The sequence below is a fragment of the Shewanella basaltis genome (assembly GCF_023283885.1).
GTDB lineage: Bacteria > Pseudomonadota > Gammaproteobacteria > Enterobacterales > Shewanellaceae > Shewanella > Shewanella basaltis.
Genome location: NZ_JAKILA010000009.1, coordinates 1 through 57,671 on the forward strand (window position 1 = coordinate 1; position 57,671 = coordinate 57,671).

41 protein-coding genes (1 of these 41 running past the window's edge) are annotated in these 57,671 nt (G+C 41.7%); 34 read left to right on the forward strand and 7 right to left on the reverse strand.

Annotation, left to right across the window (positions count from 1 at the left end; all coding sequences use genetic code 11):
* Nucleotides 1-396 precede the first annotated feature (396 nt).
* The 3 genes from L2703_RS08375 to L2703_RS08385 are packed head-to-tail and all read right to left on the reverse strand — an operon-like array spanning nucleotide 397 to nucleotide 3,568.
* Nucleotides 397-792: a hypothetical protein gene (locus tag L2703_RS08375; RefSeq protein WP_248970651.1), complete on the reverse strand. Its 396-nt coding sequence runs from the start codon at nucleotides 790-792 to the stop codon at nucleotides 397-399.
* Nucleotides 792-2,867 (reverse strand): bifunctional diguanylate cyclase/phosphodiesterase, encoded by a 2,076-nt coding sequence (locus L2703_RS08380; RefSeq protein ID WP_248970652.1) that lies wholly within the window; start codon nucleotides 2,865-2,867, stop codon nucleotides 792-794. Before L2703_RS08380 ends, L2703_RS08375 begins: the two co-directional genes overlap by 1 nt.
* 35 nt (nucleotides 2,868-2,902) lie before the next feature.
* Nucleotides 2,903-3,568 carry a transglutaminase-like cysteine peptidase gene (locus L2703_RS08385; protein WP_248970653.1) on the reverse strand — a complete coding sequence of 222 codons (666 nt, stop codon included), beginning with the start codon at nucleotides 3,566-3,568 and terminating at the stop codon, nucleotides 2,903-2,905.
* A gap of 1,816 nt (nucleotides 3,569-5,384) precedes the next feature.
* Here L2703_RS08385 and L2703_RS08390 point away from each other — a divergent pair.
* The 16 genes from L2703_RS08390 (at nucleotide 5,385) to galU (ending at nucleotide 25,743) form a co-directional block, all read left to right on the forward strand.
* Complete coding sequence (locus L2703_RS08390; RefSeq protein WP_248970654.1) at nucleotides 5,385-6,551, forward strand: nucleotide sugar dehydrogenase; 1,167 nt, start codon at nucleotides 5,385-5,387, stop codon at nucleotides 6,549-6,551.
* A 2-nt stretch (nucleotides 6,552-6,553) separates the two neighbouring features.
* Nucleotides 6,554-7,861, forward strand: a complete 1,308-nt coding sequence (locus L2703_RS08395) for an oligosaccharide flippase family protein (protein ID WP_283107842.1) — start codon at nucleotides 6,554-6,556, stop codon at nucleotides 7,859-7,861.
* On the forward strand, nucleotides 7,858-9,045 hold the full coding sequence (locus tag L2703_RS08400; protein ID WP_248970656.1) for a glycosyltransferase: 1,188 nt from the start codon (nucleotides 7,858-7,860) through the stop codon (nucleotides 9,043-9,045). Before L2703_RS08395 ends, L2703_RS08400 begins: the two co-directional genes overlap by 4 nt.
* Entirely contained in the window at nucleotides 9,046-10,287 is a 1,242-nt protein-coding gene (locus L2703_RS08405) for a hypothetical protein (RefSeq protein ID WP_248970657.1), read from the forward strand.
* Nucleotides 10,284-11,372 carry a glycosyltransferase family 4 protein gene (locus tag L2703_RS08410; RefSeq protein WP_248970658.1) on the forward strand — a complete coding sequence of 363 codons (1,089 nt, stop codon included), beginning with the start codon at nucleotides 10,284-10,286 and terminating at the stop codon, nucleotides 11,370-11,372. The genes L2703_RS08405 and L2703_RS08410 overlap by 4 nt, the downstream gene beginning before the upstream one ends.
* Nucleotides 11,359-12,105 carry a WecB/TagA/CpsF family glycosyltransferase gene (locus L2703_RS08415; RefSeq protein WP_248970659.1) on the forward strand — a complete coding sequence of 249 codons (747 nt, stop codon included), beginning with the start codon at nucleotides 11,359-11,361 and terminating at the stop codon, nucleotides 12,103-12,105. Before L2703_RS08410 ends, L2703_RS08415 begins: the two co-directional genes overlap by 14 nt.
* A gap of 16 nt (nucleotides 12,106-12,121) precedes the next feature.
* The gene (locus L2703_RS08420; protein WP_248970660.1) at nucleotides 12,122-13,549 is read left to right on the forward strand and encodes a mannose-1-phosphate guanylyltransferase/mannose-6-phosphate isomerase; all 1,428 of its coding nucleotides are present in this window, start codon (nucleotides 12,122-12,124) and stop codon (nucleotides 13,547-13,549) included.
* The gene (locus tag L2703_RS08425; protein WP_248970661.1) at nucleotides 13,549-14,976 is read left to right on the forward strand and encodes a phosphomannomutase; all 1,428 of its coding nucleotides are present in this window, start codon (nucleotides 13,549-13,551) and stop codon (nucleotides 14,974-14,976) included. Before L2703_RS08420 ends, L2703_RS08425 begins: the two co-directional genes overlap by 1 nt.
* A gap of 18 nt (nucleotides 14,977-14,994) precedes the next feature.
* Nucleotides 14,995-16,395 (forward strand): undecaprenyl-phosphate glucose phosphotransferase, encoded by a 1,401-nt coding sequence (locus L2703_RS08430; RefSeq protein WP_248970662.1) that lies wholly within the window; start codon nucleotides 14,995-14,997, stop codon nucleotides 16,393-16,395.
* 943 nt (nucleotides 16,396-17,338) lie between these two features.
* Nucleotides 17,339-18,550 carry an outer membrane beta-barrel protein gene (locus L2703_RS08435; protein WP_248970663.1) on the forward strand — a complete coding sequence of 404 codons (1,212 nt, stop codon included), beginning with the start codon at nucleotides 17,339-17,341 and terminating at the stop codon, nucleotides 18,548-18,550.
* 7 nt (nucleotides 18,551-18,557) lie between these two features.
* Entirely contained in the window at nucleotides 18,558-19,094 is a 537-nt protein-coding gene (locus L2703_RS08440; RefSeq protein ID WP_248970664.1) for a polysaccharide biosynthesis/export family protein, read from the forward strand.
* Nucleotides 19,094-21,343 carry a GumC family protein gene (locus tag L2703_RS08445; protein ID WP_248970665.1) on the forward strand — a complete coding sequence of 750 codons (2,250 nt, stop codon included), beginning with the start codon at nucleotides 19,094-19,096 and terminating at the stop codon, nucleotides 21,341-21,343. The genes L2703_RS08440 and L2703_RS08445 overlap by 1 nt, the downstream gene beginning before the upstream one ends.
* Complete coding sequence (locus tag L2703_RS08450; RefSeq protein ID WP_248970666.1) at nucleotides 21,340-22,065, forward strand: tyrosine-protein phosphatase; 726 nt, start codon at nucleotides 21,340-21,342, stop codon at nucleotides 22,063-22,065. The genes L2703_RS08445 and L2703_RS08450 overlap by 4 nt, the downstream gene beginning before the upstream one ends.
* 133 nt (nucleotides 22,066-22,198) lie before the next feature.
* Nucleotides 22,199-22,918 (forward strand): hypothetical protein, encoded by a 720-nt coding sequence (locus L2703_RS08455; protein ID WP_248970667.1) that lies wholly within the window; start codon nucleotides 22,199-22,201, stop codon nucleotides 22,916-22,918.
* A complete protein-coding gene (locus L2703_RS08460) occupies nucleotides 22,915-24,267 on the forward strand; it encodes an O-antigen ligase family protein (RefSeq protein ID WP_248970668.1) in 1,353 nt (450 codons plus the stop codon). Before L2703_RS08455 ends, L2703_RS08460 begins: the two co-directional genes overlap by 4 nt.
* Before the next feature lie 585 nt (nucleotides 24,268-24,852).
* A complete protein-coding gene (gene galU / locus L2703_RS08465) occupies nucleotides 24,853-25,743 on the forward strand; it encodes a UTP--glucose-1-phosphate uridylyltransferase GalU (protein WP_248970669.1) in 891 nt (296 codons plus the stop codon).
* A 462-nt stretch (nucleotides 25,744-26,205) separates the two neighbouring features.
* On the opposite strand, the gene mnmC1 is transcribed toward galU, so the two are convergent.
* Nucleotides 26,206-28,308: an FAD-dependent 5-carboxymethylaminomethyl-2-thiouridine(34) oxidoreductase MnmC1 gene (gene mnmC1 / locus L2703_RS08470; protein ID WP_248970670.1), complete on the reverse strand. Its 2,103-nt coding sequence runs from the start codon at nucleotides 28,306-28,308 to the stop codon at nucleotides 26,206-26,208.
* A gap of 132 nt (nucleotides 28,309-28,440) precedes the next feature.
* On the opposite strand from mnmC1, the gene fabB reads away from it, so the two are divergent.
* The 9 genes from fabB (at nucleotide 28,441) to purF (ending at nucleotide 44,224) form a co-directional block, all read left to right on the forward strand.
* Nucleotides 28,441-29,655, forward strand: a complete 1,215-nt coding sequence (gene fabB / locus L2703_RS08475) for a beta-ketoacyl-ACP synthase I (protein WP_248970671.1) — start codon at nucleotides 28,441-28,443, stop codon at nucleotides 29,653-29,655.
* 739 nt (nucleotides 29,656-30,394) lie between these two features.
* A complete protein-coding gene (locus L2703_RS08480; protein ID WP_248970672.1) occupies nucleotides 30,395-31,534 on the forward strand; it encodes a 4-phosphoerythronate dehydrogenase in 1,140 nt (379 codons plus the stop codon).
* Nucleotides 31,535-31,732: 198 nt separating this feature from the next.
* Nucleotides 31,733-32,749 carry an aspartate-semialdehyde dehydrogenase gene (locus tag L2703_RS08485; RefSeq protein ID WP_248970673.1) on the forward strand — a complete coding sequence of 339 codons (1,017 nt, stop codon included), beginning with the start codon at nucleotides 31,733-31,735 and terminating at the stop codon, nucleotides 32,747-32,749.
* 441 nt (nucleotides 32,750-33,190) lie between these two features.
* Nucleotides 33,191-37,636, forward strand: a complete 4,446-nt coding sequence (locus L2703_RS08490) for a FimV/HubP family polar landmark protein (RefSeq protein ID WP_248970674.1) — start codon at nucleotides 33,191-33,193, stop codon at nucleotides 37,634-37,636.
* Nucleotides 37,637-39,261: 1,625 nt separating this feature from the next.
* The gene (gene truA, locus L2703_RS08495; RefSeq protein WP_248970675.1) at nucleotides 39,262-40,047 is read left to right on the forward strand and encodes a tRNA pseudouridine(38-40) synthase TruA; all 786 of its coding nucleotides are present in this window, start codon (nucleotides 39,262-39,264) and stop codon (nucleotides 40,045-40,047) included.
* 32 nt (nucleotides 40,048-40,079) lie between these two features.
* Entirely contained in the window at nucleotides 40,080-41,366 is a 1,287-nt protein-coding gene (gene folC, locus L2703_RS08500; protein ID WP_248970676.1) for a bifunctional tetrahydrofolate synthase/dihydrofolate synthase, read from the forward strand.
* 27 nt (nucleotides 41,367-41,393) lie between these two features.
* Nucleotides 41,394-42,026: an SPOR domain-containing protein gene (locus tag L2703_RS08505; RefSeq protein WP_248970677.1), complete on the forward strand. Its 633-nt coding sequence runs from the start codon at nucleotides 41,394-41,396 to the stop codon at nucleotides 42,024-42,026.
* Between the two features lie 153 nt (nucleotides 42,027-42,179).
* Nucleotides 42,180-42,668, forward strand: coding sequence for a CvpA family protein (locus L2703_RS08510; protein ID WP_248970678.1), 489 nt, complete (start codon nucleotides 42,180-42,182; stop codon nucleotides 42,666-42,668).
* 41 nt (nucleotides 42,669-42,709) lie between these two features.
* The gene (gene purF, locus L2703_RS08515; protein WP_248970679.1) at nucleotides 42,710-44,224 is read left to right on the forward strand and encodes an amidophosphoribosyltransferase; all 1,515 of its coding nucleotides are present in this window, start codon (nucleotides 42,710-42,712) and stop codon (nucleotides 44,222-44,224) included.
* Between the two features lie 245 nt (nucleotides 44,225-44,469).
* Here the strand turns inward: purF and L2703_RS08520 are convergent, their stop codons facing one another.
* The gene (locus tag L2703_RS08520) at nucleotides 44,470-44,967 is read right to left on the reverse strand and encodes a helix-turn-helix transcriptional regulator (RefSeq protein ID WP_188741144.1); all 498 of its coding nucleotides are present in this window, start codon (nucleotides 44,965-44,967) and stop codon (nucleotides 44,470-44,472) included.
* 187 nt (nucleotides 44,968-45,154) lie between these two features.
* Here L2703_RS08520 and L2703_RS08525 point away from each other — a divergent pair, with 187 nt between their 5' ends.
* The 5 genes from L2703_RS08525 to L2703_RS08545 all read left to right on the forward strand — a co-directional run bounded on the left by L2703_RS08525 (nucleotide 45,155) and on the right by L2703_RS08545 (nucleotide 51,298).
* A complete protein-coding gene (locus L2703_RS08525) occupies nucleotides 45,155-46,396 on the forward strand; it encodes a metal transporter (RefSeq protein ID WP_248970680.1) in 1,242 nt (413 codons plus the stop codon).
* The gene (locus L2703_RS08530) at nucleotides 46,393-47,424 is read left to right on the forward strand and encodes an efflux RND transporter periplasmic adaptor subunit (protein ID WP_248970681.1); all 1,032 of its coding nucleotides are present in this window, start codon (nucleotides 46,393-46,395) and stop codon (nucleotides 47,422-47,424) included. Before L2703_RS08525 ends, L2703_RS08530 begins: the two co-directional genes overlap by 4 nt.
* 1 nt (nucleotide 47,425) lies before the next feature.
* Complete coding sequence (locus tag L2703_RS08535; protein ID WP_248970682.1) at nucleotides 47,426-50,479, forward strand: efflux RND transporter permease subunit; 3,054 nt, start codon at nucleotides 47,426-47,428, stop codon at nucleotides 50,477-50,479.
* Nucleotides 50,476-50,781 carry a DUF3240 family protein gene (locus L2703_RS08540; protein WP_248970683.1) on the forward strand — a complete coding sequence of 102 codons (306 nt, stop codon included), beginning with the start codon at nucleotides 50,476-50,478 and terminating at the stop codon, nucleotides 50,779-50,781. Before L2703_RS08535 ends, L2703_RS08540 begins: the two co-directional genes overlap by 4 nt.
* 97 nt (nucleotides 50,782-50,878) lie before the next feature.
* Entirely contained in the window at nucleotides 50,879-51,298 is a 420-nt protein-coding gene (locus L2703_RS08545) for a hypothetical protein (RefSeq protein WP_248970684.1), read from the forward strand.
* A gap of 150 nt (nucleotides 51,299-51,448) precedes the next feature.
* On the opposite strand, the gene L2703_RS08550 is transcribed toward L2703_RS08545, so the two are convergent.
* Nucleotides 51,449-52,159: a tRNA (adenine(22)-N(1))-methyltransferase gene (locus tag L2703_RS08550; protein WP_248970685.1), complete on the reverse strand. Its 711-nt coding sequence runs from the start codon at nucleotides 52,157-52,159 to the stop codon at nucleotides 51,449-51,451.
* A gap of 167 nt (nucleotides 52,160-52,326) precedes the next feature.
* On the opposite strand from L2703_RS08550, the gene L2703_RS08555 reads away from it, so the two are divergent.
* Together L2703_RS08555 and msrA are read left to right on the forward strand one after the other, a co-directional pair.
* Nucleotides 52,327-54,282, forward strand: coding sequence for a DNA topoisomerase III (locus tag L2703_RS08555; protein ID WP_248970686.1), 1,956 nt, complete (start codon nucleotides 52,327-52,329; stop codon nucleotides 54,280-54,282).
* 328 nt (nucleotides 54,283-54,610) lie between these two features.
* The gene (gene msrA, locus L2703_RS08560; protein ID WP_248970687.1) at nucleotides 54,611-55,204 is read left to right on the forward strand and encodes a peptide-methionine (S)-S-oxide reductase MsrA; all 594 of its coding nucleotides are present in this window, start codon (nucleotides 54,611-54,613) and stop codon (nucleotides 55,202-55,204) included.
* A gap of 71 nt (nucleotides 55,205-55,275) precedes the next feature.
* On the opposite strand, the gene L2703_RS08565 is transcribed toward msrA, so the two are convergent.
* The gene (locus L2703_RS08565; protein WP_248970688.1) at nucleotides 55,276-56,211 is read right to left on the reverse strand and encodes a LysR family transcriptional regulator; all 936 of its coding nucleotides are present in this window, start codon (nucleotides 56,209-56,211) and stop codon (nucleotides 55,276-55,278) included.
* Nucleotides 56,212-56,330: 119 nt separating this feature from the next.
* On the opposite strand from L2703_RS08565, the gene L2703_RS08570 reads away from it, so the two are divergent.
* Together L2703_RS08570 and L2703_RS08575 are read left to right on the forward strand one after the other, a co-directional pair.
* Nucleotides 56,331-57,356, forward strand: a complete 1,026-nt coding sequence (locus L2703_RS08570; RefSeq protein ID WP_248970689.1) for a zinc-binding alcohol dehydrogenase family protein — start codon at nucleotides 56,331-56,333, stop codon at nucleotides 57,354-57,356.
* Between the two features lie 45 nt (nucleotides 57,357-57,401).
* A protein-coding gene (locus L2703_RS08575) for a putative quinol monooxygenase (RefSeq protein WP_248970690.1) crosses the window boundary here: on the forward strand, nucleotides 57,402-57,671 show its 5' portion. The gene runs 24 nt beyond the window's last position; only the first 270 of its 294 coding nucleotides appear in the window; its start codon is at nucleotides 57,402-57,404; the stop codon falls past the right edge of the window.

Consider the following 57,671-nt stretch of genomic DNA (forward strand, 5'->3'; position numbering starts at 1 on the left):
GATGACGAGAAAAAAGATAAAGCAACAGCTAAAACCAGTGACCAACACCATTAACTACACCGTCATTTACTCATTTGTATTAAGATGACGCCCACTACTCCGTCATTCCGGTAACGCTGTTGAGCCGGAATCCAGCAGTTGTTTTTACGTTTCAAGCAAAGTCAAAAGAAACACCTGGATCCCTGATACAAGCACTCAGGGATGACGGCAAAAGATGACGTGCGGTGAAGCAACACTTAAATCCTCAATGAAAGCACTCGAGGATGACGGAAAAAACTGACGAGCGGGTAGAGCAACAATACCTACCAGCTACCACCTAGTTCCTTCTTTTACAAACACCCACAAAAAAGCCCAAATTAATGGGCTTTATTGGTTAGCTCATCTAATCGTAAAGGATTAGTTGCTAGAGATTGTGCCTGCACCACCGCCAGAACCGCCGCCAAAACCTGGGCCGCCAGGAGCAGGGGCTGCACCAAATGCGCCGCCAGCAGCGGTTTGTAATTCTTCAATGTTTGCAGCAACAATAGCAGGGTCAATACCGTTGGCAACAGCAATCGCTAAAATATCGTCAGGTGTCATACCTGCAGCAACAGCGGCTTGTATTGCCTCAATAATCAGTGCTTCATCACCATTTGCGGCAACAAAGGCATTGGCTAATTGGGTTGCGGCTTCTGAAACCGGCACACTTTGCGTGCTCGCAGTTAGTGTTTCTTCAGCTGCAGTAACACCCGCAGACATTCCGGCAGTCATTAATGCCGAAACTAATAACAAAGTTAATTTATTCTTACGCATTATCTTGCCTCGTGATTGGTTGATTGACTAAAGTCGTTCAGCTGCAATGCACATGTCCATGAGTGGTTAGCGTTTGCAGGAATAATTGTACTGAAATTCCGTACAGCATACAATCCATTGCCTTGCAATCCGTCTATATTCATGAGTGAAAAATGTTCACCTATCATGGCCGATTCTACCTGTGGCGCAATGATTTTTATGCCAATACCATGGCATATTTGGGTCACGGTTTGCACAAAAAAGCGCGTATCAGCCTGGGCGATATCACGTACGTAACTAGGGTCAATCTTAATAAAATCAATGTTTAAGTTACGGATATAACAAAACGAGCTTAAACTTGAGCCAAAACGTTCAATAGCAATCGCTATGTCTAATTGTTTTGCGCGGCGAATAAATTTCTCTGTAGACTCAAGCGAAAGCATGGCGCCCGACTCGTTAAATTCATACAAAAGTGGTGGAAGCGATTTATGCATTTTTTGGTAAGTATCGAACAACCAATCAGTAAATACCGAATTATGCAGCGCACGGTTACTAATGTTAATGGCCACACGGGTATGTTCAATGTGCGTGAGCTTATAAAATATAAAACACACAACGGCTTGTTCAAGCTCCTGTAACACACCTAAACGTTCTGCCATGGCAAACACGTCTAATGTCGACAACACTTCACCGTCTACTTTAAAACGCACAAATGACTCAACATAAAGAATCGACTGGTTGTCGTCCACTACAGGTTGCAGCATTAAATCAAAAATCTTGTCTAGCGGAATACACTTAATGGCAAAATCATTTGGATGACAATGGCTAATCTCATTTTTAAAATACTCAGTAAACTGAGTTAACATACCCACCCATTCTTCACGAGTGTGGTTTTTTTGCATTGACTGGGGCGTCACTAAACCTGTGTCGTTGTGTGCATACTGATTATGCACAAGCTGATGGTCTAAACGCTTAACTACCTCAGCAAATTGTTCTTCGTGGTTAACCCGCGTAAGCGAATGCTTAGCAAAACCATGTACAAATCTGTCTGAGCTTTCAATGTGAATAACACTGGCAATTTGCTGATCTATTGTTTTGGCGGCGTCTTCAGTTAATAAGCTTAAAAAAGCAAACTCAGAGCCCGAAATACGGTATAAGGTTGCATCTTGCAAGTTACTCATCTGCTGGCTAAATAATTGTGCCCCAGCCAAAATATAATCATCACCGCTGCCATAACCCTCAATATCGTTAATGTGTTTTAACGAGGTCATAGACACTAAACCCAAATAAAATCGATTACCGTGTACATCATATTCTGCCTGAATCGACTCAAAACGTTTTAACAATGCACGGCGGTTTGGCAAGCCTGTGTGGGGGTCAATGTAAACCTCTTGCGACAACGCCTCGGCAAGTTTGGTTTGCTCGTTAAACGAGCGCTGCACATTTTCAACCATGCGGTTAATGGCATTCACTACCGTGCGCAGTTCAGAGGTAAACGGATTAATCGAATTAAGCGTAAAGCGTTTTTGTATAACCGACTCAGCTTGTTTTTCAATGTGGCGTAACGGATTAAGCACCGCTTTTAAAATTAAATAAGCGCAAAACAACGCCGCAAATAACTGTAATAAGGTGGCGGTTAAACTGCTAATAGCATGGTCCCATAAACTTTTATAAGAGGTACCCGCATGCGACTGCACGGCCAATGTGCCAGCAATACGCCAACCGTCGCTTACTTCACTGGTCATCACCGGAGGGTGCAAGGTAAACCAGTCAATAAACCACTGAGGTACAGCAAAATTACCATTAGGGTTGTCGCGTTTAAATAAAACCTTGCCGTCAAGGTCGGTAAACGTAATGTGCTGATAATAACCAGAGTCAAAAATGGCATTGGTCATGGTTTCGGCAATCACCAGGCCTTCTTCATCCATGTAAGGTGATATAGACAACCCCAAACTGTGGGCAGCACCTTGTGCATGCGAGGCTAGTTGCTCATTTAAATAGTCGCGCATGTTCGACACATTATTATACAGCGCCGCGCCAAAGCTAAATAAACACAAACACGCAATCAATAAATACAATTGCAACCGTAAAGACATTCCCTTTCTAAACATTATTGTTAACCCTGTTATCGTTATTCGCCGTTTTCTATTCTATTAACTAAATCTGTCCACGTTTTTGTCCCCGCACTGCTAGGTTTACTACTACCTAACCCTTGTGCTTTTGCTAACCACAAACCCTGGCCGTTAAACGAATATATCGGCTTTAAATCTCGGCGTTGGTTGGCAGGCAAAATGCGAGTTTTTAAATTATCTAACACCAACGGCATCGCCCCTGGCGTTTCAAGATAAATAAGTACCATATGTGGTTCATTAATCAGTAAAGCACGCACATACATTAAACGCATTTTACTTTCATCAACCCCCATAGCTTTAAGCGTAAAGTACTTAAAAATGGCAAAGTCTTCACAATCACCACCTTTAGTGCCTAAAGACTCTATAGGCGTAGCCCAATAATCGCTTTTATTCCAGTGTTCGCTGTCGCTGGTAAAACGAATCCGCCGATTTGCAAATTGGTTGGCCAAATACAATTTATCGGTAACACTAAGTTGCATACCTTCGTTAATGGTATCGCGCCAATCGTTAAAATCGTCAACTCGCTTTGCGCCATAACGTTGTTCTACAACGTTAAAAAAATCAGGGGTAAATAGCTCATTGGCTATGTTAGCAATACACATAGCCGAAAACACCACTGGCAATATGAGCCAACGGCGACAGGTATGTTTGCTTAAACTAGCCAAGCGAATGCCCAAAATGCCTACTGTAAATGCCTATTTAAAAGTATTTGTAATAAATCTACATAAATGAATGCTATAACAGCGCACATCATAATCTAGTTAATCTTAAAACAACAATAAAATGGCGATAATAGCAACGCTTTATCGTTTTAAACGTAACATTTTGTTAAGCCTCATCCTAAAGTTGTATCAAAATAAAAAACTTAATATTTCATCTGCAAACAGTTAAACGGCCAGCTAAATTTGACACTGTCAATTTGTTGGCATGCTAATTGTTTATTGTTCAGTGAGCTTCGGGTGTTAAACAGCAATACATGATTAGTGCGAACGTAAAAAACACAGTTTGTGGTTAAAAAATAACCTAAATCTGCGTGGTTAACATTCTGGTGTGTACAAAGTATAACCTTACTCAAAAGTTAGATTTAAATAAAAGGTTTTAAAAATAGAGTGTTACTGGTTTTTAGTGTAAAAGCGAATGGTTAGGGCGACACTAATGTTAAAAAAGGATATATCCAAAGTGATGTATTTTGTGTTGCACCAAAACAGCACTATTTGTTCCAAAATGTCGCATGCAGGGTAACAGGGTTGTTCACTATAAACGTTATGGCATTGCCTGTGATGTAGATAAAAAAACTATGCAGTAACTTTACAGTGTTTCGTGTTGTAAAAAGTGAGGTGGCAAAAGTTATTCAGGCTAACGTGCCATTTTAACTGTTTTAAAAGAGCAAAAGTGACGTAAAAATAACATTTAAAAAAAAGCGTCAAAAAACTGTCATTAAATTACGGTATACATTATAATCGCCGAATCATTAAGAGGACAGACGTAAAAACAGAGAGTAGAAAGGGAACATTCATACAAGGCATGACGCCACCGTGAACTGTTGTTGAGGCACAAAATCATCAGATTTAACCTCATTAGTTACCGATGCGATCTCATATCGTTGTTGTTTCCCATTGTGTCCAAAATACATACTTTTAGGTGTAATGCTGCGCAGCATCACAGTGTTAAATGTATGGCCGTAGCAATAAGTGCTAGCAAGTAAAGCATCACTTATCACTAGGCAAGCGAGCGTTAGCCGCAGGACCTTTCTACAGTTTCCCTCAAAACGTCAACATCTTAAAAATTTACAAAGCACGAGTAAAAATAACAAGTTAGCAGGTTTTACAGCAATCTAGAGGCTGCAATCTAGTGGCGGTAGCGTGCCTTTTTTCAGGCAAAGGCATTTTTTACTTTCACCTTAGCTTCACCGCCCGTCATTCCTGAGTGCTTGTATCAGGAATCCAGGTGTTGCTTTATTAACGCGGTAAAAAGCTGGATTCCGGCTCAAAAGCATTACCGGAATGACAACATTGGGAATCCAGGTGTTGTTTTATTAAAGCCGTAAAAAGCGGTTGCTTCATCGCTCGTCATTCCTGAATGCTTGTATCAGGAATCCAGGTGTTGTTCTATTAAAGCGGTAAAAAGCTGGATTCCGGCTCAAAAGCATTACCGGAATGACAACATTGGGAATCCAGGTGTTGCTCTAAAGGCTGTTGCTTCACCGCTCGTCATTCCTGAGTGCTTGTATCAGGAATCCAGGTGTTGCTCTTAGTAACGCGGTAAAAAGCTGGATTCCGGCTCAAAAGCATTACCGGAATGACAACATTGGGAACCCAGGTGTTGCTCTAAAGGCGGTTGCTTCACCGCTCGTCATTCCTGAGTGCTTGTATCAGGAATCCAGGTGTTGCTTTATCTCTATGACCTTTATGCTTTTACCTAGAACATCACTATACAAAATACGCATTAAAACCAATTTACGATCAACAGGAAGTTAATCAAATGAAAATTGCCATCGCAGGCACAGGCTATGTCGGCCTTTCTAATGCAATGTTACTGGCACAACATCACGAGGTTGTGGCTGTCGATATTATCGAGCAAAAAATTAGCCAGCTTAACGATAAAATCTCGCCAATAGCCGATGTTGAAATCGAAGACTTCCTCGCCAACAAGCCGTTAAACTTCACCGCGACCCTAGATAAACACGCTGCCTATAGCAACGCAGACTTTGTCATTATCGCCACACCAACAGACTACGACCCAAAAACCAACTACTTTAATACCTCATCAGTAGAGTCTGTCATTAACGATGTAGTCAGTATCAACCCCAACGCTGTCATGGTGATAAAATCTACCGTGCCTGTGGGTTATACCGAGCGCATTAAACAAGAAGTGGGTTGCGACAACATATTATTCTCACCCGAGTTTTTACGTGAGGGCAAAGCACTGCATGATAATTTATACCCGTCGCGTATTATTGTGGGCGAATTAAGTGAGCGTGCAAAAAACTTTGCTAATTTGTTATTGCAAGGCGCAATAAAAAAAGACGTGCAAGTGCTATTTACTCACTCAACCGAGGCAGAAGCGGTTAAGTTGTTTTCAAATACCTACCTGGCCTTACGTGTTGCTTACTTTAACGAGCTAGACACCTACGCAGAGTCACATGGCCTGGACAGTAAGCAAATTATCGATGGCGTGTGTTTAGACCCACGTATAGGTAACCATTATAACAACCCTTCATTTGGTTATGGTGGTTACTGCTTACCCAAAGACACCAAGCAACTACGTGCAAATTATGCCGATGTACCAAATAACTTAATCGGCGCCATTGTCGATGCCAACACCACCCGTAAAGACTTTATTGCCGAATCAATCTTAAAGCGTAACCCCAAAAAAGTCGGTATTTACCGTTTAATCATGAAATCGGGCTCCGACAACTTTCGTGCATCAAGTATTCAAGGGGTAATGAAGCGCATTAAAGCCAAAGGCATAGAGGTGATTATTTACGAACCGGTTATGCAACAAGATGAGTTTTTTAATTCAAAGGTATACCGAAATCTTGAACAGTTTAAAGCTGATGCCGATGTGATTGTGTCAAATAGAGCATCTGAAGAGCTAGTTGATGTGGCTGATAAAGTTTATACAAGAGATTTGTTTGGGAATGATTAATTATGATCTTATTGTATAAGAGTATACTTAAAAGTATGTTTGGTAAATACCTTGTTTACATAACTAACTTTATGTCTTTAATTATACTATCAAGGCTTTTTACTCCTGAAGATTTTGGTGTAATAGCTATAATAAGTTTTTTTTACCTTATGTTCCAGATGTTTTCTGAAGCAGGCATTGGTCCAGCAATAATTAATTTGAATAATCTTTCAGTGAAAAGTAAGAATGGGATATTTACTTTTACATTGTTAGTTGGATTATTCTCTTCGATCACATTTTATCTATTTGGTTCGACATTGTCCTCATTTTTTAATCAAGATAAATTACTACAAGCTATGCCATTCCTTTCAATAGGGATTATGTTTTTTTCCTTTTTAGTTGTTCCGTTAGCTTTTTTACAACGTGAACAGAAGTTTATTAAGATTGCAAAAGCAGGGGTTATTTCTGAGTGTACTTCAGTTTTTGTTATTTTTATTATGTATGATAGTTTTGACTCTGTATCAACATTAGCATCTAGGCTTGCAGTAATACCAATTGTCAACTTTATAATATTATATTACTTTTCTGCATCTACTGAGTTTAAGCGACCTTGTGTAGGTTTTTATGTAAGTGAGATTAAATTGCTATTTAAGTTTTCATTGTATCAGTTTTTATTCAGTTTTTTAAACTTCTTGTCAAGAAACTTTGATAATTTATTGGTTGGTAAATATTTGGGGAGTGTTTCTTTGGGGGTGTACGATAAAGCATATCATCTGATGAAATATCCACTGATGCTTTTAACATACGCTATGAATCCTGCTATACAACCAGTGATTTCGAAAATTTCTAATAACAGAGAAGAAGTACAATCTGTACATTTAAAATTTTGTTATAAAATATCAATAATTTCTTCACTGGTAGGGTTTATCTTCTTTGTTTTTTCTAAAGAAATAGTATACATCGTATTAGGTGAACAGTGGGGGCAAGTGGCTGTATTACTTCAGATATTTTCACTTTCAATCCCAGTGCAATGTATTCTATCTAGTAGTGGTGGTTTTTTTCAAGCATTAAATGAAGTAAAGCTAATGTTCAAGTATGGTTTATTTTCTGTATTTACATTTCTGAGTTCAATGTTTCTTGGATTGTATTTAGGTGAATTAGCTACTTTAGCCACCAGTCTTGTATTTGCTTTTTTTATTAATTTTTTGGTTTGTTATTTTTTAATGTACAAATACGTATATTGTGAGAGTGTTTTTTTATTTTATATAAAAACTTTGTCACCAATTTTTTTGTTTTGGTTGTTGTGTTTCAATGTAAAGGTGGTACTTTGAGAATTGTTATTTTATCTTCGTGTTATCCTCCCTTAATTCGTGGGGGGGCTGAAATATCAACTAAAGCTCTTGCTGAAGGATTTTATCAAGCTGGAAATGACGTTTTATCAATTAGTTTTGATAAAAAAGAATCTTCAGATATCATTGATGGTGTTAATGTGTTAAGGCTAAAGCCAGATAAAAGTTATTCTATTTTTTACAATGATGTTAATGTAGTCGATAAGTTTTTGTGGCGAATTAGGGAGGAGTACAATTCCATTTTGGCGTCGCAATTACTTGATAAAATTTTATCATTTAAACCTGATGTGGTTATTACTAGTACAATTGAAGATGTTTCAACTTATCTTTGGCGAATGCTAAGGCAAAACAAAATAAAAAGCGTAGTAGTTTTAAGAAGTTACTATTTAATGTGCTTGAATGGTGCTTTATTTGTTGATGGTAAAAACTGTAACGAATCAAGGTGTCGTAAGTGTAGGATCTTTAATGTAAACAAAAAGAAAATGAGCCAGTATCCAGATGCTGTAGTTGGTATAAGTAGTTTTGTACTAAATGAGCACTTAAAGCATGGCTACTTTAACTCATCTCTTAAAGCCATTATCCCTAATATTTGTTTTGATAGTGAAATGGTAGTAAAATTTAATTCAGATGTAGGTTTAGTTAAAAATTTTAATAGAGACTTAATCACTTTAGGTTACTTGGGGCGTATTCACCCAACCAAAGGGATTGATGAGTTAATTAAAGCTATTTCAAAATCTACTAATTGTAACCTTAAGTTGTTGATAGCTGGTGATGGTGAAGTTGAATACATAGAAAAGCTTATAAGTTTAGCAACTGACAAAAAAGTAGATATAGAATTTTTAGGTTATGTTGAAAGTAATAGCTTTATTCAAAGTGTAGATTACCTAGTTGTACCAAGTGTTTGGCGTGAACCATTTGGCAGGATTATTATCGAATCTTACATCAACAAAACCCCTGTAATTGCTTGTTCATCAGGGGGGATAACTGAATTAGTTAATGAGTCTACTGGTTTTTTATATAATAATATTAATGAGCTAATATCTGTTTTGAGTAATCTGCCAGAGCCTAAAGCTTTTGATTTTAAATCGATTTATGAATTTGAATCTAAAAACATAATTCATAAATGGAATAACCTTTTTAATGATATAGGTTTAAAGAGACTTTGAATGCGTTCGATTTTAAATACAAACAATCATATTGTTTCTAGAAATATCAGCTATTTAGTTTTAGCAAGTATTATGCTCAATGCTTTTTTGTCTTTTACGAATGCACACCTTTTTACATTAAATAAGTTTGTTGTTATAGCTTCAGAGGTATGTATTTATAACATTTTAGCTTTTTATTTTGTATTAATGAATAGGGCCAATTACTTAGCTCGGGATGTTTATAAGTTGTTTTGCTTTTTTTTATTAGTTGCTTTTTTTTCTATGTTGTTGACATCTTTTGCTAAAGACAGTGGTGTCTTTTTTGTTGATGGGTTAAGGAATTTTTTAATTGTTATACTTTTTTCTTTTAGTGGTTTTTTAGTTAGTAGAAATGACTTTCACAAGGTTTTTTTTATAGTGTCACTATGTGTTTTTATATTTTTGTTGATTGAAATAGTAAGCTTAGATTTGTATGCCTATATATTCGAACCTGCTAATTATTATTCGGCAACAAGAGGTCATGATGTAAGAGAATATAATTCAACAGGTTTGTTTAATGCTGCTTTAAGTTTTGAAGGGCGATTTTCATATGGTTTTTTTGATGGTCCACGAACATCTTCTATTTTCTTAGAGCAAGTAAGTCTGGGGAATTACAGTCAGATTGTTTTTATCTACTTGCTTTTATTTAGTAAAAATATAGGTAGTAGGTTTTGTTTTTTTTATATAGCGTTAATTTTTTTATCTGTAACATCAACCGAGTCTAGAAGTGCTGGTGGATTGATTTTTGTTTATAGTTTAATTTTTCTGTTCACAAAAAACTTACCAAAATATTTTAATTTCTTGTTAGTTCCTTTTGTGGTTTTATTAGGAGTGTTTTATGTAAGTAGTTTTAATGTAATATATTCTGATAATATTTCAGGTAGATTTTTTAAAGGGATGGTTTATTTGGTTGAATTTGATTTTTTTGACTACTTTGGGTTTGGGGTGAATAAAGTTAATGATTTTTGGGATAGTGGTTACCCATATCTTATCTCTAGCGTTACAATTTTTGGAGCTTTATTTCTTTATCTATTTACATGTTTATTTCATGATCAAAACTATATTTTATCGAAGAGAATGGCTTGGTTTGCTACGTTTTATCTTTTTCTTAACATAATTGTTAGTGGTAATTCTGTTTACTCAATAAAAACAGCTCCATTGCTTTGGTTTATGTTCGGTTTTGTTAAAAATAAAGAGCAAAAAATCAAAAAGGATTATGTATGAAAGTTGTTCATGTAGTTCGCCAATTTTTACCTAGTGTTGGTGGATTGGAAGATGTAGTATTTAATTTAGCAAAAACACAGATTGATAAAGGTCATAGTGTTGAAGTGTATACATTAAACTCTGATTTTCAATCTGACAAAGTACTTGCTTATGAAGATGATTTTAATAGTATAGTTGTTAAGCGTTTTCCTTGGTTCGGTTCCAAACGTTATTCTTTATGTATCTTGCCTTTAAATGAGTTAAATAAATTTGATGTCATACACGTACATGCTGTTGACTTTTTTGTTGAATATCTGTCTTTTTTAAAACGACTTAGGTTGTTAAAGCCTAAGTTAGTATTAACTACTCATGGTGGTTTTTTTCATACAAATAATAATGCAAAATTAAAAAGATTCTTTTTCAAATATATAACACCGTTTTCACTGTCACAATTTGATGTGGTAACTTGTTGTAGTGTAAATGATTACGAGTTGTTTAAAAGCTTAAATAAAAATGTTGTGCTTATAGAAAATGGCGTTGGTTTCAGAAAATTAGGTGATATTAAAAATAATCAAAACCTAGTGAAAAGTAACGATTTTATTTATTTTGGTCGATTCAGTGATAATAAAAGGATCCCTTTATTAATTGAGTTTTTTTCCAAATTGAAAACGTTTGGTATAAAGCTAAAAGTTATTGGCCGTTCAAATACTGGTGACATTGAAGTAATAAAACAAAGTGTAAAAATATTTAACGCTGACAATGTTGAACTTATATTAGATCAATCTGATGATATTATTTTGGGACACATTAAAACGGCTAGATTTACAGTTAGTGCTTCTGAATACGAAGGCTTCGGACTAAGTATTATCGAACTCATGTCTTACGGCTTGGTACCTCTTTTGTCATCAAACCCACCTAGCTTTAAACGATTTATCGAAGAATCAAAATGTGGAGCAATTTTTGATACCGATTCTCAATCATTTACGAAGGCTTTAGAGTTTTTATGTGAAAATTGGAGTCTAGACATGGAAAGTCTGGCTATTAATTACTCAAGGACTTTTTCTTGGGATACTGTCTCGGAGAAGTATTTAGATGTTTATCAATAAAGATAGAGTAAAAGATCACATCGTTAAACGCCTTACACTTGTAGATCATAAAGAACTACCGTTGATAAAAGAGAAAATCGTTTTGACGCAACAACCTATTTCGGTTGGTTTTGTTAATCAGCATGCTTATAATTTAATTCATAATGACGTGAATATAAAGGATTCATTTGATTCTCTAACTTATCAGTTTCGTGATGGTATGGGTTTAAAAATTGCCTGTAAGTTAAATAATTGCTCACCTGGGGTTAATTTGAATGGTACTGATTTTATACCAAGCTTAGTTAATCTCTATCTAGAAAAAAATTCAAACTCAAATGTTTTTGTTTTTGGTACTCAAGAACCTTGGTTATCAACTGGGAGCAAAAATCTATTAAATAGCCACCAGGTTACTCTTTTAGATGGTTTTAAAGACATTGATGATTATTTATTTGAGCTAGCAGATTCATTATCCCTAAATCAAAAGACTCTCATTATTCTCGCTATGGGAATGCCAAAGCAAGAGTTATTGGCTAAAGAAATTCTTAAAGTAGCAAAAGGCCCCGTACTGGTGATTTGTGGTGGTGCAGTGATTGACTTTTTAGCTAATAGGTTTACACGGGCGCCTAAATTATTCCGAATGTTTGGTTTGGAGTGGTTATACCGTTTACTTGTTGAGCCCAAACGATTATTTAAACGCTATGTTATTGGCATTCCAAAATTTTTTTTCTACATATTAATAAATCGTAATATTTAGTTTATAAGGTCTTTATATGCTTCTACCTGTAATTATGGCCGGCGGGTCTGGTTCGCGTTTGTGGCCTTTGTCGCGTCAGCAGTTTCCTAAGCAATTTTTAACCTTGCTCGGTGATCACTCTATGTTGCAAACCACGGCCAAGCGTCTTGCGGGTATTGCACATAAACCTGCGTTAGTTATTTGCAATGAAGAGCATCGATTTTCGGTTGCCGAGCAATTTAGATTAAATGGTATTGCCAACAGCGGTATTGTACTTGAACCTGTTGGCCGTAATACCGCCCCTGCCATTGCGTTAGCGGCCATGTTGGCCCTTCGCAATGGCGACGACCCTGTTATGTTGGTGCTAGCTGCAGACCATGTAATTAAAGACGAAGCGGCTTTTTGTCATGCAGTAACCAAGGCTATGCCACTTGCTGAGCAAGATAAGTTAGTCACTTTTGGCATAGTGCCAACCGCGCCAGAAACCGGTTATGGTTATATTCAGCGGGGTGATGCGTTAGCAAGCGAATTAGGTTTTGATATCGCGCAATTTGTAGAAAAGCCAAATTTTGCTACTGCACAAGATTATATTGCAACAGGGCAATATTACTGGAACAGCGGCATGTTTATGTTTAAAGCCAGTACCTACTTAAACGAGCTTAAATTACACAGCCCTGCTATTTTTGCTGCGTGCGAAGCGTCGATGCAAGAGGTGTCGCACGATATCGATTTTATTCGTATTAATAAAGCCGCCTTTGAAGCATGCCCAGACGATTCTATTGATTATGCGGTAATGGAGAAAACCCAACACGGTGTTGTAGTGCCTATGGATTGTGGTTGGAGCGATGTAGGCAGTTGGTCAGCTTTGTGGGAAATAGACGACAAAGATGAGCAAGGCAATGTGTTTAAGGGCGATGTGATTGGTATTAATACCCGTAATACCTATGTGAATGCCAGCGAAAAATTAGTAACAACCATTGGCCTAGATGATGTTGTGGTGGTTGAAACCAAAGACGCCATTTTAGTGGCTAAGCAGTCTGAGGTGCAGCAGGTTAAACAGGTGGTTGAGCAACTTAAAGCCGAGCAGCGTAGTGAGTGGCAGCATCACCGTGAGGTGTATCGCCCATGGGGTAAGTACGATTCTATTGATAATGGCGGCCGCTTTCAGGTTAAGCGTATTACCGTAAAACCAGGTGCCAAGTTGTCGGTACAAATGCATCATCACCGGGCTGAACACTGGATTGTAGTGTCGGGTACGGCCAAGGTCACCAATGGTGATAAAGACATTTTACTCACCGAAAACCAGTCAACTTACATTCCTGTTGGGGTTGTACACGCGCTAGAAAATCCCGGTAAAGTGCCTTTAGAATTAATTGAGGTGCAGTCTGGTTCGTACCTAGGCGAAGACGATATTGTGCGTTTTGAAGACCGTTATGGCCGCGTTGCGCCAACGGAGGCTAAATAATGTTGGTAAGCCATAGAGTGATTGAGCACAGCAATATTGCCTTTGGAACTAGCGGCGCCAGGGGCCTAGTTGAACACTTTAACCCTGATGTGTGCGCAGCTTTTACTGTGGCGTTTGTTCAAACCATGCGCTTTGCGTTTAGTTTTAATACGCTGGCCATTGCCATTGATAACCGCCCTAGCAGTTATGCTATGGCGCAAGCTTGTGCCAGTGCCGCGCAGCAACTGGGTTTAACGGTTATTTATTATGGCGTGTTGCCTACACCGGCATTAGCTAACCAGGCAATGGCGTTATCGATTCCAGCGATTATGGTTACCGGAAGCCATATTCCGTTTGATCGTAATGGCCTTAAGTTTTATCGCCCAGATGGTGAGATCACTAAGGCAGATGAGTCGTCGATTATTAATGGCCAGTTTACTTTTGAACCTATTACCAATCTGGTAGCGCTGCAAACGTCATTAGACGCGGCAAATGCTTATGTATCACGTTACCTCGATTTGTTCGACAGCCCATTTTTAGCGGGCAAGCGTATTGGTTTTTATCAGCATTCAAGTGCAGGGCGTGACATTTACCCGGCATTATTTGAACAGCTCGGTGCCGAGGTAGTGTTAATTGGCCGCAGTGATACGTTTGTACCTATTGACACCGAAGCCGTGAGTGAGGCCGACCATCAACATGCCATAGACTGGACAAAGCAATATCAGTTAGATGCGCTGTTTTCTACCGACGGGGATGGCGACAGACCCATGTTAGCCGACGAGCACGGCCAATGGTTACGCGGTGACTTATTGTGTTTGTTGTGCGCGAAAGCGTTAAACATCGACGCGCTGGCGATTCCGGTAAGTTGTAATACCGCTGTTGAGTTAACAGGGGCATTTAAATTGGTTATGCGTACAAAAATTGGCTCACCTTACGTTATTGCTGGCTTTTCGGCATTACAGGGCAATTACCCCACATTTGCAGGTTTTGAAGCCAATGGTGGTTTTTTACTGGGTAGCGATATTAAGGTTAACCAGCAGCTACTTAAAGCATTACCTACCAGAGACGCATTATTACCTATATTAATGGTTTTATTTGCTGCAAAAGAGCAAAGCATTTCAGCTTTGTCTGCCAATTTACCCACACGGTTTACCCACAGTGACAGGGTAACTGAGTTTGCGGTTGAAAAGAGCAAACAAATTATTGGGTTTGGTCATGCTTTTCCGGGCAAATTATTAGCCCAGCTTGGCCTGGGTGAAAACAATTTAAGTAAGCTGTGTTCGGTAGATGGTTTACGGTTTAATTTAACTTCGGGCGATGTTGTGCATTTAAGGCCGTCGGGTAACGCACCAGAGTTTAGGTGTTATGCAGAAAGTGATTCTTTACAAAAAGCTCAATCTTTAGTCAGTCAAGTTTTGCCAAAGTTGGCGTCCTTATCGTTAGTTTAGTTATTTTAGGTGAGTCAAATGGACAGACCATCCAAGTTTCAATTTATTGGTTCTTCTTCGAGTTTTTTTATTCGTATCATTGATATGTCGCTTATTGTGTCGGCGTTATTATTTATGATGCATGGTTACAATGTGGCCTTTAATAAAGATTACTTATTAGTGTTATCTGGTGTGTTGTTATCGTTTAGTTATATTGGTGAGTCTATTGGTTTATACCGTTCGTGGCGTTTAGGCAAATTTTCGCACATGTGCCGTTTATTAGTAATGGTTATTACTGTGTGCTTTTTGGTTATGGTTACCGTGCTGTTTATTTTTAAATATGCTGAGCTCTATTCGCGTGTGGTAATGATTGGCTGGTTTATAACCTCGGTAGTGTTTTTGCTTAGTTGGCGGTTAATGGTGCGTGAAATAAAGCGCGTTCGTCGCAGTAAAGGCTTAAATACAGAAAAAGTCGCTATTATTGGCCTAACTCAAACAGGCATGAACCTTTACGAAGAAATTTGGAAGCATGATGAATTGGGCTTTGACTGTATAGGCTTTTTTGATGACAGAGAACCCAGCAGAATAGTCGATTTAGAGCCAAAGTTAATTGAGGGCAATATTAACCAGGCTATTGAGTTAGCCCGCAGTGGTGATGTGCAAAAGTTGTATATTTGCCTACCGTTATTGGCTGAGCAACGCATTGCCGATATTATTCAGCAGTTAGGTGACAGTACCGTTGATGTATTAATTACCCCAGACTTTTTAATGAAAAACTTAATGAACGGCCGTATTGGTAGCGTGGGTGAAGTAGACACCATTAGTGTATTTGAATCGCCGGTAAATGGTATGAAGCGTTTTTATAAACGCAGTTTTGATATTGTATTTAGTTTGTGTGCAATTATAGCCATTTCGCCTGTGTTGTTAATTGTTGCCATTGCCGTTTATATGTCGTCCCCAGGCCCTGTGTTATTTAAACAAGACCGCTATGGTTTAGATGGTCGCAAAATTAAAGTGTGGAAGTTTCGCTCTATGACGGTGACCGAAAATGCCAGCAAGGTTACTCAGGCACGTAAAGGTGATGCACGTATTACTAAAGTGGGGGCATTTATTCGCCGCACCTCGTTAGACGAATTACCGCAATTTTTTAATGTGTTAAAAGGCGATATGTCGGTGGTTGGCCCGCGGCCGCACGCGGTAGCGCATAACGAAGAATACCGTAAGTTAGTCAGTTACTATATGCTGCGCCACAAAGTGTTACCCGGCATTACCGGCTGGGCACAAGTTAATGGCTGGCGCGGTGAAACAGACACCCTGGATAAAATGGAAATGCGCGTTGAGTACGACCTTGCCTACATTCGTAACTGGTCACTCTGGTGGGATGTAAAAATCGTGTTTTTGACCTTTTTTAAAGGCTTTGTAGGCAAAAACGTATATTGATTTTAGGGGCGAGGGGCTAGGAGTTCGCAAGCTCGCCAGAGAGCGGACTTCGTCCTGCTAGTGGCTAGATGACGGTATACAGAACGCTACGCTTACGGTTTTTTGTTTGTCATTCCAGCAATGCTTCACCTTCGTCATTCCGGCAACGCCAGCTACTACGTCATTCCGGCAGCGTTTTTAAAGCCGGAATCCAGGTGTTTACTACGTCATTCCAGCAGCGTTTTTAAAGCCGGAATCCAGGTGTTTAGTACGTCATTCCGGCAACGTTTTTAAAGCCGGAATCCAGGTGTTGACTCTTAAGGCAAGCACAAAAGCAACACCTGGATCCCTGATACAAGCATTCAGGGATGACGGGCGGTAGAGCAAAAGCATTTACGTTATACCGGTAACGCCAGCTACTACGTCATTCCGGCAGCGTTTTTAAAGCCGGAATCCAGGTGTTTAGTACGTCATTCCGGTAACGTTTTTAAAGCCGGAATCCAGGTGTTGACTCTTAAGGCAAGCACAAAAGCAACACCTGGTTCCCTGATAAAAGCACTCAGGGATGACGAGCGGTAGAGCAAAAGCATTTACGTTATACCGGTAACGCCAGCTACACGTCATTCCGGCAACGCTTATAAAGCCGGAATCCAGGTGTTTACTTCGTCATTCCGGTAACGTTTTTAAAGCCGGAATCCAGGTGTTGGCTCTTAAGGCAAGCGCAAAAGCAACACCTGGATCCCTGATAAAAGCACTCAGGGATGACGGGCAGTAGGATAAAAGCCTAGTACCTAGTATCCCCGATAAAAGCATTCGAGGACGGAGCCTGAACCTATTACCTATAAGCGAAGCGTTCCGTGAGCCGTTATCTGTTATCCGTCGACTCTAGAGTTTTAAGTTTACCCATTGGCAATTGTGCCAGTGTTAATAATTACCATGTATATATTTTATAAGGATATAAGTCATGAATGTACCATTTAAAGTGAGTTGCATGTCTGTTGCTGTCGCTTCAGTATTTATGGCTAATGTTGTGATAGCCGCAGATGAAAAAGCTGGGGTGATTCGTACCGAATCTGGTGTTGATTTTACCCCTGGCTTAAATTCTGGATTAAAATACGACGACAACATTACTAGTGCAAACGATGCAAATGAAAAGTTTGATAGCTGGGCGATGACTGTTACGCCGGCATTGCAAGCACAGTTAATTGATGGTCAAACCGTATTTACTGTTGATGCTGCGCTTGAATATGGCGATTACTTTTCAAGCAGCGATGATAATTATTTAGATGCATTACTCAAAGCCAAAGCTGAAGTAGACGTAAACCAGTCTAGACGATTTGGTTTTGATGCCGCTTATATCGTTGGCCATGAAGATCGAGGTAGTGGGATTTTTGAGGGCACCAGTGGTGCTGATCAAAACGAACCTAATGCGTACGACATTACAAGTGTTGGCGGCTACTATGAGTATGGTGCAAAAACGACACCCGCCCGTATTCGTGCGAATGCCAAATATTCTTCTAAAGAATACTCTAATTTTGAAACGGTAACTCAATATCGCAATTATGATGATACTACATTGGGTGCAACCTTTTATTATGATACTCGTTCTGCGACCAGCATCTTTTTAGACTTTCAACATGTCGATACCGTATATGAGTTAACCGATCCTACAGGTGACCGTGACAGTGTAACAAATACTGCAAGAGTCGGTGCAGAGTGGCAGGCAACAGCATCTACCGAAGGCAGTGTTAAAGTAGGTTACCAAAATAAACGTTTTGATAATGCAGATCGTGAAGATTTTAGTGGCTTATCGTGGGACGCCAAAGTGACCTGGAAACCATTAACTTATTCTGCTTTTGATTTCAGTACTGGTAGAGCAAGCCGCGATCCCAATGGCTTTGGTGATTTTGTGCGAGGCACCAGTTATGCGGTTAAATGGCACCATGAATGGAGTGATTTATTTACCTCATCAATAGGCTTTAAACAAGTTGATGATGACTACACAGGTGTAGAGCGTGAAGATAAGAGTAAAGTCTATCAACTTGGCCTTAACTATTACGTGACGCGCTGGTTAACTTTAAACACAGGGGTAGATATTTTTGAGGTTGACTCGACAGATAGCCAATACGTATATGATAGAAATGTGTATTTTATTAAAGCAGAAATGACCCTGTAGGACCAACATGAAGTATTTAGCGACAATATTAACTGCTATGTTTGTGCTGTTTTTGGCAATGATACCAATAACAGCACAAGCTGAAAGCCAAAGTTACAAGCTTGGTGCCGGTGATACCATAGTGATAAAAGTATACGGTGAAGAGGCATTAACCCTCGAGACACAAATTACTAATAGCGGCACCATTAATTACCCTTTTTTAGGCTCGTTAACCTTAATTGGTTTGACCATTAAAGAAGTTGAGCAATTAGTATATAGCGGCTTAAAAGGCGATTATTTCGTTGAGCCTAATGTGTTTGTTGGCATGGTTGAATATCGGCCGTTTTATATTCATGGTGAAGTAAAACAACCTGGTGGTTACCCCTACCAACCAGGGATGACGGTAAACCAGGCCGTCGCTCTTGCGGGCGGACTCACTGAGCGTGCCTCGCAAGAAAAAATTAAAATTTCCCGAGAGGGCAGTAAAGTTGAATCTGAAAATGGCACCATTAATAGTGTGATACAGGCTGGCGATACCATTACCATTGAGCAGAGGTTTTTTTAATGAGTTTTATTGAACGTCGTACCCCTTCGAATGCTCAAGGTAATAAGCAAACACCACAAGCACAAATGGAACAACTCATTGATATTAAAAAGCTGGTACAGCCTATTTTACGTTTTAAATGGCGAATTATCACTTTTGCCTTATTGGTTACAGCATTAACGGTATTTGTTGTACTGAGTATGACACCCATTTACAGTGCAAAATCAACACTATTAATTGAAGCTGCACAAGCCCAAGCGATTAAAATTGATGAAGTATATGGTATTAATTCTGGCCAGCAAGAGTATTATTTAACCCAATTTGAAATTATTAAATCGCGCAGTATTGCTGAGCGAGTATTTAATGAGCTTGATTTAATTAATCACCCGGCTTTTAATCAGCCACCAGGCTGGTTTGCAGAGTTAAAGTCGCAACTTAATTTTATCCCTCAAGAGGTAGCTAGTGATTCACAGGCCAGCCAGGATATTGCCAAGCACAGATTAATTGATAGTTTTGCCCAAAATATCAGTATTTCGCCTGTACCAAAAACCCAACTAGTTAATATTAGCTTTGAAAGCCCAGATGCTGAGTTAGCGGCTAAAGTGGCTAATGCTATTGGTGATACGTATATTGTTAGCCAGTTAGAGGCTAAATTGGGTATGACCCAAAAAGCCAATACCTGGTTAGGCGGCCGCCTAGAAGACTTGCGCTTAAAGTTAGATGAGTCTGAGCATAAGCTTGAACAATTTAAGCTTGAAAATGGCTTAATTGATGTTGAAGGTGTGACAGCGCTTGATGCCAAAGAGCTTGAGCGCTTAAGCGACGAAATTACCGTTGCGAGGTCACGCAAGGCCCAGGCAGACAGCTTTATGGCGGTAGTTAAACGCTATGGCGCTACCGATATAAGCCGTTTAGAGAGCCTGCCAGAGGTAACAGCGCATTTATCGATACAAAACGTAAAGCGTGAGGTGGTGTTAGTTGAGCGTAAAGTGTCTGAGCTGCAGCAAGTATATGGCCCTAAACACCCTAAAATGATTGCAGCCCAGGCTGAGTTAGACACGGTGCAGCAAAATTTACGCAAACAAATAAGCCGTTTAGTGCAGGGGATAGAAGACGAAGCGCAAACCGCAGCACAAACCTTGGCGGCGTTAGAGGAGCAATTTAATCAATCAAAAGGCTCGTTTCAAAACCTCAGTACCAAAGACACTGACTACCAACGCTTGCTAAGAGAAGTTGATACTAACAGACAACTTTTTGATAGTTTTTTAGCTCGTCAAAAAGAAACGGAGGTAACCGGAGATTTTGACTCGCCAGTCGCCCGTTTTACCGACAGAGCCGTTGTCCCTTTATTACCAGAAAAACCAAAAAAGAAGGTGATTATTATTTTGGCCTTTATTGCCAGTTTAGGCTTTGCCATGGTGATGGTATTAATACTTGATGCTTTAAACGACACCATTAAAACCAATGATGATGTTGAAAAACTCTTGTCGCAACGAGCCCTGGGTTACGTACCTAAAGCCAAAAAAGGGGCTAGCTATGATGAGATTAACTTTGCCTTTTATGACAGCAGTACACCATTGCATGCCGAGGCGGTTAGAACCATTAGAACCTCCATGTCGTTAATGGCCATGGGTAGCGAGCTAAATACAATCGAGGTAACGTCGTCTAACCCTAATGAAGGGAAAACCAGCACATCAATGAACCTGGCTTTTGCTTATGCCACCATGGAAAAAGTGTTAATTATTGATGCCGATTTACGTAAGTCTAGCCTGGGGTTACGTTTTGGATTGCCTACCTACCAGCCAGGGCTTGCCAATGTATTGTCGGGCACTGACAGTATTGCCAGTTGTATTGTTAAAGAGGTTAAGCCTAACGTAGATGTTATGCCTGCAGGTGCGGTGCCGTTAAACCCGCAAGAGTTATTAGCATCGCCTAATTTTGCTGAATTATTGGCTGAGTTAAAAAAACAATACAGTAAAATTATTATTGATACGCCGCCCATTCATGCTGTGAGTGATGCATTGATTATTACCGCGTTGTGCGATGCGACAGTATTGGTTGTAAAGGCAGCCCATACTCGCAGCGAGGCAATTAAGTTAACTCTGGCTAAGTTAAACCAGGCGCGCAGCAAGGTGTTTGGTGTGGTGTTAAATCAGTTTAATACCAAAGAAGCGCAGCGCTATGAGGGCGATTATGGTTATTACCAGGCGTATGGCACTGAATACGCCATAAAAGACCCTGCAGCACACTCGGCCAATACTAAAGCATGATAGATTTACATTGTCATATTTTAGCGGGCATAGACGATGGGGCTAAGTCAGTTGATGAAGCCCTAGCGTTAATAGCCCTAGCTGAGCAGCAAGGGGTGTCACGAATGGTGGCAACGCCTCATATTCACTTAGGTATTTTTGATAATAACCTGGAAACAATTAATACCGCCTATGCGGTATTAGCCGACGCGGTTAAGCAGTCAGGGTTGTCTGTTGAGTTGTACGCTGCAGCAGAGGTGAGAATAGCGCCAGAGATCCTTTTATTCATTGAGCAACAAAAACTGCCGTTTTTGGGCCGATATAATAACCATGATGTTTTGTTATTAGAGTTACCGAGTAGTCATATTCCAGCGGGAACCGATAAGCTCATTAATTGGTTGTTGGCGCGAAACGTACTGCCAATGATTGCTCATCCTGAGCGCAACCGTGAATTACAAAGCCATCCCGAACGCATTAACGCATTTGTGCAGGCAGGGTGTTTATTACAGTTAACGGCATCATCGTTACTTGGCGACATGGGCGCTAGTGCCAAGTATTTAAGCGAAGATTGGATTAAACAGCGGGTTTATTCGATAGTGGCGTCCGACTGCCACTCCATAAAACGCCGGCCGCCAAAAATGGCTGAGGCGATACAGTTAATTACCGAGTTAACCGCTGTGGATTATGCCGAGCAAATCAGTACAGTAACGCCTAAGTTAATTTCTGATGCTCTAGTCTCTTAACAAATATTTTTAATGAGCTTATTAGGTTGAAACAACAGAGTAAAATTGTGTGAGCTGACTTTGTCACCAAGCAATAATGTGTTTGTAAAAAGGATAGCCAGGATATGGATGCTCAAAAAATGGGGCTTGCTTGATGAAAAGTCATTTTACACAAAAGCCAGTAGTGTCAAAGCGAAGCGTTTTTTATGTGTTAATGGTATTTGTGCTTGTTGCGTTACTGCCTATTTTGGTGCAAAAAGGGCTGGCGAGTGCCTATCATTTTAAGTCTCGCTTTTATATTGACCAGTGGAGCGAGGGTAATATACCGTCTGACTTGCAATATGCTAATGCACTGTTGGCTGCCGATTATGCCTATAACATTGACAGCGAGAACGCGCACTATTTATTGACCTTAGCAAAGGTGATGGAGTGGGGTGTTTTTTCATCATTAGCACAGCCTAACCCTCCATTGTTTAACCAATTATATACAGACGCAATTCGCTTTAGACCCACATGGCCGAATGCCTATAGTGACTATGCTTATAACCTGGCTTTTATTCAGCGTGATATAAATAAAGCCTGGCCCTATTTAATAAAGGCGCAGCAGTATGGCCCCTATACACCTGAAGTTCTTCATCAAATATTATCGATTGGTTTTGCATCATGGCCAAATTTAACGGTTAGTCAAAAACAATTTGTTTTTACAACGGCTAAAAAAGCTGCCTCAGCCAATTGGCGTATGCGTAACGACTTAAAAAGCTTAGCCAGTCAATACCAATTAACGCCTGTACTATGTACCTATTTTACTTATATGACGCCAAGGCCTAGTGCCCAGGATGAAAACTGGATTAAACAGGATATGTGCCGCAAATGACCCAACATTATGATGTTTTATCCTGGCGACCATTTGAGCGCATAATGCTTCTTGCGATTTGTGTATTAATTGTTTGGGTGCCACTGCCGTTAGGTAGTAATCGTATTTGGGCGTTAGCGATTTTAGAGTTTATGGTTATTGGTTTGGCTATTGCGCATTTAGTGTATTGCATTAAACATAATGCATTATTATTTCGCTATCGTTGGCAAAAGCATTTATTGATCCCCACTGGGTTAATGTTGGGTTTTTTGTGTTTACAATTGCTCAATTGGATCCCGGCAATCGATACCCTTGACCCATATCAAACCGCGCAGCAATTGCTAAAAACCTTTTGTTATACCCTGTTTATTTTACTATTAAGCCAATATTGTCAGCATGCGCAAGCCTTACGCTGGCTGTTTATTGCCATTATTATTTCGGGTTGCTTGCAAGCTTTTTATGGCACCTTATTAAATTTGTTGCAGTTAGAGGCATCGCCTGTTTTTGGTTATCAGGACGGCGATAGGGCGCGTGGTTCGTTTGTTTACCAAAACCATTTTGCAAATTACCTTGCACTTTGTTTAAGTATCGCCTTTGGTTGGCTGTTATCTGAGCTTAAAACTAGCAAGTCTGATACTGATTTTAGGCAAAAATTTATCGACTTATTGTCCACTTTGTTTAGCCGTAAAATCATTTTACGACTTGCTATTGTTATTATGGTGATCGGCCTCATTTTAAGCCGTTCACGTATGGGGAATGCAGGCTTTTTTACTGCGCTTGGGGTGGTGTCACTGTTGTCGATGTTTATTTATCGCAGGCCGCCAACCCTGTTTAAACCCTTAGTTATCAGTATTTTTATTCTTGATTTACTTATCGTAGGGTCAATTTTTGGTGTTGATAAGGTAAAACAGCGTTTAGAAGACACTTCTTTTAGTTCAGAAACTCGCGATGAAGTGGTTATTGATAGTATACCGATTATTAAGCAGCATTTATTGACCGGCACAGGCGGTGGCAGTTTTTATACTGTGTTCCCGCAGTACCAACCCCAGTTTTATTCGGGCTTTTACGACCATGCCCATAATGAATATGTGCAGTTTGTGGTTGAATATGGTGTGGTGATGACTGCTATTTTAGGCCTGTGGGTGTTATATGCCTTTTGGTTAGCCTGCCGAACCATGTATTTGCGTAATAATAAACTTTATAAAGGCATTGCTTTTGGTTGTGCAATGGCCATTGTGCACATGCTGATCCATTGTACAGTGGATTTTAATTTGCAATCACCAGCCAACACTTTGCTGTTTTTAACTATTTTAACGTTGTGTTGGCTGGTGCGGTATTTACCATCGGACAACCCCAAAAAATCGAGATAAGCGCAAACCTGCGGTTGGTTTATCTTTTTGCACGTCATCTCTGAGATCTGTTATCAGGGACCCAGGTGTTGCTTTTGCCCTACCGCTCGTCATCCCTGAGTTCTTTTATCAGGGATCCAGGTGTTTTTTTTGACTTTGCTTGAAACGTAAATAAAACACCTGGATTCCGGCTTTAAAAGCGTTACCGGAACGACGTAGTAGGGGGGCATTTGTATACGAATAGGCAAAAGACTAAGTAGTGAGCGTTTATTGGTTATCATTTTTTGCTTTATCTTCTTGCTCGTCATCCCTGAGTGCTTGTGTCAGGGATCCAGGTGTTTCTTGTGACCTTGTTTGAAACGTAAATACAACAGCTGGGTTCCGGCTTTAAAAGCGTTACCGGAACGACGGAGCAGTGGGGCATTTGTAGACGAATATGCAAAAGACGAAGTAGTGAGCGCTTATTGGTCATCATTTTTTGCTTTATCTTCTTGCTCGTCATCCCGGAGTGCTTGTATCAGGGATCCAGGTGTTTCTTTTATACTTTTACCTTTTCCCTTTTTATTTTTTAACTTTGCTATTAGCACACGCTAAATAAGGATATTTATGAAAGTTGTTATTCCCGTTGCCGGTTTAGGCACTCGTATGTTACCTGCTACTAAAGCCATCCCAAAAGAAATGCTGCCTTTGGTGGATAAACCGCTTATTCAGTACATTGTTGACGAATGTGTCAGTGCCGGGATTAAAGAGATTGTGTTGGTGACCCATGCCAGTAAAAACGCCATCGAAAACCACTTTGATAAATCGTATGAGCTCGAGTCAACACTCGAGAAGCGTGTAAAGCGTCAGTTACTGCACGAAGTCCAATCTATTTGCCCTAAAAACGTCACCATTATGCACGTGCGCCAGGGTGAAGCTAAAGGTTTAGGCCACGCGATATTATGTGCTAAGCCTTGTATTGGCGATAATCCGTTTGCCGTTGTACTACCTGACGTGATTTTAGATTCATATTCTGCCGATCAACGCACTGAAAATTTAGCGTCAATGTTAATCCGTTTTCGTGAGTCTCGTGCTAGCCAAATTATGGTTGCACCTGTGCCAGATGATCAGGTTCATAAATACGGTATTGCAGATTGTGGTGGCGAAACCATCAACCCTGGTGATTCAACCAAAATTTTTACCATGGTTGAAAAACCTGAAGTGGGCAAAGCACCTTCTAATTTAGCCGTTGTCGGCCGTTACGTATTGTCTGAGAAGATTTGGGATTTATTAGCGCGCACGCTCCCTGGTGCTGGTGATGAAATCCAGTTAACTGATGCTATTGATATGCTAATAGAATCTGACACTGTTGAAGCCTTTAATATGACAGGTAAGTCGCACGATTGTGGCGACAAACTTGGTTACATGAAAGCCTTTGTTGAATACGGCCTTCGCGACCCTAAGTTGGGCGGAGACTTTAAGAAAGAGTTAGCGGGCTTATTAGAAGAATACAGATAAGTTTTGTTCTTTTAGTATGTAATCCCTGAGATCTGTTATCAGGGGGCCAGGTGTTGCTTTTGACTTAAGGTGCTAGGTTCTAGGGCGACCTTCGGTCTGCTAGGACGCTACGCTGCTAGAATCTAGATCCTCTGGCGAGCTTGCGAGTTCCTAGAGTCTAGGGCCTAGAAACCCAAAATCAACACTTGGATTCCGGCTTTAAAAGCGTTGCCGGAATGACGGGCCAAACACCTGGATTCCGGCTTTAAAAGCTTTGCCGGAATGACGTAGTAGTTGGCGTTACCGGAACGACGGAGTAGTGGGGCATTTGTAGACGAATAAGTAAAAGATGAAGTAGTGAGCGTTTATTTGTCATCATTTTTTGCTCGTCATCCCTGAGTGCTTGTATCAGGGACCCAGGTGTTGCCTAGATTTTAGAAGGACTAAGTCCGCTCTGTGGCGAGTTTGCGAGTTGCTAGAGCATCACATTAATGCTTTGCCTTTTAATAGCTTGCGTAGCCACATTCTGTTGGGGCTGAGTAGGGCTTGTAACTCCAAATTGAGAGGTGAGAGTTCGCCACATAAGTTTGCTGCTAAACATTCTGCAACCAGTGGGCCTGAGCTTAGGCCGCGGGAGCCGAGGCCACCTAAAACATATAAGCCGTCATAAATAGGTGCGGGTGTGGTTTGCCAGTAATGTTGCCAATCGCTGGGCTTGTTTTTTGATTGTTGCTGAACGGCGTAACGGTCAAATAACGCTTCAACATCAGTTGCGCATCCCATTACCGGGAAGTGGTCGCGGCTGACCATCCTTACGCCAACTCTGGCATCGTTGTTTGAAACATCAATATCGTTTGGCCAGTTTGAATTAGGGAAGCTTTGCTTCATCTTCAGGCTGTTTTCGTGTTGTTCTTGTGGGCAAAAATCAAGATGGGTTGGGTCTTTTACATAACTTGCGCCTACGCAATGTACTTGATTATGTTGCGGGGTTAAGTAGCCGTTTGCACAAATGACAGTAGACAATTGTGCTAATTCTCCTTGTGCGGGGATATGGCTAACCTGGCCTCTAAAACCACTGATTTGCAACTGCTTTGTTTGCGCGTAGTCGGTAAGTTGTGCGCCCGATGCCACAACTATTTGTTGATGAGTTGCAATGGCCAATGTGGGGTTGTCGCTAAACAGTTGCCAGCCTTGTGGGCCTGATTCAATGCGATTGATTTGACTATTATAAACAACCTTAACGTTAGCGAGTGTTTGCGCTTTGCTGATGGCTGCTTGTGCAAATTCAAACGGGCACACCCAGCCACCGAGTGGATAATAAAAACCAGATTTATCGATAGTTACCCTGGCGATGTCACTTGCTTGCTGTGCAGTAACTGCTGTGGCTATTTCTTGTGGCCATTGTTGGCCGTTGATGATTTTGGTTAATCTGGTTTCGCTGCGCTCGTCAAACCCGGTATGCAATACGCCGCACCATTGATGACCTATGTGAAAGCCGTCATCGACTAAAGATTGCACCTGGCGGCGACTGAATAGAAATGCTTGTTGAAAAAACTGGCTCAATTGGCCGTTTTCTGGCGTGAGTAACGGGTAGACTGCCCCTTGCTTGTTGCCTGATGCACCTTGGCCTAACTGGTTGTCTTTGCAGTAAATAATGCTGCTTTTACCACGTTGCGCTAGCGATAAGGCAAGGCTTGCCGCGGCAATACCACCACCAATAATGGCGATAGGCTGGTCGTTGTTAATGCTGTGTGCAATGGGGTTGTAGGCAAACTGCTGTTTTATGTGTTGAGTTAGTGCCTTGCGTTCTGCAATTGCTATTTCGTCTTCGTTATTGGTGTGCTTGTTGGTGTGCTTGTTGGTGTGCTTGTTGTTGTGAGTAACAAAGCCACAATGCTGTAGTTGTTTATTAACTGCAATGATGTTGGCCGATTCTTCGGCTGCGATATAAACGCTGGCGTTGTTGCTGCTTAACCGGCCGCATTGCCATAAAACGGCTGGGTTGAAATAGTGATCCAAAGATTCAGTTTGGCACGTATGGGCTAGGGCAAGCCAGTGCTCTACAGCCTGGGTTGCTGGGGTCGCGATGAGCTTTAATTGTTCAAGCGGTTTACCGCAATACACATCAATAATTAGCTTAGTATTGTTGAGCGTAAGACGTTGGCAACCTTTTATGGCGGCCAGCTCCGTTTTTAATAGCGCATTGGTGTATGCAAATAAAGGATGGCTTGGTGCTAATAAGCCTTGTTGCGTCCATATTTGTTTAAGGTGTTGTTTATTAATAGGATTTGTCGTCAACACAATAAGATGCACACGGTATTGTTGCTGGCAGCTAAGTGACTTATTTTTGTGTTGTAGGGCTGCTTGTAACAATAACAATTCATGGCCATCGCTAAGGCCAAGTTGCCCCAGAGTAATGAGTTTATTGCTTGTTTTTGATTGTGAATTAACGTCATGGGTTTGCAATACAGTGTCGATATACTGTTTTATTAATTGATGGTTGTTTGCATCATTGCGTTCTTGCAATTGGCTTTTGTGACCATGTTGTTTATTGTTGTATGCAGATATCGATGTGGTTTTATTCAAAATATTTTACTCATGCCCCATAACTTGGCATTATTTTACCTGCGTTTATGGAAAGCTGACCACTTAATTGCTGCAAAGAAGCTATGATTGCCGCAATTAAGTACCGACATGTACCAAATGGATAGAAATAAAATGAAAAGAGTCGTGATCACCGGATTGGGTGTTGTTTCAAGTATCGGCAATAACAAGCAAGAAGTGACTGAGTCGCTAAAAGCTGGCCGTAGCGGTATTACCCACTCTGCGCAGTTTGAAGAAATGCAATTACGTAGCACGGTTTGGGGTGATATTAAACTTGACCCAACTGAACACATAGACCGTAAAGCGCTTCGTTTTATGGGTGATGCAGCCGCTTATGCTTATATTGCAATGCAAGAAGCCATCGCTGATGCTAATTTGACTGAAGAACAATATTCTAATTTTCGTGTTGGTTTAGTGGCTGGTACGGGCGGAGCGTCGTCTAAAAACCAGGTTCAAGCTGCTGATACATTGCGCGAAAAAGGCGTAAAACGTGTAGGGCCTTACATTGTGCCTCGTATTATGGCCAGTACTGCCAGTGCATGTTTAGCTACACCGTTTAAAATTAAAGGGGTTAACTACTCAATTAGTTCAGCGTGTGCAACATCTGCCCATTGTATCGGCCATGCAGTTGAGCTAATCCAAATGGGTAAGCAAGACATGGTTTTTGCTGGCGGTGCTGAAGAGATTGACTGGACGTTAACCATGGGCTTTGATGCTATGGGTGCGTTGTCAACTAAGTACAATGCAACCCCAGAAAAAGCATCGCGTACTTACGATGCAGACCGTGATGGTTTTGTTATTTCTGGCGGCGGCGGGATTGTTGTTGTTGAAGAGCTAGAGCATGCGCTTGCTCGTGGTGCGAAAATTTACGCTGAAATAGTTGGTTATGGTGCATCATCTGACGGTTATGACATGGTTGCGCCGTCTGGTGAAGGTGCCGTACGTTGTATGAAATTGGCATTAGCCGATGTTGATACTCCAGTTGATTACATTAACACCCATGGTACATCAACCCCAGTAGGTGACATGCGTGAGCTTGAGGCGTTACGTGAAGTGTTTGGTGATAACATGCCTGCAATAGCCTCAACTAAATCGTTAACGGGCCATGCGTTAGGTGCCGCCGGTGTGCATGAGGCAATTTACAGCCTACTTATGATGGAAAACAGCTTTATTGCTCCTAGCATTAACATCGATAACCTTGATGAAAAAGCCGCAGGCATGCCAGTGGTACAAGAAATGCGCCATGCAGAGTTGAACACCATTATGAGTAACAGCTTTGGTTTTGGCGGTACAAACGCCACCTTAGTGATGCGCAAATATAAAGCATAATATGTGCTTGCAGCACTGACTGCGAATACATTAAAGCCAGCATTGGAAACAACGCTGGCTTTTTTATTTACGTCATTTCAGCTGCACCCAACTACTATGTCATTACGCCAACATCCAACTACTACGTCGTTCCGCTAATGCTCAACTACTCCGTCATTCCGCTAATGCTCAACTACTATGTCATTCCGCTAACGCCCAACTACTTCGTCATTCCGGCAACGTTTTTAAAGCCGGAATCCAGGTGTTCAGTCCGTCATTCCGGCAATGCAGTTGAGCCGGAATCCAGCAGTTGTTTTTACGTTTCAAGCAAAGTCAAAAGAAACACCTGGATCCCTGATAAAAGCATTCAGGGATGACGAGCGAAAAGATAAAGCAAAAAAGATAACAAACACCATCCACTACTACGTCATTCCGGCAGCGTTTTTAAAGCCGGAATCCAGGTGTTCAGCCCGTCATTCCGGTAACGCTGTTGAGCCGGAATCCAGCAGTTGGCTTTACGTTTCAAGCAAAGTCAAAAGAAACACCTGGATCCCTGATAAAAGCATTCAGGGATGACGAGCGAAAAACATAAAGCAAAAAAGGTAACAAACACCATCCACTACTACGTCATTCCGGCAGCGTTTTTAAAGCCGGAATCCAGGTGTTGTTTTTTCCTCGTTCAGTGGCGGGCTTTGTTATAAGATACGCTTGATAAAGTGCGATGCATTGTCGTTGATTCGCCTACTAATAAGATGCCCAAATGAAAATTATTGCCGATGAAAATATGCCCTATGTTGACGCCTTGTTTGGCGGCTTGGGCGAAATAGAGTTTGTTAATGGACGTAATCTTAGCGCTGAACAGGTTAACGATGCTGATGTGTTGTTGGTGCGTTCGGTTACTAAAGTGAATGCGGCGCTGATTGAAAAAGCTCATAAACTTAAATTTGTGGGTAGTGCCACTATTGGTACTGACCATGTGGATGTTGAATACCTTGCCCAGCGTGGTATTCCATTTACAAACGCTCCTGGCTGTAATGCTACGGCAGTTGGGGAATTTGCTTTTATTGCTATGCTTGAGTTGGCTCAGCGCTTTGCACAACCGCTTAGCGGTAAAGTGGTTGGTATTGTGGGGGCTGGTAACACGGGCACTGCTGCGGCTAAGTGTTTAGAGGCATTTGGGCTTAAGGTGTTATTGTGCGATCCGGTGAAGGCTGAGCAGGGCGATAGCCGTGATTTTGTGTCTTTAGACACCTTGATTGCTCAGGCTGACATTATTAGTTTGCATGTGCCTATCACTAAACAGGGTAAACATAAAACCTGGTATTTGTTTGATGAAGCGCGCTTAAATCAATTAAAACCCAATACTTGGTTGCTTAATTGCTGCCGTGGGGAAGTGATTGATAACCGTGCGTTAATTCAATTTAAACAACGGCGTGACGATGTCAAACTTGTGCTTGATGTATGGGAAGGTGAGCCAAACCCAATGCCTGAGTTAGTTGCTTTAGCTGAGTTTGCAACACCGCATATTGCGGGCTACAGCTTAGAGGGCAAAGCCCGTGGTACGTTTATGTTGTATCAAACCTTGTGCAATGTATTGGGGGTTAATGCCGACAAGACCTTAGTCAGCTTATTACCGCCGTTTCAATTTAGTCGGGTGCATTTACAAGATATGCCATCGCAGAGCCAACTGTTGAGTTTATCGCGTTTAGTGTACGATTTACGCGACGATGACGTGAAATTTAGAGGCTGTTTTGCAACTGCGGCCGGGTTTGATCAAATGCGTAAAAAGCATACTTACCGCCGAGAGTTTAGTGCGATAACCCTACAAAATGCATCGTTACAGGCTCCTGACAACCTTAATTTGTTACACCGTTTAGGTTTTAACTCGCAGGTTAATTAGGGCCAGTGCGTTACTTTAGCAATTAACGGATATTTGCCACTTGGCAGCTTTTATTCCCTGAGATAAACCCACTTTTTTAGCCAGTTGAGAAAAAATCACTTCAAAGCTGGCTTTTTTAATACATTAACCCTAGTAAAGCACAACTAAACTAGGGTAGATTGATTGTTCAAACTGGATAATAGGAGTCGAGCGTTAATTATGTCTCAGGAATTTAATGTAGTCGTGTTAGGTGCATCGGGCGCAGTGGGTCAAACTATGATTGAGATCCTCGAGCAGCGTAATTTTCCGGTTGCTAAGTTGTTTCCATTGGCGAGCAGTCGCAGTGCTGGCGAAACGGTCAGTTTTCACGGTAAACAAGTTGAAATTCTTGACGTAGAAACGTTTGATTGGAGCCAAGCGCAAATTGGTTTCTTTTCAGCCGGTGGCGATGTGTCTGCTAAGTGGGCACCCATAGCAGGGGAAGCGGGTTGTGTGGTTATTGATAACACCTCACATTTTCGTTACGACATTGACGTGCCATTAGTGGTACCTGAAGTAAACCCAGAAGCCATTGCTGATTTTCGTAATCGCAATATTATTGCTAACCCAAACTGTTCAACGATTCAGATGCTGGTGGCGCTTAAACCTATTTATGATGCGTTTGGTATTTCACGCATTAACGTGGCGACTTACCAATCTGTTTCTGGTACGGGTAAAAAAGCCATTGAAGAATTAGCGAGCCAATGCGCTAAGTTACTACAGGGTTTACCGGCTGAGCCTTCTGTTTACCCTAAACAGATAGCCTTTAACGTGCTGCCACAAATTGATAAGTTTATGGAAAATGGCTACACCAAAGAAGAAATGAAAATGGTGTGGGAAACCCAAAAGATTTTTGGCGACGACGAAATTGTGGTTAACCCAACTGCTGTGCGTGTACCTGTGTTTTATGGTCACTCAGAAGCCGTACACATTGAAACGCGTCAACCTGTTGATGCAGAAGATGTTAAAGCCGTTTTACGTAATGCTCCTGGCGTTGAATTATTTGAAAGCGACGATGAATACCCAACAGCGGTTACTGAAGCTGCGGGGAACGATCCTGTGTATGTAGGGCGTATCCGTAAAGATATTTCTCATTCTCATGGTATAAATTTATGGGTTACTGCCGATAACATTCGTAAGGGTGCGGCACTAAACAGTGTGCAAATCGCTGAGATTTTGATTAGAGATTACTATTGATTGAGCCTTGCTCAACACTAATGTACTAATCGTGAAGTGATTTAGTTTAAAAAGCCTGCACCTAGCAGGCTTTTTTTGTTTTACACCTTGCAGTAGTAGCAGGGCTGGCGGAACTAGTTTATAGTCGTAAGCGTATCATTTTTAACATCTATACTGCTTTTTTATACCTAGCTGGATAAATAAGTGTTGAGAGATTGCGTAGGAAAAATCGCTTAGAACAAGGCAGAAATTACAATGAGGTAGTTGTTTACCTTTAACATTTCTTACAACGTTATAATCGATGTTAACCAGTAAGCATGATCGCATATTGGTATTAGACGCAAACGTTAGCTTAAAACCGATGTGATTTGATATAGTAATGATAATAAATATTAATGATAAAAATTGCCTACAGCCTGTTGCCACGACGGTAACTTATTAGCGCTTAAAGGGAAGGATTGGATGACTTTGCGTACTTCTTACATTTTGGGTTTGATTGCCTGTGCGACCGTTGGCTTAACCAGCTTACAACTAGTTGATTCTGTTCATGCTGAAACGCTAAAAATAACAGGGCCTAATGGAGAGGTTAAACAGCAAGCTAAGCGTCAATATGGTCCAACTACCTCAAGAGATACCTTTTGGAGTATTGCTCAAAAAGTACGCCCCAATGATCGTGTTAGTGTGTACCAAGTTATGGCGGCATTGTTTGAGGCTAACCCGCACGCTTTTAGTGGCAATAATTACAATACGCTAGAACGCGGAATGATTTTATTAATTCCTTCAGCGGATGTTATGGCTGCCATTCCTGATGATGTTGCCCGTCGCCGCGCCGATCAGGATGATCGCCGAATAGCACAGCAATCTCAAAGAGCTCGTAGTGTCCCCGCGCCCGTGGTAAATAAACCATCGCCCATTGTTGAAGTTGTTAAAACCCCAAATGCCAATCAACCGCTACAAATAACGCAGCAAACACCTACCCCAGTAAAAACAGAGACTGTAAAGCAAGTTAACGCTGCCGAGGTGAAAGACCTTAACCAGGCGATTGATAAAGCCAATGCAAAAACATTAATGCTTACCGACGAGCTTGCCAGAGTGCAAGATGAATTAATGGTTAGCCAAAATGATAACCAAGCACTTAAAAACAAAATTGGCCAAATGTCGTTAAATATTTCGTCGCTTGAAGAAGATCTTCAACTGCTTAATGAAAAACACGACAAGTTAACCATTGAATACGAAAAACTATTACAACAGGTGAATTCGGTAGAACCAGTAATAGAAGAGCCACAAGATTTTTGGCGCACCTTAATGGATAACACCCTGTTGCTGATTGTGGCGGCATCGGTGCCTTTATTATTGATTTTTGGGTTTATATTTTGGCTGCTAACCCGCCGCAATAATAAACAGCCTGCTAACGTTGAAGAACAAAAACAAACCGACAATGTGGCTAAACAACCTGACAATGCCGAACACAATAGCCTTGACGATGACATGGCTGTTGATGACGATGCCGACGATGTAGTGATTCACCTTGACTCAGATTCAGACGAATCAATAGATGATTTATTAGATTTAGACAGTGTAGATTTACAACCAGAAGCCTCTCTTGCTGATGACAACGATTTAGGTATGGCGTCTGCAACGGTACAAGATGATGAATTTGGCGCAGAAGATGACGAAGGCTCGTCTCTTGATGACCTATGGGCAGAGGCCATGGAAGAGCAAGATTCTGAACTTGAGCCGCTTGAAGATGATGACGATCTTGACAGTTTGTTAGCTGGATTAGATGACGAGCCCGCAGCATCACTCACGTCTATGTCGCCAGAAGATGACTTAGACAGTTTACTGGCTGATTTAGACGCAGATAAACCCAACAACGATTCGCTTGATGCATCAGCTGAAGATGATATTGACTCGTTATTAGCCGAGTTTGATATTAAAGCCGAGCCCGAAGCTGAAGAAACCGTGTCGATTGACGATATTGACACCGACGCACAAGAACCCGCCTCGACCGACGATGACATTGACTCGTTATTGGCTGAATTTGACATGCCAGCCGAGCCAAAAGCCGAAACTGAAGTGGAATTAGAAGCAGAGACAGAATCAGAGCCTGAAACCGCCTCGACTGACGATGACATTGACTCGTTATTGGCCGAATTTGACATGCCAGCCGAGCCAAAAGCCGAAGTTGAAGCAGAAGCAGAGACAGAATCAGAGACAGAATCAGAGCCAGAAACCGCTTCGACAGACGATGACATTGACTCGTTATTGGCTGAATTTGACATGCCAGCCGAGCCAAAAGCCGAACCTGAAGTTGAATTAGATGCTGAGACAGAATCAGAGCCTGAAACCGCCTCGACTGACGATGACATTGACTCGTTATTGGCTGAATTTGATATGCCAGCCGAAGTTGAAGCAGAAGCAGAGACAGAAGCAGAGACAGAAGCAGAGACAGAAGCAGAACCCGAACCCGAACCCGAACCAGAAACCGCTTCGACCGATGATGACATTGACTCGTTATTAGCCGAATTTGACATGCCAGCCGAGTCTGAAGCCGAAGCCGAAACTGAAGTTGAAGCAGAAGCAGACGATGTTGATACCAAAGCTGAAACTGATTTAGATGCTGAGACTGATTTAGACGCAGATGTAGCGGCAGAAGCTGATAGTGATGCACAAGCAGAGCCTGTTGACGATGACGCGCCTGCCGATCTTGAGGAGCCAACAACTGACAACAATGAAACGTCTGACGTAGATGAGTTACTGGCTGAACTTGAAATTGATGACGATGATGTTGAGCCGTCTGATGATGACATTAATTCTTTATTAGCGGGTTTAGATGCAACTGCTGATGACGCTTCTCAAGAGCCACTAAACAGCGATACGGTCGATACCGACGATGATTTGGCAGCACTTATTGCCGCAGAACTGCAAGATGATGAAGCCGAAGACAACGTGGACTCTCTTGATTCTGATGAAGACATCGACGCGCTACTGGCGAGTTTGAGCGAACCTGTTACTGAGTCTGATGCTACACAGGCCAATGCCGACGATGATGTCGAAGACAGTGCCAGCGAGGCTGCAGACGATGAAGAAGATTTAGCTTCGCAAATTGCGGCTGAATTAGAAGATGACTTAGACAAGGACTTAGATAAGGGTTCTGACAAGGACGCCGATGAATTAAGTGAAAATGACGCTGAAAATGAGCCAAGCGATGAAGACATCGACGCGTTACTGGCGAGTTTGAGCGAACCTGTTGATGAACCTGTTACTGAGTCTGATGTTACACAGGCCAATGCCGACGATGATGCCGAAGACAGTGCCAGCGAGGTTGCAGACGATGAAGAAGATTTAGCTTCGCAAATCGCGGCTGAATTAGAAGATGACTTAGACAACGACTTAGATAAGGGTTCTGACAAGGACGCCGATGAATTAAGTGAAAATGACGCTGAAAATGAGCCAAGCGATGACGACATCGACGCGCTACTGGCGAGTTTGAGCGAACCTGTTGACGAACCTCAGCTCGATAATGGCAACGATGAACAGCAAAGTGAGGTTGCAGGTGATACTGAAACCGATGATGAAGCACTTGAAGATATTGCCGCGCAAATTGCCGCTGAACTCGACACAGATGACAATGATACCGCTGCCAACTTAAATGACAGCAGTGACGCGGACATTGATGCGTTACTTGCAAGCTTTGACGAACCTGAAATGCCATCAATCCTGGATCCTCTCACCGATGAAGAGGCCCTAGAAGCGCCGACTCGTCATTATGAGCAAGATGCTTATGGTGAAGCTCCTGACAAGTCATTGGCACAAGAAGATGCAGATGATGATATTGATTTGTCTTTTGATGAGCCGCAAGATGACGCGCCACAAGAAGACAATTCACACAGCCTTGAAGATGAAGATCTGTTTAATGAACTGGATCAATATTTATCTGACCTAGAGTCGAACCAAACCGATGACAGTGACGCCAATGAGCCTGTTGTTGACACTGACGACAAGTTATCTTTTGACACTGAACTTGATGAATTATTGGCACAAAGTGACACAAATGATGTAGTCGAAACAGATACACAAGCGTTAGACGACGAGCCCTTGGCATTTTCACTTGATGATGCAAACTCAAACGATACTGATGTGGCCGATAACCTTGACACGTCTGAAGATGAACTTAATGCCTTGCTGGCATCAATGGCCGATGATGAATTCACCCAAGATGCTAACACTGACGAATCTGATGAGCCCGCAGCTGACGCTAAGGCGCAACCGGCGGCTAAAGCCAATAAAGATTCTGGTTTCTTTAACGACTTAAAGGCCAACAAACCTAAGCCGCAAATGCTCGAGTGGGAAAGCGATTTGCTTAAAGCTGCTGAAACCGCGAGCGCAGATAAAGAAGCTGATGATATTGATGTGAGCGACGATGACTTGCTTGCTGCTTTTTCGCAGTCGTTAAATGATGATAATGACGATGAGTTTTTATCTGACGATGACTACATTCTTAGCGATGACAACTTAACCGTAGATGAAGCGCTTGCCGCGTTAGATGAAAAAGAGCGCCGTCAACCCGCTGACTTTAGCGATGACGATTTGATGAGCTTTGAACGTGAAAATGGTTATATCGACATTGATAAACTATTGAACGATGCGGATGAAGATGACGGTAAAACGGATCAGTATAAAGACGTCGATGTCGATATGGGAGAAGTTAATTCGTTAATTGGCAACGCCGATATGATTGATGTTGATGATGAAGAAAATTCGGTAAATGCAAAATTGGATTTAGCACGTGCCTACATTGAAATTGAAGATCAAGACAGCGCCAAAGCACTATTGAAAGAAGTGCAAATTGACGGTAATGAACGCCAACAAGCAGAAGCTGAAAGTTTACTTAAAGGTTTTCGTTAACCTTATGTAAACCCAGTTTAAACGGCGCAGACATCTGCGCCGTTTTTTTTTTGGTAAAAATTATTACATCGTTTATGAGTGAGTGGCTTAGAGTTTGTTCCATTGAAGGTGCTAGGTTTTAGGTACTAGGGTTTGCCCTACCGCACGTCATCCCTGAGTGCTTTTATCGGGGATCCAGGTGTTGCTTTTGGCTTAAGGTTCTAGGTACTAGGCTTTGTCCTACCGCACGTCATCCCTGAATGCTTGTATCAGGGATCCAGGTGTTTCTTTTTATTTTGTTTAAAGCGGCAAGCAACACCTGGATTCCGGCTTAAAAAGCGTTGCCGGAATGACGGAGTAGTAGGGTTATTTGTAGGCTAATAAGCAAACGCCAAAGTAGTGGGCATCATCTTAATACTAATAAGCAATTGGCAAAGTAGTTGGCGTAACCAGAATAACCTAGTCGTTAGCTTTGTTTGTTTTTTGATGTTGCCTTATCTTTTTTGCTCGTCATCCCTGAGTGCTTGTATCAGGGATCCAGGTGTTGCTTTTGATTTTGTTTAAAGCGGCAATCAACACCTGGATTCCGGCTTTAAAAGCGTTGCCGGAACGACGGGCTGAACACCTGGATTCCGGCTTTAAAAGCGTTGCCGGAATGACGGGCTGAACACCTGGATTCCGGCTTTAAAAGCGTTGCCGGAATGACGGGCTGAACACCTGGATTCCGGCTTTAAAAGCGTTGTCGGAATGACGGGCTGAACACCTGGATTCCGGCTTTAAAAGCGTTGCCGGAACGACGGGCTGAACACCTGGATTCCGGCTTTAAAGGCGTTGCCGGAATGACGTAGTAGTGGATGGTGTTTGTTATCTTTTTTGCTTTATCTTTTTGCTCGTCATCCCTGAGTGCTTTTATCAGGGATCCAGGTGTTGCTTTTTATTTTGTTTAAAGCGGCAAGCAACACCTGGGTTCCGGCTTAAAAGCGTTGCCGGAACGACGGGGTAGTAAGGTTATTTTGTAGGCTAATAAGCAAACGACGAAGTAGTGGGCATCATCTTAATACTAATAAGCAATTGGCAAAGTAGTTGGCGTAACCAGAATAGCCTAGTCGTTAGCTTTGTTTGTTTTTTGATGTTGCCTTATCTTTTTTGCTCGTCATCCCTGAGTGCTTTTATCAGGGATCTAGGTGTTGCTTTTGATTTTGTTTAAAGCGGCAATCAACACCTGGATTCCGGCTTTAAAAGCGTTGCCGGAACGACGGGCTGAACACCTGGATTCCGGCTTTAAAAGCGTTGCCGGAATGACGGGCTGAACACCTGGATTCCGGCTTTAAAAGCGTTGCCGGAACGATGGGCTGAACACCTGGATTCCGGCTTTAAAGGCGTTGCCGGAATGACGTAGAAGTGGGCGTTGTCGTAACGAAGGGCTGAATACCTTGATTCCACCTACTCGTTATCCCTTGTTTAAAAAGGCATCAATAGGTATTGAAATTGACAATATTTAGCTTGATTGAGGCTAAGTTTGAAAGTCGGGGCTGTCGTGTGATTTACACATCCAGTGATTCGAGTCAGCAAGAGTGCCTATATCAATTACATAATGACGCAAATTGGTATAAACTTCGCGCCATTAATGAGTAGAGGAAATTGCTATGCGGGTTGCGTTAGGTATTGAATATGATGGAAGTGGTTTTTTTGGCTGGCAACGTCAGGCCGATGTCGATTCAGTGCAAGCTCAGCTAGAAAAAGCATTATCTTATGTTGCAAATGAACCAATAGAAGTTTTTTGTGCTGGCCGAACTGACGCTGGTGTGCACGGTACTGGCCAGGTGGTACATTTTGATACCACAGCGTCGCGCCCTTTAACGGCCTGGACTTTAGGTATAAATGCTAATTTACCCGACACAATTGCAGTAAGATGGGCTAAAGAGGTGGACGATAGTTTTCATGCGCGTTTTAGTGCCACAGCACGTCGATATCGGTATGTGATTTATAATCACCAGTTGCGCCCCGGCATTTTACGCTCTGGTGTGAGCCATTATCATGGTGATATTAACGAAAACTTGATGCACGAGGCGGCTCAACTGCTGTTGGGTGAAAATGATTTTACCAGTTTTCGTGCGGTTCAATGTCAGTCTAATACCCCATTTCGCAATGTGCATAAAGTGAGTGTGACACGCCAGGGAATGTATGTGATGGTCGATATACAAGCCAATGCTTTTTTACACCACATGGTGCGTAACATTGTGGGGTCGTTGCTTGAGGTTGGCCTAGGCAATAAGCCCATTGAGTGGATGAGTGAATTACTGGCGATAAAAGATCGTAATCAAGCGGCTGCTACGGCAAAGCCAAACGGTTTATATTTAGTCGATGTAACCTATCCTGAGCAATATAACATTCCTAAGTTAGCGCTTGGGCCATTGTTTATGTTGGATTAAGTTAGACGTCAATAAAGGGAAATGGTGTTTTTATGTCAACGATCAGTGAAGTGCAGCGCCCAGGACCACTAGCGAGTTTAGATCAGTGGCTAGCGTACTTGTTGGCGATTCATCCAACTGAAATAGAAATGGGGCTTGGCCGTGTGTCTGAAGTAGCAAGACGCATGGATTTATTGTGTCTTGCACCGAGTAAAGTAATTACCGTTGCGGGCACAAACGGCAAAGGCACTAGCTGTGCGATGTTAGAGTCTATTTTACGTCAATCAGGTTTTACAGTGGGTGTTTACAGTTCGCCACATTTGTTACGTTATAATGAGCGAGTGCGGATTAATCAGCAAGATGTGAGCGATGCGGCATTAATTGACGCTTTTTGCGCCATTGAAACCGCACGAGCAGAGATTTCGTTGACCTTTTTTGAATACGCCACTTTGGCAGGTTTATATTTATTTAAAGCCGCTCAGCTTGATGTGATCATTTTAGAAGTAGGTTTAGGCGGTCGCCTTGATGCGACAAACATTATCGATTCTTCGGCTGTTATTTTGACCTCAATCGATCTTGACCATCAAGAGTATCTTGGCGATACCAGAGAGTTAGTCGGCCGTGAAAAAGCAGGCGTATTTAGGCAACATTGTGTTGCGGTAGTGGGCGAGCCTGATTTACCTAAGTCGGTGAAAGATTACGCCGAGTACATGCAAACAGAGTTGTGTCGTGTTGGCTTTGAATTTAATTATCATCTTGTTGACGGCGAGCAAAACACGTGGCGCTTTACCTCGACACATCAAACCTATGAGTGCTTACCTGTACCCAGTTTACCTTTACCTAACGCCGCCAGTGTTGTGGCTCTGGTGAGCCGAGTGTGGCCACAAATTACCGAGCAGCAAATTGCCTCGGGGTTAGTTAATGCACAACTTGCAGGGCGATTAGAGCCTGTACAGCAACACCCGCTTGTGTTGCTTGATGTTGCCCATAACCCACATGCTGCACGTTATTTAGCAACGCAATTGCAGGCTTACCAAGGCCGGCGTATTGTGGCATTGTGTGGCATGTTAAAAGACAAAGATATCAACGCGGTGTTAACCGAATTATCGCCATACATTGACCAATGGAACCTTGTGGGGCTCGATAACCCTCGCGGTGCGTCTGCAAGGGTATTATTTGAGGCATTGCCAGACGATGCCAGCCGCAACACTGCTGTGCAATTTGATGATATTGCAAGTGCATGGCAGGCAATGCAACAGAGAATCGCTAAAGACGATGTAGTTATTGTGTTTGGTTCTTTTTATACTGTTGCAGGTTTTAAGTCAGTTTTGGTTGTTTAAGTCATATTGTTAACAAAGGGAATTACATTGAATCGTCAATTTCAAAATCGTTTGGTGGGCACTATTGTACTCGTCGCACTGGGCGTAATTTTTTTACCTGATTTATTAGACGGCAAAAAGACCCAGGTAGTCGAGGAGTTTACTGAGATCCCACTACGGCCACTCGCCAAAAATAGCCGTGATGACTCATCAGCACAGCAAGCCAGCAATAAAGTTGAAGAGTTTGAAGTGTTAACCATTGCAGAACCGCAAGAGTTAAACAGTGATGTAGTAGAACTTGGAAACGAAACACCAACAGAAGTGGTTAAAAAAGAAGAGACTAAACCCGCTAAGCCTGCGCCGGTGAAGACTCAACCTAAAACTGAGCCAGTTAAGGTTGTTGCAAAAACGCAGCCGCCGGCGACTACCATTACCGCTGGCTATACCTTGCAATTAGGTGGTTTTAATAATGCATCTAATGTTAATACCTTGGTAGCACAGCTTCGTAAAGCGGGTTTTACTGCCTATACCATACCGACTAAGCCCATTGATGGCAGATTAACCCGTGTCTTTGTTGGTCCTGAAGTGTCTGAGGCTAAACTCAAAGCTCGTCAGGATCCTATTTTTAAGTTAACGGGGTTAAAGGGCAAGATCATTGTCTACAACCCTCAAGAACAATAACCCGTTCAGGCGGTAGTGCAAGGTGCGTGGTTGAAAATATCAAATTGATTGTTCGCAATCACGCATGAATAATTTGTGCAATCAGGGGTGAGAAACATTTCTGTCTCTGTTAGAATCGCGCCGTCTTGAACCCTATACCGGATCCCCATTTTCATGGTTTGGATTGATTACGCAATTATTATCATTATCGGGTTATCAACTATTATTAGTTTGATCCGTGGATTCGCAAAAGAAGCCATGTCACTTGTGGTTTGGTTTGCCGCTTTCTTTATCGCTAGCCAGTTTTACCTCGATCTTGCCGCGCATTTAACGCAAATGCAGGACGAGTTAGTGAGAAACGGTATTGCGATTGCCATTCTGTTTGTCGTTACCCTGATCCTAGGGGCATTAGTCAATTATTTATTAGGTCAGTTAGTGTCTAAAACTGGCTTATCAGGCACAGACCGAATACTTGGTTTGTGCTTTGGTGCCGTTCGTGGCGCCTTGATAGTAAGTGCATTACTGTTTTTTATGGATGCATTTACTGCATTCCCTGACACCGTATGGTGGAAAGGCTCAGTACTTGTACCCGAATTTGGCGTGGTTATTCAGTGGTTTTTTAACTATCTTGAAAACACCTCAAGCTTTGTACCCAAAATATAAAATTATAAACATAGAACACCTTACAGTGAGGAACCTTACCCATGTGTGGTATCGTCGGAATAGTAGGAAAATCAACAGTTAACCAAACCATTTATGATGCGCTGACTGTGCTTCAACATCGTGGACAAGACGCAGCAGGGATTGTGACTGTTGATGTCAATGCGTTTCGTTTACGTAAAGCTAATGGCCTGGTTAGAGATGTGTTTGAACCTAAACATATGCAACGCTTACAAGGCAATGCGGGTATTGGCCATGTGCGTTATCCTACCGCGGGTAGTTCAAGTGCTTCTGAAGCTCAACCGTTTTATGTTAACTCACCCTTTGGGATTTCGTTGGCCCACAATGGCAACTTAACTAATACCCTTGAGTTAGCAGAAAGCTTGATTAGAAAACGTCGTCATGTGAACACCACATCTGACTCAGAAATCTTACTTAACTTACTTGCCGATGAACTACAAGAAACCCGTAGCTTGTCGTTAAGTGCAGATGAAGTGTTTGACGCTGTGGCGAAAGTGCATGCACAAACACGCGGCGCTTATGCCGTTACTGCAATGATAATTGGCCAAGGGTTAGTGGCGTTTCGTGATCCATTTGGGATCCGTCCTCTTATTTTGGGTAAAAACGAAACCGCTACCGGCACTGAATATATGGTTGCCTCTGAAAGTGTTGCATTAGATGCCGTCGGCTTTGAAGTGATGCGCGATGTGGCACCGGGTGAAGCGATTTATATTTCACTCGATGGCCAGTTATTTACGCGCCAATGTGCCGTTGAGCCAAGCTACGCACCGTGTATTTTCGAGTTTGTGTATTTTGCTCGCCCAGATTCGAGCATCGACAAAGTGTCGGTTTACGCCAGCCGCGTAAACATGGGCGCTAAGTTAGGTGCCAAAATCAAAAAAGAATGGGAAGATCATGATATTGACGTGGTTATTCCTATTCCTGAAACCTCGTGCGATATCGCGTTAGAAATTGCCCGTTGTATGGATTTACCTTACCGCCAGGGTTTTGTTAAAAACCGTTATATTGGTCGCACCTTTATTATGCCAGGCCAGCAAGAGCGTAAAAAGTCTGTTCGCCGCAAGCTCAATGCGATTAATACCGAGTTTAAAGGTAAAAACGTATTATTAGTTGATGACTCGATTGTACGTGGCACAACCTCAGAGCAGATCATCGAAATGGCTCGTGAAGCCGGCGCTAAAAAAGTGTACTTTGCTTCAGCGGCACCAGAAATCCGCTTCCCGAACGTGTATGGTATCGACATGCCGACATCAAATGAGCTAATTGCTCATGGCCGTGATGCCGATGAAATTGCCAAAATCATTGGTGCTGATGGGATTATCTTCCAGGATTTAACTGATTTAGTTGAAGCCGTAAGAATGGAAAACCCAGATATTAAGCGCTTTGAAACGTCGGTATTTGATGGTCACTACATCACTAACGATGTGAATCAGTCTTACTTAGATCATTTAACTCAATTACGTAATGACGACGCTAAAGCAAATCGTAATAAAGATATTGGTACTAATTTAGAAATGCACAACGAGTGTCATCCATAATCCAGCATTTGGATAGCCAGCGTTGTTAGCCATAAAAACCAGCATTAACGTGCTGGTTTTTTTATGGGTTTTAAATCATTAAGTCAAAAATGGATCCTTCCCAATAAGGAATTTATACCGGGATCTAAGCATGCGCGCATAATGAAGATTAAGGGTAAAAGCTAAAATTATGATGCTGACAACTATGTTATTTACCCTGTAATATACTTAAGCTGAGACCTAAATATTTTCGAGCTTAGTAAGTATTACTCTTGAATAAAATCTTCCATAAACCAGGCGCATAGAGTGTGGCGGCCATCAACTTGTGCTTTGCTGTAAATTGTTGATGCTTGTTGGCGGACTGTTTTTTCTTTGGTGAGTCGTACCTCGGCAATTTCTTTAAAGCTGAGGCCTTTCAACAGTAATAAAGCGACTTGTTGTTCACTTTTTGTAAACTGCCATGCATCGAATTGTGCTGCGATTGTTACGCTGTATTCTTGTCTTGCTGAACGCATTTGTGATGACATGTGATCGATTTCTTTATCCGCTTTTTTAAGTTTCGATTTGAGTGCTTTGACTTGACGAGAACTGCGGATCAGGTCATAACCTAAAAAAATACTCGCTGCAATCGTTAACAATACTAGCATGGCTTCTTGGGCAATGTGCCAAGAGGGAATGTCCAGTTGAAAATCGGCAAATATATCGAACAACTTAAACAAGGTGATTAGCAGTAGCAGTATAATAATGAATACATCTTTTCTCATGACAGCTGTCCAAAAATGAGTGTGTTATGTAAATAAGACTAAAAAGGGTTAGTGATTACGTATTAAAATCATCAACTTAAATTATGGTACATATGTACTATAGTGGCATTTATGATACATATTCCCCATGTGTTCTCTACTTAAAGATAATAGTCTAACTATATCTTTTGGATTAGTGAAATCACATATGTCTGCCGTGAAGTTTAGTATCAAAATATGTCTTATTGTTGCGTTAGCGATTAGCTCTTATAGCTATGGCGCAACAAGCAATGACCTGGCACCACTGTTGCAGTTAAGTCAATCGCGACTAAACAAGACCACCTTTAATGCCATGCCGCTCAATGATAATCGCTCAGTACAATTGAGCAGTTCGACTTGGTTGACGGGTTTGCCGAGCATTAGTTTAAGTTACCTAGGTGAACTGGATAATAGTAACATTTATGAACAAGAAGTATCACTTAACTTACCCATCAAATCTTTTAGTTTGCACCAAAGCGATAACCAATTAAAACGGTTAACCAGCTCTCTGCTTGAGCAACAGGTAGCTCTTCAAAAATTATATTTATCTGGTTTACTTAGACAAAGCATGTGGGATTACCGCATTGCTTTCATTAAGTCTAACCAACTGCAACGTAAAGCATCACTATTAGAAAAGTTATATGTTCAGCAAAAACAACTGTCTAATGCGGGTGAGTTTCCCAAAGTCAATTTATTGCTATTAGATCGTGAACGCGTGGATATTGATTTAGCACAGATTGAATTAAAACAGCAACAAGACGAAGCAATGGCATTATTTCAATCACTCACTGGTTTGAGTGAGATCCCCGTGAATATTGAAGAAAACGGCCATAATATGGCTGAATTAGACGTGCAATCTACTCATGGTGCCGATGTGGTATTGATGCAGCATCCTTTGTGGCAATTACAGTCGCTGCAACAGCAGTTTCAAGACGTCATGATGACAAGCCAGCAAGCGGGTGAACAAGATCCGTGGACAATGTCATTAACCGCAAAGGAAACGGCTGGTGATCTCGCTAACGACCAGCATTTAGGTGTTGGGATCAGTATTCCACTCGGTTTTGGTTCTGCTTTATCTCAACGTGAGTTGTCGGTTTGGCAGAAAGATTATCAAGATCAACGCATCAATAGCGAAAGGTTGTATCTGGAACTCAAAAACCAATCACAAAAGCTGTTATCACAGCAGCATAATCTCAAAAAACAGCAGGCCTTGTTACAACGAGGGGTGTCACTGAGTCGCACCATCACTGAAGATTTAGCCAAGGTAAAAGACCAAAACCAAATGGGTTATGAAATTTGGTTACGCCGTTATATGGATGCATTAGATACCGAATCGCGTTTAGTTCTTAACCAAGTGGCCCAGCAACAACTTCATTCTCAGCAACTGCAAGCTTTAGGGATTTCATTATGATGACCAAATTTGGCGCCAGCCTTTTATGTATCACAATCGGTTTATCATCGGCGTTTGTTAGTGCTGAAACCATATCTCTTAGTGAGTTAGGTCACTTAGACGTGAGTTATATGTCGCCTAAAAAAGTGGCCAGTTATGAAGGTAGTCCTCTTCCTGCACAAATAGCTCGTTTACCCGGTAACGATTATTGGGTTATGGCGCCTGAAAATATTCAGCAAGTCACGTTTTTAGTGGGGCAGGGGCAAGTTGTCACCAAAGACCAAGCCATTGTCAGATTAACTGGACCAGAAGTGTTTCATTTTTTAGCTCAAATAGAGGCGGCTAAAAGCTTATACGATCTAGCTAAACAGCGTTATGACCGTAATCTGCCTTTACTAAAAAATGGCAGCATTGGCTCTGATAAGTGGCGCGAGATCAGCCAAGATTACTTTAGTGCTCACCTTGAATACGAACATATGCAGCACTTTATGGAGATGGTACAAAGCATTAATGCAGACACTGAGTCGCTGGTGGTCATGGCTCCTGTGGCGGGCATTGTTAATCTTAATTATCTAAATAGCCCCTACAGTGCTGGAGTGCAACTATTCTCGCTTATTCCTACCGAGAGCATTCGGGTGAAAGTAAGTGTGCCTATGAGTCAGTCAACTTCGTTATCTGCGGTGAACATTCATCAATGTCATATTGCCATTGATGAAGTGTCTGCAATTGCTGATGGGGTATTTTTAACAGCTTGGTCTGCCCCTGTACCACAAACGTGTAATTTACTCTTAGGGCAACAAATTACTGTGATACCTGAATATCAAAAAGCCGTATATTTGGTGCCAAAAATTAGTGTGTTTACTTGGCAACAGGAAAGCCAGGTTTTTACCCAAAAAGACCAAGCATTGTCTTTATTGAGTATCGATGTATTAGGCTCTACTGCAGATGATTATATTGTCGCGAGTGATCAAGATTTGAGTCAAATTAAAGTGTTGTCTCAATCTGTCGCGGCAGTGAAAGGTATATTGCTTGGTTTAGGAGGCGAATAATATGCTCGCTTCTGTGATCCGTTTTTCGTTAACTCAGCGCTTGTTTGTGCTGATTGTAGCGTTGATTTTAATGTTAGCGGGTACTCGTGCCTGGTTTAATATTCCTCTTGATGCCTTTCCTGATATTTCGCCTACGCAAGTTAAGATTATTTTAAAAGCACCTGGCATGACGCCTGAAGAAATTGAAGCGCAAATTACTGTACCGATTGAAACAGAGCTTTTAGGGATCCCAAATCAAGCCATTTTACGCTCCACCACTAAGTATGCAATTAGTGATATTACCTTAGATTTTACTGAAGGAACTGATATCTATTGGGCTAGGCAGCAGGTCAGCGAGCGACTAGCGGCGGTATGGGATAGTTTTCCTGAAGGTGTCTCTGGTGGTGTGGCACCAATGAGTACGCCGTTAAGTGAAATCTTTATGTTTACACTTGAAAACCCTAACTTATCGTTAATGGAACGTCGGCAGTTGCTGGAATGGGAAGTCAGACCCTTATTGCGTACCGTTGCTGGTGTGGCGGATGTGAATATTTTAGGCGGCTATGCCAAAAGTTTTAGTATTAGTCCTAATCCTTCTGCCATGGCTGCCGCTGGCGTCAGCTTTGCGGATTTGCAACAGGCGATTACTGACAATAATCATAATGAAGGAGCCGGTAAATTAACCATTGGTACTGATACTATTATTGTGCGTTCAGAGGGGCGAATTGATGATATTGATGAGCTAAAACAGTTAGTGATTAAGGCGGATGATGCGCAAGTTTATCGCTTGATAGATCTAGCTGACGTACAGATCGGCCATTTAGCCCGCTATGGCGCCGTATCAAAAGACGGTGAAGAAGCGGCTGAAGCCTTAATTATTGCACTTAAAGATGCCAACACTGCCCAAGTAGTCACCAATATTAAAGCAAAGTTAGCGCAAATTAATACTTCATTGCCTGAAGGCAGTGAGCTTAACGTTTTTTATGATCGTGCTAATTTAATTAATACTGCAATTGATACCATTTCAAGTGCGTTATTTGAAGCAGTGTTGTTAGTGATTGTATTACTAGCTCTGTTTTTAGGTAATGTCAGGGCCGCTTTAGTTGTGTCATTGTCTTTGCCTCTTGCGGCATTAATGACGTTTTTGATGATGGATTTATTTAATCTGTCAGCAAATTTGATGAGTCTAGGTGGCTTGGTCATCGCGATTGGTATGTTGGTTGATTCATCTGTGGTAGTGGTTGAGAACATGGTTAATCTTATTGCGACTAAGCAACGTTTGCCGCGTTTACACCTTATTTATCGTGCGACTAAAGATGTGGCTATTCCAGTTGTATCAGGCACTGTCATTGTGATGATTGTGTTTTCTCCCTTACTGACATTAACCGGCTTAGAGGGCAAATTGTTTACGCCCGTGGCTGTCACGATTGTCTTTGCCATGTTATCGGCATTGGTGCTGTCCCTTACGGTTATTCCTGTCATTGCCTCTTATCTGGTTAACGAAAAGTCAGCACAAGAGCCTAAAGCGATAGAGAAACTAAAAGCGGCTTATTTGAGCAGTTTAAAAAAGACGTTTACCCATAAAAAGCCGTTTATCATCGTGTCGTTTACTCTGTTAGTGGTTAGTTTAGGGCTATTTAGTCTTGTAGGTAAAACCTTTATGCCGACATTGGATGAAGGCGATATTATTTTACAGCTAGAAAAATCACCTTCTATTTCGCTTGAAGCATCGATTGCTATTGACAAGCAAATTCAAATTACCTTGCTTGATAAGGTGCCAGAAATTAAACAAATGGTTGCTCGAACCGGTTCTGATGAGATTGGTTTAGATCCTATGGGGCTAAATGAAACCGATGTATTTTTGGTACTAGCCCCGCGAGACGAGTGGCGCTTTGCTGACAAGACGCAACTGATTGATGCTATTCGCACTGAACTGCTTAATTTTCCAGGAGTAAATTTTAATTTTACTCAACCTATTCAGATGCGCGTCTCTGAAATGCTTACTGGCAGTATTGGTGATGTGGCCATTAAAGTCTTTGGCACTGATATTGATACACTTGGGCAATTAACGGCACAAATTGAGCAACTTGTCAGTGACACTAGTGGCAGTATCGATGTGAAAATGGCCATGATTGAAGGCAGTCCATTTATTAACTTAACCCTAGATAATGAGCTGGCTCGAGGCTTTGGCATGAGCACCATGGAGTTTTCGCGGTATTTAAAAAGCCAACTGGAAGGAGTTATTGTGACCGAAGTGCTGCAAGGTAAAAAGCGTACCCCAGTACTAATTGCCAATAATCAAGGCGGGTTGAGTAGTATTAATGAGTTGCAGAATGAGTTGTTGGTGATGCCTGATAATTCATTAAAACGTCTTACCGATATCGCTAAATTAACCTATAAAGAAGGCCCTATTTTAATTGAACGCGAACAAGGTGATCGTTTCTCGGTGATTACGACCAACGTGCAAGGCCGAGATATAGTGAGTTTTGTTGAAGAACTCAATGCGAAAATTGACGCTGAGGTTAAGTTACCTAGCGGTTACAGTGTCAGTTTTGGTGGCGAGTTTGAAAATCAACAACGTGCCACTAATAACTTACTACTGGTTATTCCCGTCGCCATTGCGCTTATTACTCTCATTTTGTTTACCACTTTTGGTTCGCTTGCTAAAGCGGGCTTGATTTTGGCTAACGTCCCCTTTGCCATGATGGGCGGGATCGTGAGTTTGTATGTTTCGGGTGAGTATTTATCCGTGCCTGCTTCGGTTGGTTTTATTGCATTACTCGGCGTTGCGGTACTTAACGGTGTGGTGATGGTGAGTTATTACGAGCAGACCAAGCATGTTTTTAGCAGTTTATTGGCGAGAGTCGAGCAAGGTGCAGCAAGACGTTTACGACCGATATTGATGACCGCCACGACAGCCATGTTTGGCTTAATGCCATTGGTGTTTGCATCGGGCCCAGGTGCTGAAATCCAAAAGCCATTAGCTATTGTTGTTATTGGCGGTTTACTAACATCAACCATTACAACCCTTTATTTGTTACCAATCCTTTATTACTGGCTGGAGAAACGTCAATGATCACGGAGCAATTGTTAGTGCTGATCGCTCAAACTGATATTAAGGACGACATCGTTGATACCTTGATTGAACTTGAGTTTTTATCTGGTTTTAGCCTAGGTAATATTTGCGGTTTTAGCCGTGAACACAGCCATTTTAATATCAAAGAGCAAGTTGAAGGGTACAGGGAGTTTTGTAAATTTGAAATTATGCATCCTGTTGCTCATCAAGATGCCTTATTAGATGCCTTGTCTGCGGTTTGTAAACATAATCCGTGTCGATATTGGATTACACCAATCATTCATACTGGCACTTTGTGCTAGCCGCAAAAGAAAAGTGCTAAGTCGATAAAGGAAATAGTTGCTGTGTTTGGCCCATGCAGTCAACTCATTAAGTTTAGTTATAAGAAAGGAAATTGAAATGAGAATTTATCGTTGCCTAACCATGATCTTTTTCGCTTTGCTGGTATCAAATAATGTATGTGCTGGTGAGCTTTTTGTGAATAATAACGATGCGACTATTGAGTTTACTATCGAGCCTACGCGATCTTTGAAGGTAACGTTTGAAAGTAGTGTGACTTTGCATTCAATAGTCATTAGAAATAATGATGGTTATTTACTAAACTTAGATGTTCAAGTGCCAGAAGATCCTGGGACTATTTTTTATTTTAATCTTCCTAAATTACCTCCAGCTAAATATCTTGTTAGATGGAAAAGTCAGCTTAATGGTGGCCCAATAAGCCTTGGTGAAGCAACGATAACCTTAAATGATGACACCTATCCACGGCCTTCTACTAAAAAACCGAAGTACAATATTTTACATAGAAAATTACATGGGTAGTCATACTGTAATTACGCTATTCCTGAGATGCTGCTGATTGAGGCCCCAGCTCTTTATTGCAGGACTAAGTCCTTCCTTGTCATTTACGGCGTAGCGTCCTTGATACATTACATATCAAGAAATGGACTGCCAATTGAAGCGTTTTAGGCATTATTTTAAAGCGATGTTTACCTGTTGATACTCTTTTAGTGCTTGAGAGGTGTTTCCTGAACGAGATTGATTGATGCGACTGTAGTGCGCAATCGTTTTAGCTAAATATCGCATAGCAATGTCTTGCTGTGCAGCATCACTCGCTTGCCAAATTACATTGCCTATAGGGTCAATGTCTGTAAGCGAATCATTAGCAACATTCACAGGGAGTTTGGGATCACGTCTGATATAGAGTATTTCATAAAATCGGCGATTCTCTTCAATCAATTTTTCATCAATTAAACGGCATTCAAGCTTGATCAGATGTTGGCGTAATTCGTACTGGTGGTGCACAGGACAGAGTAAAAAATCGATATGTAGCTGAGGATTTTGCAGGCAAATTGAATTAACGAGCTCGATCATCAAATCTCCACCCACGCCAGCGATAACAACGAGTGGGCTTTCTGAATAATCTGACAAGGGAAGTTTTGCGACATCGATACAATGTACCTGCCATTGGGGAATTGGTTGGCGTGGATAAAAACGTTGTAACTTATTTTCTAATTGCTGCATCAAGTTTGGGACAATATCGACAAAATGTATTGTCGGTGAAGCCTGTCTTGCTAATAACGCCGCACCCAATAAACCATGGTCGCAGCAACAATCCCAAATGTGCGTATAGCCCGTTGGGATCATGTTATTGAGTTGTGTTAGGCGGTGACCGAGTTTCATTGTGTGGATAATTTCAAAAATAAAACCCGCATTGTAATGATTTTTTGTCCTAATACTATGTGATTTGCAGCTGAGTCAATTTACAGGTAATCTATACTGTAAATTTATACAGTTACCTTGTGTTGTTTTATCTCAACAAGATAAGGCTAAGCGCATAATGATGGATTATGATTTTATATATCGCTGAAAAACCCAGTCTTGGTCGAGCCATTGCTGATGTACTTCCGAAGCCTCACAAAAAAGGCGATGGTTTTATAACGGCTGCCAACGGTGATTGTGTATCTTGGTGTATTGGTCATTTGCTCGAACAGGCAGAGCCAGATGCCTATGATGATGCCTTTAAATCATGGAAGCTTGAGCATTTGCCCATAGTGCCACAAACTTGGAAGCTACAACCAAAACCTAAAACCCGCGGTCAATTGTCGGTATTACGCAAACTGGTAAAACAAGCATCGGTAATCATTAATGCGGGCGATCCAGACAGAGAAGGGCAGTTATTGGTTGACGAAGTCATTTCCTATCTGGGCGTAAAAGGCGACAAACTCAATCAAGTTCAGCGTTTATTAATAAGCGATTTAAACCCACAGGCGGTAAAACGCGCGCTAGGGCAACTGCGTAGCAATCGTGAGTTTGTGCCATTATCAACCTCTGCATTGGCGCGCAGCCGCGCCGATTGGTTATACGGCATGAACATGACACGGGCTTATACGATTCAAGGGCGTAAAGTGGGTTATCAAGGTGTGTTATCTGTTGGCCGAGTTCAAACACCGTTACTCGGATTAGTGGTGCGCCGCGATGATGAAATCGCTAATTTTATCCCTAAAGCATTTTATGAAGTGCTAGCCCATTTATTAACAGATCAACAACAAGCATTTTCCGCAAAATGGCAACCTAGCGAAGCATGTAAACCTTATATGGACGAAGATGACAGAGTGTTAGCTAGAGGGTTAGCTGAAAATGTTGTTTCGCGAATTACAGGTAAATCCGCTGAAGTCACCAAATTAGAAGCCAAAGACAAACGCCAAAACCCACCTCTACCTTATAGCTTATCGGCACTACAAATTGATGCTGCTAAACGCTTTGGCTTATCTGCCAAGGAGGTGCTCGATACCTGCCAAAGTTTATATGAACGACATAAATTAATTACTTATCCTCGTTCGGACAGTCGCTACTTACCAAAAGAGCAACACGCATTAGCGCCTAAGGTATTAGATGCCGTGCTTAAAGGTGCTGCGGGGTTAGTTGAAGGTTGCGATGCCCCTAATGCAACGCTTAAGTCAAAGGCCTGGGATGACAGTAAAGTGGATGCCCACCATGCGATAGTACCCACCGAAAAAGTGGCTAATTTGTCGGCGTTATCAAGTAATGAAGCCAAGTTGTATCAACATGTGGCAAGGCAATATTTAGCCCAGTTTTATCCCGCTTATATCTATGCTGAAACGGCTGTTGAAGTGACCATTGAGGGTGGATTATTTACCACTAAGGCGCGACAAGATAAAGCTTTAGGTTGGAAGCAGTTATTTAAACGTACAACGGCAAATCAAAGTAATACGGATTCAAATAACAATGATGACGACGATAACGAGCAGTCACTACCGCCGCTAGTAAAAGGCCAAATACTGCAATGTGAGCGTGGTGAATTATTAGAAAAAATGACCCAAGCGCCTAAACATTTTACTGACGCGACCTTATTAGGCGCCATGACGGGCATCAGTCGTTATGTTACCGATAGCGACATTAAAAAAATCCTCAAAGAAACTGACGGCCTAGGCACAGAGGCTACACGTGCCGGGATTATTGAGTTGCTGTTCAAGCGTGGTTATTTAGTTCGTCAGGGTAAAGCCATTAAAGCGACGCCTGTTGGTGTTGGTCTTATTCGCAGTTTACCTGATTCTGCCACCACACCCGACATGACCGCATTATGGGAAAATAGTCTCGATGCTATTAGCCAAAAACGCTTAAAGTACGATGCGTTTATGCAGCCATTACTGAGTCAGTTAGATGGCCTAATTACTCAAGCGTCAAGTCAGTTACCCTCTGCATTACAAGGTGTTGCCAGTAGTGCGCCAAAGCGTAGTTTTAAAAAACCATATAAAAAGAAGACTAAGGCAAAAGCGAAATAATTTAGGGTATGTTAATTGGTATGGTAAAAGGATTACAGAGCATCAATGCCAGAGTGAACTTTTACGTTATTCATTACATAACCTGAGCTCGGGATAATAAATGCCTTTCAAACAGTCCTTTGCCCTACTCACTGCGTTGAATCGACTTACAATAGGCTAGCTATTGACGCGTCAATTTGCCTTGTTAGCAGAACAAATGACAAGCTTGAAAGTGAAAATGGGTAACATGTTGATTTTAAATAGTATAAGATCATCCCTTATCCCGAGCTCAGGTTACATACTGTAAGTATATCAATATAGATAAAGCTATAAATTAAAGGAGGGTGCTATGAAAAGCACACTAGTGTTAACCGTGCTTGCTGCAAGTGTGTTGTTGTACGCATCGAATGCCAGTGCAGATAAAGCCATTTTGGCAGGTGGATGTTTCTGGTGTATGGAGTCTGATTTTGAAAAGCTTGATGGTGTCACTGATGTCGTTTCTGGATTTACGGGCGGAAATATTAAAAATCCTACGTACAATGGTAACCATCAAGGTCATTATGAAGCAGTTGAAATTACCTATGACCCTAGCAAAGTCAGTTACAAAGAGCTGTTAGATTATTACTGGGTCAATATTGACCCTTTTGATGCCCAAGGCCAATTTTGCGATAAAGGCTCGAGCTATTTAAGTGCTATTTTTGTGGCAAACGAGACAGAAAGAGCGATTGCACAACAGTCTAAAAGTAAAGTCGAAAAGCAGTTTCCCAATAATAAAGTGGTCACTCCTATTTTAAATGCGTCTATATTTTATCCGATAAAAGGCGATGAGAGTTACCATCAGGACTACTATAAAAACAATCCACTTCGCTATAATGCTTACCGCTGGAACTGCGGCAGAGACAAAAGGTTAGCAGAGATTTGGGGCGATAAAGCATCCCACTAGGCTTTTTACATATGCCCTGTGATTACTGACGTTCGTGGTCACAGGGCACATTCTTGCCAACAATTGACTCATTAATCCAGCACACTTTTATCTAAAATACCTTTAGCAATTAATTGTTGTAATAACTCGCGAGTTTTTTGCTTTAGCATGTCCCGCAATAATCGGCTCGCAGGCGTGATGGACTGTCTACTTGGAAATATTAACCACAATTCGGTGGATTTGACCTGGTAGTCGGACATAATCGTGACGATATTATTAGCGAGTAAATCATGTGCCATGTCTAAACATGATTTTGCCGCAATCCCTTTGCCGCTTACGCACCAACGCCTGACTAAGTCGGCATCATTTGCGACCCGGTTGCCTGAGACTTTTACCTTAATGCTGTCATCGCCTTGATTAAATTCCCATATGTCGTGGGTTAAGTTTTGAAGCTGATACAATAATGCATTGTGATTGGCCAAATCTTGTGGGTGCTTTGGCGTACCATGCTGGTGTAAATAGGACTGCGACGCACAGATTAACCTTGGCACATTACAAATTTTAAAGCTATATAAGTTGGCATCGTTTGGTGAGCCGTACCGTAATGCGAGGTCGACCGAATCACGATAAAAGTCAACGTTGGTATCGCTGATACTCACGCGTAAACTCACCTTTGAGTGGGTGTCCATAAAGTTGTCAATCCAGGGGATCACCACATTACGGCCCAAATCTGATGACACAGATAAACGCAGATCACCATCAATAATGTCCAGCTCACCTTTCATATTTTGTTTGGCTTGCTCAAGCATTAAAATCGCTTGCTCACATTGCGGAATGTACTTTTCGCCGGCGCTCGATAAGCGCAATTGCCGTGTGGTTCTAATAAATAACTCCGCGCCTAAATGGGCTTCAACTCGCTTTAAAGCGGCACTGGCTGTGGCTGTACGCATGTCTAAATGGGTTGCCGCCGCAGTGATACTGCGAAACTCAGCAACCTTGATCACCACTTGTAAGTCTTCTAAAAGCATGATTATCTATTTTTGGTTGATAATGTTTCAATTATTATGCTGTTTATGGTGAATAAAACAAGCGCTAATATAACTTCATTGAGTTTGAACAACACATTTTTGCCATAAGGAATGACAACATGAAAGCCATTGGTTACAAACAATCTTTACCCATCACGCATCCAGAATCGTTAATCGATGTTACTTTAACGCAGCCTATTGCAACAGGTCGTGATTTATTAATTAAAGTGAGTGCCATTGCAGTTAACCCTGCAGATTATAAAGTGCGCTTAAATATGCCGCCTGTAGATGGAGAGGTAAAGGTAATTGGTTGGGATGCGGTTGGCGAAGTGATTGCGACAGGCGATAAAGTGAGTCAGTTTAAGCCCGGTGATCATGTTTACTATGCTGGCGATATTACTCGTTCTGGCAGTAACGCCGAATTTCAATTAGTGGATGAGCGTTTAGTGGGCTTTAAGCCAAAGAGTTTATCGAATGCCGAAGCTGCAGCCTTACCATTAACGGCAATTACCGCTTGGGAATTATTGTTTGAACATTTAGGCATAAAACAACAAAGCCCAGGAACTGCAACTCAATCTAATGAAGTGATTTTAGTGGTTGGCGCCGCAGGTGGTGTAGGCTCTATTTTTGTACAACTAGCCAAAACCATCACGGGGGCAACAGTAATCGGCACTGCATCGCGTGAAAGCTCAAGCGAATGGGTTAAAAAGTTAGGTGCAGATTATGTTGTAGACCACACTAAGCCGTTAACTGCGCAAATTGAGGCGCTTAATATTGGCCCCGTGACCCATGTTGCCAGTTTAAATAGCACTGACAGCTATTTTGAAAGCTACACAGAAGTGCTTGCTCCATTTGGTAAAATTGCCATGATTGACGATCCTCAAGCGCTTGATGTCACTAAACTTAAGCTTAAGAGTTTGTCGTTACACTGGGAGTTTATGTTTGCGCGTTCAATGTTTAATGCTGTTGATATGCAAGCGCAAAGTGATTTATTAAACCGCGTAGCCGATCTGGTAGACCAAGGGTATCTTAAAACCACATTAGGCCAACACATGGGCGAAATTAATGCGGCTAATTTACGTGCAGCTCACAGCGAGTTAGAAGCTGGCCGTGCCATCGGTAAAATTGTGCTTGAAGGTTTTTAAGCGTGCGTGACGCACTTTAATTTTAACTGTTTGAAAGGATTGATTATGTCTAAACTTACGATTGTTGCCACCATTATTGCCAAAGCCGATAAAGTGGAATTAGTAAAGTCTGAATTACTTAAATTGATAGATGTGACTCGTGCTGAAGAAGGGTGCATCAATTACGATTTACATCAAGACCATGCCAACCCAGGCCACTTCTTGATGTATGAAAATTGGCAAAATCGCGAGTTGTGGCGTAAGCATATGGAAAATCAACATTTAGCCGATTATATTGCTGCCACCAATGGTGCTGTTGTTGAGTTTGTTGTGCAT

Excerpts from the sequence above, each read along its gene's own strand:
- L2703_RS08440 (WP_248970664.1), top strand. The coding sequence starts at position 18,558 with ATGAAGTATTTAGCGACAATATTAACTGCTATGTTTGTGCTGTTTTTG.
- fabB (WP_248970671.1), top strand. The coding sequence starts at position 28,441 with ATGAAAAGAGTCGTGATCACCGGATTGGGTGTTGTTTCAAGTATCGGC.
- L2703_RS08530 (WP_248970681.1), top strand. The coding sequence starts at position 46,393 with ATGATGACCAAATTTGGCGCCAGCCTTTTATGTATCACAATCGGTTTA.
- L2703_RS08375 (WP_248970651.1), bottom strand. The coding sequence starts at position 792 with ATGCGTAAGAATAAATTAACTTTGTTATTAGTTTCGGCATTAATGACT.
- L2703_RS08380 (WP_248970652.1), bottom strand. The coding sequence starts at position 2,867 with ATGTCTTTACGGTTGCAATTGTATTTATTGATTGCGTGTTTGTGTTTA.
- L2703_RS08550 (WP_248970685.1), bottom strand. The coding sequence starts at position 52,159 with ATGAAACTCGGTCACCGCCTAACACAACTCAATAACATGATCCCAACG.
- L2703_RS08485 (WP_248970673.1), top strand. The coding sequence starts at position 31,733 with ATGTCTCAGGAATTTAATGTAGTCGTGTTAGGTGCATCGGGCGCAGTG.
- L2703_RS08490 (WP_248970674.1), top strand. The coding sequence starts at position 33,191 with ATGACTTTGCGTACTTCTTACATTTTGGGTTTGATTGCCTGTGCGACC.
- L2703_RS08405 (WP_248970657.1), top strand. The coding sequence starts at position 9,046 with ATGCGTTCGATTTTAAATACAAACAATCATATTGTTTCTAGAAATATC.
- purF (WP_248970679.1), top strand. The coding sequence starts at position 42,710 with ATGTGTGGTATCGTCGGAATAGTAGGAAAATCAACAGTTAACCAAACC.
- folC (WP_248970676.1), top strand. The coding sequence starts at position 40,080 with ATGTCAACGATCAGTGAAGTGCAGCGCCCAGGACCACTAGCGAGTTTA.
- L2703_RS08415 (WP_248970659.1), top strand. The coding sequence starts at position 11,359 with ATGTTTATCAATAAAGATAGAGTAAAAGATCACATCGTTAAACGCCTT.
- L2703_RS08510 (WP_248970678.1), top strand. The coding sequence starts at position 42,180 with ATGGTTTGGATTGATTACGCAATTATTATCATTATCGGGTTATCAACT.
- L2703_RS08395 (WP_283107842.1), top strand. The coding sequence starts at position 6,554 with ATGATCTTATTGTATAAGAGTATACTTAAAAGTATGTTTGGTAAATAC.
- msrA (WP_248970687.1), top strand. The coding sequence starts at position 54,611 with ATGAAAAGCACACTAGTGTTAACCGTGCTTGCTGCAAGTGTGTTGTTG.
- L2703_RS08480 (WP_248970672.1), top strand. The coding sequence starts at position 30,395 with ATGAAAATTATTGCCGATGAAAATATGCCCTATGTTGACGCCTTGTTT.
- truA (WP_248970675.1), top strand. The coding sequence starts at position 39,262 with ATGCGGGTTGCGTTAGGTATTGAATATGATGGAAGTGGTTTTTTTGGC.
- L2703_RS08545 (WP_248970684.1), top strand. The coding sequence starts at position 50,879 with ATGAGAATTTATCGTTGCCTAACCATGATCTTTTTCGCTTTGCTGGTA.
- L2703_RS08455 (WP_248970667.1), top strand. The coding sequence starts at position 22,199 with ATGAAAAGTCATTTTACACAAAAGCCAGTAGTGTCAAAGCGAAGCGTT.
- L2703_RS08445 (WP_248970665.1), top strand. The coding sequence starts at position 19,094 with ATGAGTTTTATTGAACGTCGTACCCCTTCGAATGCTCAAGGTAATAAG.
- L2703_RS08520 (WP_188741144.1), bottom strand. The coding sequence starts at position 44,967 with ATGAGAAAAGATGTATTCATTATTATACTGCTACTGCTAATCACCTTG.
- L2703_RS08430 (WP_248970662.1), top strand. The coding sequence starts at position 14,995 with ATGGACAGACCATCCAAGTTTCAATTTATTGGTTCTTCTTCGAGTTTT.
- L2703_RS08450 (WP_248970666.1), top strand. The coding sequence starts at position 21,340 with ATGATAGATTTACATTGTCATATTTTAGCGGGCATAGACGATGGGGCT.
- L2703_RS08420 (WP_248970660.1), top strand. The coding sequence starts at position 12,122 with ATGCTTCTACCTGTAATTATGGCCGGCGGGTCTGGTTCGCGTTTGTGG.
- L2703_RS08540 (WP_248970683.1), top strand. The coding sequence starts at position 50,476 with ATGATCACGGAGCAATTGTTAGTGCTGATCGCTCAAACTGATATTAAG.
- L2703_RS08390 (WP_248970654.1), top strand. The coding sequence starts at position 5,385 with ATGAAAATTGCCATCGCAGGCACAGGCTATGTCGGCCTTTCTAATGCA.
- L2703_RS08460 (WP_248970668.1), top strand. The coding sequence starts at position 22,915 with ATGACCCAACATTATGATGTTTTATCCTGGCGACCATTTGAGCGCATA.
- L2703_RS08565 (WP_248970688.1), bottom strand. The coding sequence starts at position 56,211 with ATGCTTTTAGAAGACTTACAAGTGGTGATCAAGGTTGCTGAGTTTCGC.
- L2703_RS08435 (WP_248970663.1), top strand. The coding sequence starts at position 17,339 with ATGAATGTACCATTTAAAGTGAGTTGCATGTCTGTTGCTGTCGCTTCA.
- L2703_RS08425 (WP_248970661.1), top strand. The coding sequence starts at position 13,549 with ATGTTGGTAAGCCATAGAGTGATTGAGCACAGCAATATTGCCTTTGGA.
- L2703_RS08555 (WP_248970686.1), top strand. The coding sequence starts at position 52,327 with ATGATTTTATATATCGCTGAAAAACCCAGTCTTGGTCGAGCCATTGCT.
- L2703_RS08535 (WP_248970682.1), top strand. The coding sequence starts at position 47,426 with ATGCTCGCTTCTGTGATCCGTTTTTCGTTAACTCAGCGCTTGTTTGTG.
- L2703_RS08525 (WP_248970680.1), top strand. The coding sequence starts at position 45,155 with ATGTCTGCCGTGAAGTTTAGTATCAAAATATGTCTTATTGTTGCGTTA.
- galU (WP_248970669.1), top strand. The coding sequence starts at position 24,853 with ATGAAAGTTGTTATTCCCGTTGCCGGTTTAGGCACTCGTATGTTACCT.
- L2703_RS08570 (WP_248970689.1), top strand. The coding sequence starts at position 56,331 with ATGAAAGCCATTGGTTACAAACAATCTTTACCCATCACGCATCCAGAA.
- L2703_RS08410 (WP_248970658.1), top strand. The coding sequence starts at position 10,284 with ATGAAAGTTGTTCATGTAGTTCGCCAATTTTTACCTAGTGTTGGTGGA.